The following is a 57,671-nucleotide window of genomic DNA, read 5'->3' as shown; positions in this document are numbered from 1 at the left end:
GCTGACACCACGGTCACCGGGCGGTCGGCGGGCGGCGGAGCGGTGTGGGGGTGGGGTGGTGGCGGTGGTGTTGTGCGCTGACTCGGTGCGGTCCTGCTTCGGTGACGCCGAGGCCACGTTCGACGCGTGGGTGGCCGGGCGGTGCGGTGTCGGGCCGTTGCGCGGGGTGGGTGCGGTGAACGTCGGGCACGCCTACCACGCTCCGGGCACCGGTGTGCCGTTCGCGGCGAGCGCGTGGTTGGCGGAGTGCGTGCGCGAGGTCGCGGTGGGGGTCGATCCGGCGCGGGAGCGGGTGCGGGTGGTGGTGGGGACCGGGTTGCGGGAGACGCGGACGGTCGAACTCGCGACCGGAGAGCCGCCGGCGGTGGAGCGGTTGCACTTCGGGGCGGTGGTGCGGGAGGTCCTGCCGGGGGTTCGGGTCACGACCGTGGTGAACGCGTGCAGTGCGGGTGGGCACGCGTTGGCGCTCGGGCAGGACCTGTTGGAGGCGGGCGAGGCGGACGTGGTCGTGGTCGCGGCGACGGACTCGGTGAGCGAGTCGATGCTCGCGTGCGTCGGTCGGGCCGCGCCGGGGGCCGAGGTGTTGCGGCCGTTCGACGCGGAGCGGGCGGGTGTCGTGCTGGGTGAAGGGGCGGTGGCCGTGGTGCTGCGGCGGTCCTCGCCCGCGCCGCTGGCCGAGGTGGTGGCGACCGGGTTGTCCTGCGACGCGCACCACCCGACGGCGCCGCACCCGGAGGGCATCGCGCGGGCCATGCGGGACGCGCTGACCCGGGCGGGAGTGCGGGCCGACGAGGTGGACCTGGTGGTGGCGCACGGTTCCGGCACCGCGTTGAACGATCCGGCCGAAGCCGAGGCGATCCGCGCGGTGCTGGGTGACGGGCCGGTGGTGACGGCGTGCAAGGGGGCCGTCGGGCACACCTCGGGCGGTGCCGCGCTGGTGGCGGTGGTGCTCGCGGCCCGGGCCCTGCGCGCGGGGGTGGTGCCGCCGGTGGTCGGGTTGCGCACGCCCGCCGTGCCGCTGCGGCTGGTGACCGCGCCGACGCCGGCGACACCCCGGGTGGCCCAGGTCGACGCGTTCGGCTTCGGCGGCGTGAACGCGGTGACGGTGCTGCGACTGCCGAGCGCGAACGGCCCGTCGACCACCCCGAGCACCGCCACCGACCACGTGGGCATCACGGCGTGGGGTGTGCACGTGCCGGGTCCCGCCCCACGAGTGCTGCTGGACGGGGTGGAGGCCGAAGCGGTCGCCGGGCTCGGTGGCGCGTGTCCGGCCGCACGGGCGAAAGAGGTGCTGGGGCGGGGGTTGCTCGGGGTCGAGCCCGCCACCCGGCTCGCGTTGTGCGCGGTGCGGGCCGCGCTGGGGCCGCCCGGTGCGCCCGATCCGCGCACCGCCGTCGTGGTCAGCGCCAACCTGGGCACCGCCGAGGCCGTCGACCGGATCGTGCGGACCGTGCGGGACGAGTCGTGGCGGCACGTCAGCCCGATGGACGCGCCCAACGCCTCGAGCAACGTCATCGCCACCACCATCGCCATCCGGTACGGGTTCGGCGGGCCCAACCTGCTGCTGTGCTCCGGCGCGGGCTCGGCGTGGGACGCGGTGGACGTCGCCCTCGGGTTGGTCCGCGCCGGGCGGGCCGATCGCGTCGTGCTGGTCGGCGCGGAACCCGACGACCCGGTCGCCACCCGGTTGCACGGTGGCGCGCTGGTGGCCGGCGCGGCCTGCGTCGTGCTGACGCCCGGCGGCGGAAGCGCCTCGCTGGTCGTGCCGCCGCCGGACGCGACGAGCCTGGAACTGCCCGACTGGGACGCGTACGGGGCCACCGGGATCGTCGCGCTCGCGGTGGCCGCCGCACTCGAGGTCCCCGGCACCGTCGCGGTGTCCGGGGTGGACGACGACGGCCGCCTGCGGGCGGCGGGGGTGTGCCGTGCCGGCTGAGGGAGTGCTGACCGCCGACGCCCTGGGCGATCCGGCCACGTTCACCGGGGGTGTGCCGCACGCGCTGTTCGCCCGGTTGCGGCGGGAACGGCCGGTGGCGTGGGTCGACGCCGGTTTCTGGGCCGTGACGCGGCACGCCGACATCTCCGCCGCGTCCCGCGACACCGCGCTGTTCTCCTCGCAGGCCCAGGGCGCGTTCCTGCACGACGTACCCGGCGGTCGGCGGATGCTGGTCGACCTCGACGGCGACCGGCACCGGGACCTGCGCCGGGTGTTGACGCCGTTGTTCACCCCGCGCGCGGTCGGCGGGCTGCGGGAGTCCGTGCGGGCGCACGCGCGGCGGCTGGTCGAGGCCGTGGTGGGTGCCGGCGAGGTGGACGTGGTCGCCGACCTGGCGGCCGAACTTCCGCTGCTGGTGCTGTGCGACCTGCTGGGCGTGCCGGCGGCCGACCGGGCGCTGATGCTGCGGTGGAGCAACGCCCTGGTCGGCTTCGACGACCCCCGGTTCGGCGGCGCGCCCGAGGCGCAGCGGGCGGTCGCGGGTTTGTACCGGTACGCGGTCGACCTGGCCGAGGACCAGCGCCGGCGCGGGCGCGACGACCTCGTGGGGCGGATGGCGTCGGCGCTGTCGGTGGGCGACTTCTGCGCGCTGTTGCTGCTGCTGGTGGTGGCGGGCAACGAAACCACCCGGCACTTGATCGGCAATGGCCTGCACGTGCTGGCCGCGCACCCCGCCGAGCGGGACCGGCTGGTCGCCGACCCCGGCCTGACCTCGTCGGCGGTGGCCGAGCTGGTCCGCTGGATCACCCCGATCAGCCAGTTCCGCCGCACCGCCACCCGGGACTGCGTGCTCGCGGACCAACCGGTGCGGCGCGGCGACCGGGTGGTGCTGTACTTCGCCTCCGCCAACCGCGACGAGACCGTGGTGGCCGAGCCCGACCGGCTCGACCTGGGCCGCACCCCGAACCCGCACCTGGCGTTCGGCGCCGGGCCGCACTACTGCCTCGGCGCGCACCTGGCCGCGTTGGAGGTGACGGTGCTGCTGGACGAACTGCGGCCGCACCTGCGCGGGTTCGAGCCGCTGGCCGAGCCGACCCGGCTGGCCTCGACCTTCGTCAACGGCGTGACGCGGTTCCCGGCCAGGTTCCGATAGCCGCCCGCAACCCGGCGGCGCGCAGCTTGCCCGCGTGGTCGCGCGGCAGCTCGGGCACGAACCCGTAGCCGCGCGGCACCTTGTACGCGGCGAGCCGGGTGCGGCAGTGCGCGTCCAGGTCGCCGGCGAGCCCGGGCCGGGCCGGGTGCACGGGCACGACCACCGCGGCGACGAGGGCGCCGAACTCCTCGTCCGGGAAGCCGAACACGACCGTGTCGATCACCTCCGGGTGGTCCCGCAGCACGGCCGCCACCTCGGCCGGCCGCACGGTCACCCCGCCGGTGAGGATCGCCGAGCGCCCGGTCAGGTGGAGGTTGCCCGCCGCGTCGAGCCGACCCTCGTCACCGCAGGTGAACGTCCGACCGGCGCGCCGCACCCACACCTCGCCGACCTCGCCGGGCGCGACGGCGTTCCCATCGGCCAGGATCAGCACCTCCGTGCCGGCGACCGGCCGACCCACCGAACCCTCCGGGGTGTCCGGCGCGGTGAGCGTGACGATGCCCGCCTCGGTGGCGCCGTAGTACTCCGTGAGCACCGGTCCCCACCAGTCCACGACGGCGCGCCTGACCTCGGGCGGGCACGGGCCGCCGCCGTGCCACACCCGGCGCAGCGAGCCGCCGTCGAACGGCACGTCCGCGCGGACCGCCAGCGCCCGGACCAACTGGGTCGGCACGAGGTGCGCGTGCGTGACCCGCTCGGCGTCGACGGTCGCCAGCAGCTCGTGCGGTCGCGGTCGGTCGAGCACCACCAGCCGGGAACCCAGCAGCAGCGGGAAGAGCCCGAAGAACAGCGGCGCGGCGTGGTGCCACGGTCCGGCCAGCAGCACCACCCCGTCGGCGGGCAACCGCCAGGGGTCCAGGGTCAACGCGGTGAGCCTGCGCCGGGCCCGGGCCCACGGCTCGCCGGGCGTGAGCAGACCGCTGACCACACCGCGGGGTTGGCCGGTGCTGCCGGAGGTGTAGAGCAGGAGCCCGCCGGTCACCTCGGGCGGCACGGCGCCGCGTGAGGCGACGTCGACCGGCAGCACCCGATGACCGTCGACGGCGTCCCGGTCGGTGACGACCGCCCGGGGTCGGGCGTCGGCCAGCACGGCGGCCAGCTCGCCCGGGGTCAGCTGCGGGTTCACCGGCACGACGACCAGCCCGGAGCGCCAGCACGCCAGCACCACCTCGACCACCTCGGCGCCGTTGTGCGCCAGCACCGCCACCCGGTCGCCCGCGCGCACCCCGGCGGCGTGCAGACCGGCCGCGCGCGACCGGACGCGGGCCTCCAGTTCCTCGGCTGCGTAACGTCTTTCGGCCGTGACGAGGGACATCGTCAGTCCAGCAGGTCCGGCTCGCGGTGGACGACCTCGGCGTACAGGGGCTTGAAGTTGAGCACGCCCATGCCCGGTGTGCCCATCACCCGCGCGGTCGCGACGGCGGCGGGCTCGTCGATCGGCACCGGTGTGCCCGCGGCCTCGGCGAGGAGTTGCACCCGGCAGCACCGGTCCATCGACACGAACCACCACGCCGCCTCGGCCACCGAGCCGCCGACGGTGAGCAGCCCGTGGTTGCGCAGCACCACGGCTTTGCGACCACCCAGGCAGGCCGCGATCCGGTCACCCTCGGCCGGGTCCAGCACCACGCCGGTGTACTGGTCGAACACCGCGTGGTCGTGGTGGAAGGCGCAGGCGTCCTGGGAGATCGGGTCCAGCGGGCGGCCCAGCGTCGACCACGCCACGCCGTGCACCGAGTGCGCGTGCGCGGCGGCCACCACGTCCGGACGGGCCCGGTGCAGCCGCGAGTGGATCGCGAACCCCGCCGGGTTCACCCGCCCCTCCCCCGCCAGCACCTCGCCGTCGGCGTCGACCAGCAGCAGGTCGCGGACGCGCGCCGTCGCGAACGACCGGCCGAGCGCGTTCACCCAGAACCGCGACGGGTGCTCGGGATCGCGCGCGGTGACGTGGCCGCCCGCGCCCTCGGCGAACCCGAGCCGGTGGAAGATCCGCAGCGACGCGGCCAGCTGTCGCTTGCGGCGCAGGCGTTCCGCGTCCATCAGCCGCACCCGCCCGCCGTGTCCCGATCACCCGCGACCACGCCCACCGGTACGGCCGGCGGCACGGTGTCCGAGCGGTGGTAGGCGGCCAGGAAGTCCGGGATCCGGTCCAGGCCCCAGAACCGGTGCCGGCCGAGGAACAGGTAGGGGATGCCGAACACGTCGTCGTGCCACGCCCGTTCCAGACAGGTCACGCCCTCGGCGCGCAGCTCGGGGTCGGCGGGCGCGAGGGCGGCGGACGGGTCGACGCCCGCGCGTTCGGCCAGCAGCGCCACCGCGTCCTGGTCGCACACGTCCTCGCCCCGGCCCCAGCGCGCCGCCACGACCGCGTCGTAGAACGCCTCGGCCCGACCCTCGCGGCGGGCCGCCAACCACGCCAGGTGCGGCACCTCCCACCACGGGTCGACGTCGACCGGCCACTTCATCGCCAGGCCCAGCTTCTCCGCGCAGCGCCGGGTGTCCTGGAGGATGTAGAGGTGCTTGGCCTTGCTCATCTGCGTGTAGTGGGTGTCCGCGCCGCGCGCGGTGAGCGCCGCCGACGTGGCCGGGTCCGGGTCCCAGAACGGCACGAGGTCGAACCGGGCCAGCGCGTCGGGCAGCGCGCGCCGCAACGCCTCCACGGCCATCCAGCTGAACGGGCTGCGGAACGAGAAGTACAGCCGTGGCAAGGACTTCCTCACGCCGCACCACCCGTCAACGCCGCCGCGGTCGCCTCGTCCAGCCTGGCCAGCGTGCCCGCGCCGGGGCCCCGGGTGAGGGCGTACCCGTGCTGGATCGTCGCGGTGGCGACCGGCACGACCACGCCGGCCCGTTCGACCGTGCAGTCCATCCGGCCTTCCCACACCACGTTCTTCAGCACGTCGGTGACGGCGAACCCGGTCCGCACGTCCTCCTCCATGTGCGCGTCGGCCAGCAGCCGCACCCGCACCCGGGACACGACCGGGATCCAGCCGCGGTCGCGCAGCAGCGTGCCGACCGACCGACCGCGGTCGGCGAGGTAGCGGTCCACGACCTCCTCCAGCGCGCGCACGTACGCCGCGTGCTGCACCCGGTCGGAGAAGTGGCAGTGGAAGTACCGGGCGCGCCACGTCCAGGCGAACCCGCTGTCGTCGGCGAGGGGTTCGGGTGCCGGCGGATAGCCGCCGGCCGCCTGCCGGGCCACCTCCGGCACGCCGTCGCCGCCGACCAGGGCGACCGCGACCTTCCCGACCAGCACGACGGCCCGGCCGGACGCGCGCTCGGCGGTGAGCGTGACCCGGAACCGGCCGCCGCCCAGCGGCTCGGCCTCGGCGCGCACCTCGTCGTCCACCTCCAGCACCGCGGGCAGCCGCGCGGACACGTCCACAACGGACAGTTCCGCGCCGTGGTCGTGGTAGAGGCGGTGCGGGCCGAGGCCGCGTTCCCGGAACCAGCCGAGCACCGCCTCCTCGGCCAGCGCGAGGAACTGCCGGAACCCCACCCAGGTGCGGATGTTGGCGCCGTCGTAGCGCGGCCGGGCCAGGCTCGTCGTCATCGGTGGCTCCCCGTCGTGTCCAGGAACTCGGTGATCCGGGCGGCGACGTCGGCCGCCTGGCGGACGTGGCAGAAGTGGTCGAAGTGGTCCTCCACGACCACCCGCGCCGTGGGCATCGCGGCGGCCAGCGCGGCGGCGCGGGTTCGGCCCAAGCTGGGGTCGCCGCGCCCGGAGAGCACGAGCGCGGGCATCGGCACGGCGCGCAGCGGCAGGTCGGCGCTGGCCGCGAACTGGTCGTAGGCGGCCAGGAACCCGGCGGGTCCGGCCCGGTCGGCGGCCTTGGCGGCCATCGCGGCGGCCACGTCCGCGTCCAGGGTCGCGAGCCGACGGCCGAGCCTGGTCGCGACGCCGTCGGCGATCTGCCGGTCGAACGCCGCCCGCGACCGGTCGAACGTCGCCCAGGTCAGCTCCAGGTCCGGCGGGCGGTAGGTGGGCGAGAGCAGGACCAGCGCGGCGGCGGGGGCGCTCGCGCGGGCGGCGAGTTCGAGCACCGCGTTCGCGCCGAACGAGTGGCCGACCAGCGCCACCGGCCGTTCGTCCACAGTGGACAACACGGTGGCCAGTTCGGCGGCCAGCAGCGCGCCCGGTGTCCCGGTCGCGCGCCACCGGTAGTCGCCGCCCGCCCGCCACGGCAGCGCCGGCGCGATCGTCCACCACCGGTCGCCCAGCTGCTCGACCAGCGGCTGCCAGCAGCCGGGACCGTCCTCCATGCCGTGCACCAGCACCAGCAACGGGCGGCTCACCGCACACCCTCCACAGTGGACGAAACGGCGACCGTCGCGACCGTCGCCCACCGGGAGCCCGGACGTTCGACCCAGGGCTGCCGGCAGCCGGGACCGTCCTCCACACCGTGCACCGGCAGCGGGTGGCTCACAGCACGCCCTCCTCGACGCCGTCGCCGATCCGGTCGGCCAGCAGCGCGGCCAGGCCCGCGACGGTCGGCGCGTCGAGCAGCTCCCGCAGGGTCAGGTCGACGTGGAAGCCGCGCCGCAGCCCGTCCACGACCCGGGTCGCCAGCAGGCTGTCGCCGCCGACCGCGAAGAACCCGCTGTGCCGCCCGAACTCCCGCGCGGGCAGAACCTCCCGCCAGACCAGCGCGACCCGTTCCTCCCACTCGCCGGTGGGCGGCTCGCCGGCGTCGGCGGGCGTGGCCTCCAGCAGCACGGCCAGCGCGGCGCGGTCGACCTTGCCGGTGCCGGTCAGCGGCACCGAGTCGACCGCGAGCACCCGGTCCGGCAGCAGGTAGGCGGGCAGCAGCGAGGCGAGGAACGCCCGCAGGTCGTCGGGCACCCGGCCGACGACCGCGACGGCCAGCCGACGCGCGGTCCGCTCGCCGACGGCCAACGCCACCGCCTCGTCCACCTCGGGGTGGGCGCGCAGCGCGGCCTCCACCTCGCCCAGCTCCACCCGGTGGCCGCCGATCTTGACCTGACCGTCGGCCCGGCCGAGGAACTCCAGCACGCCTCCGGGCCGGTACCGGCCGAGGTCGCCGGTCCGGTACCACCGACCGCCGTCGTGCGTCACGAACCGCTCGGCCGTGCGTTCCGGGTCGCCCCGGTACCCCAGCGCGACGCCCGCGCCGCCGATCCACAACTCGCCCGCGACCCAGTCCGGGCAGTCGCGACCCCGGCCGTCCACGACGCGGAACTCCTGGTTGCGCAAGGGGAATCCGTACGGCACCGACCGCCAGTCCGGCTCGAGGTCCGCGGTGTCGAAGGCGTTGGACCAGATCGCCGCCTCGGTGGCGCCGCCGAGCGCGATCAGCCGGCACGGCGAGCGAGCGGGCAGGTCGAGCCCGACCCAGTCGCCGGACACCAGCGCCACCCGCAGCGCGGGCACGTCGTCACCGGCCTGCGCCAGCAGCATGTCGTAGAGCGCGGGCACCGAGTTCCACACCGTCACCGCGTGCCGGCGCACCAGCCGCAGCCACGCCCTGGGGTCGCGCCGGTCCTCCTCGGTCGGCAGCACCACCCCGCCGCCGGCGCCCAGCAGGCCGAACAGGTCGAACACGGAGAGGTCGAAGTCCAGCGCGGACACCGCGAGCACCCGGTCGGAGGCTCCGACGCCGTACCGCTCCACGACGTCGACCACGGTGTTGAGCGCCGCCGCGTGCGTCATCTCGACGCCCTTGGGCACGCCGGTCGACCCCGAGGTGTGGATCACGTAGGCGACGGCGTCCGGGTCGACGGGCACCGGTCCCGGCAACGGCGCGGCGTCCGCGACCACCTCGACGCCGTCGAGGGGACTCTTCGACAGCGCGAGCCGAACGCTCGCGAGCACCCGGTCCCGGCGGGAGGGCGGTTGGTCGACGCCGACCGGCACGTACGCGCCGCCCGCGGCCAGCACACCGAGCACCGCGACGACCTGCTCCGGGCCCTTGGGCAGGTGCACGGCCACCGCCTCGCCGGGGCGCAGACCGCGTGCCGCGAGGCCGCCCGCCACCCGCAGCGCGGCGTCGGCCAGGTCGCGGTAGCTCAGCCGGCCGTCCTCGCCCCACAGCAGCGCGGTGGCCTCCGGCCTCGTCGCCGCGCGGGCGAAGAACTCCTCGTGCACCCCGTGCCGGGGCACCGGTCCGGCGGTCGCGTTCACCGCGGTCCGGGCGGCGTGCTGCCCGACGGGCAGCGGCGCGGGCGGGGTGCCGGTCCAGTCCGCCGCGGCCATCCAGCGCAACAACCGCGCGTAGGCGTCGAAGGCCGCGTCGAGGACACCGGCGGGGAACAGCGCGTCGACCGCGTCCCAGGACACGACCAGCGCTCCGTCGCGCTCGTGGACCTGGTTGTCCAGCCACACCTGCGGTGTCTGCGAGACACCCCACGACTGCGAGCCGAACGGCGTGTCGAACACGGCCGCGCCACCGGGCAGGCCGAGCGCGCTGGTGAACACCACCGGCACCGTCGCGCCGCGCTCGCGCAGCACGTCCACCGCGGACACCGCGGAGTGCTCCATGCCGCGCCACACCACGTCCTGCGTCCGCCGTGCCGCCGCGGCCAGGTCCTCGCCGGGCACCGGGCGCGAGCCGACGACCAGCAGCGAGGTGAAGTCGCCCACGACGCGGTCGATGTCGGGGTGCACGGGGCGGCGGTCGAACTGGGTCAGCACGACCGAGAGGTCCGGGCCGCCGCTCCAGCGCGCCAGCACCTCGGTGTACGCGGTCAGCAACGCGACCGCGGGCGTGACACCGGCGGCCCGGGCCCGGTCCCGCAGCGCGGTCCACGTCGCGGCCGGCAACCGGAGTTCCCGACGGGAGAACCGGGGTCGGACCACGGTCGCCGGGTCGGTGCGCAGCGGCAGCGCCGGGCCGGGCGGCAGGTCGGCGGCCCGCCAGTGCGCCCACGCCCGGTCCACCTCGTCCGGGCTCGGACCGGCCTGGGCGAGGTAGTCGCGGAAGGTCACGCCGACCGGCGGCAGCGGCGCGTGCGGGTCGGCGCAGAGCGCGCTCAACTCGGTGAGCACGAGCACGATGCTCAACGCGTCGAGCACGAGCAGGTCGAACCCGATGCCCACCCGGGTGGCGTCGATCCGGAGGTCGACCAGGGGCCAGCGTGCCGGATCCGGCACGCGGTGGGCCAGGTCGGCGCGCACGTCGTCCACCACCCGGACGACCGCGTGCGGCACCTCGGGCAGCACGCGCTGCCGACCGTCGTCCCCGACGACCGCGCGGAGCATGTCGTGCCGGCGCACGACCGCGTTCCACGCGGCCTCCAGCCGGGGCAGGTCGACCTCGCCGCCGGTGAACTCCCAGTACCAGTGCGCGCCGACGCCGCCGAGCGCGAAGCTCTCCGCGCGGCCGATCCAGTACGCGCGCTGCACCTCGGTGAGGTCGAACGGCTCGAACCGGGCGGCCGGGTCGGGCACGACCGCGTCGCGGGTGGTGGGCCGGCCGAGCCGCAGCCCGTCGGCGAAGTCGGCCAGCGCGGGTCGGGCCACCAACTCCGCGAGCCGCGCGCCGTGCACACCCACCGCCGCGAGGCGATCGGGCAGCCGCACGGCGAGCAGGCTGTCACCGCCGAGCGCGAAGAACCCGTCGCGGCGGTGCACGGCGGGCACGCCCAGCAGGTCCCGCCACACCTCGGCGACGCGCTCCTCCACCGGGCCCACCGGCGGTTCCGCGGCCGGCGCGGCTCCCCGCACCAGCGCGGCGACGGCGTCGAGGTCCACCTTTCCGTTGGCGGACAACGGAAGCGCGGGCAGCACCACGATCCGGTCCGGCAGCAGGGCGGGCGGCAGCAGGGCGGCGGCGTGCGCCCGGGCCCGGGCGGGCAGGTCCTCCTCGTCCGGCCCGACGACGGCCGCGACCAGCCGCGCGCCCTCGGCCAGCACGACCGCGGCCCGCACACCGGGCACCCCGACCAGCGCGTTCTCCACCTCGCCCGGTTCGACCCGGTGGCCGCGCACCTTGACCTGCCGGTCGGTGCGGCCGAGGAACTCGATCACCCCGCCGGGCCGGTAGCGGGCGAGGTCGCCGGTCCGGTACCACCGACCGCCGTCGTGCGTCACGAACCGGTCGGCCGTGCGCTCCGGGTCCTCGAGGTAGCCGAGCGCCACACCGGTGCCGCCGATCCACAACTCGCCCGCGACCCAGTCCGGGCAGTCGCGACCCACCGGGTCCACCACGCGGCAGCGCACCCCGCGCAGCGGGACGCCGTAGGGCAGGCACGCCCAGTCACCGCCGCCTTCGAACACCGTGGAGTGGATGGCGGTTTCGGTGGTGCCGCCGAGCGCGACCACCCGTGCGCCGGGGAACCGGCCGGGCAGGTCGACGGGCACCCGGTCGCCGCCCACCAGTACCCACCGCGGCTCGTGGTGGTGGTCGGCGAGCAGGGCGGCCAACGCGGGCACGCAGTTCAGCACGGTGACGCCGTGTTCCCCGGCCAGCCGGGCCCAGGCCGCCGGGTCGCGCCGCGCGTCCTCGCCGACCACGACGACCGCGCCACCGACCCGCAGCGGGGCGAAGACGTCGAACACGGACAGGTCGAAGTCCAGCGCGGACACCGCGAGGGTTCGGTCATCGGGACCCATGGCGAACCGCTCGGCGAGATCGGCCACCGTGCCCGCCGCCGCCCGGTGCGCCACCAGCACGCCCTTGGGCTCCCCGGTCGAGCCGGAGGTGAAGATCGCGTACGCCGGGTCCTCGGGCGCGCGGTGGACGGGCGCGGCCAACGGTTCCGCCCGGCGGGCCTCGGCAGGGCGCACGGTCTCGACGCCGGGCCAGTCGTCGTCGGTGATCGCGACCCGGAGCCCGGCCCGCGCGACGATCCGCTCCCGCCGCGCCGGCGGTTGGTCGACGCCGACCGGCACGTACACGCCGCCCGCGGCCAACACGCCGAGCACGGCGACGACCTGGTCGGCACCCTTGGGCAAGCCCACCCCGACCCGATCACCCGGTTCGACACCGAGACCGCGGAGCGCGCCCGCGACCCGCAGCGCGGCGTCGGCGAGTTGGGCGTGGGTGAGCCGAACGCCGTCGCCGAGGACGGCGGGTGCGCCCGGGTCGGCACGGGCGAAGAACGCGTCGCGCAGCCTCCCGGCCACCCCGTCCCCGACCGGCACCGGCGCGTCCGGGTCGGCAGGCGCAAGCCCAACGCCGGCACCGACCACCACGGACGCATCCGGATCGGCACGGACGAAGAACGCGTCGCGCGACGCCGCGGCCGGACCGCCATGCGCGAGCCCGACGCCATCACCGACCACCACGGGCGCATCCGGATCGGCACCGGCGAAGAACGCGTCGCGCGGCCTGTCTGCCGGACCGCTGCGGGCCACCCCATCGCCGACCACCTCCGGCGCATCCAGGTCGGCACCGGCGAAGAACGCGTCGCGCGGCCTCGGGGCCGGGCCGCCGCGGGCCGCCCCATCACCGACCGCCACGGGCGCGTTCTGGTTGGCACGGGCGAAGAACGCGCTGTGCAAGGTCTCGGCGGGCATCGGCGCCGTCGCGTTGAGCTCGGCTCGGCGTGCCGCCTGGTCCGCCGGCAGCAGCACCGGGTCCCGGTGCCAGCCGGAGCCCTCGACCAGGCCGTCGAGCACCCGGCCGTACGCGGTGGACATCGCGTCCAGGACGCCGGCGGGAAAGAGGCCCTCGGCTGCGTCCCAGTTGAGGCCGACGCCGTCGGCCAGTTCGACGGCCTGGCAGTCCAGCCACACCTGCGGGGTTTGCGAGGTGGTCCACCCCGGTTCGCCGAAGCACGCGCGCACCGGCGGCCCGAACAGCTCGCCCAGGCTGAGCGCGCTGGTGAACACCACGGGCGCGCCGACCGGTCCGCCGCGCAGCCGGGACAGTTCGCGCAGCACGTCGAGACCCGACCACGCGCCGTGCGCCAGGTCCGCCCGCAGCCGCTCGTCCACGCCGCGCGCGCGGGCCGCGAAGGTGGCCGGCCCGGTGTCCACGTCGAGCAGCAGCAGGTCGGTGAAGTCGCCGACGAGCCGGTCGACGTCGCGGTGCAGCGGCACGCGGTCGTAGCGGGGCAGGCACAGCAGCAGCCGGCGGGTGCCGCTCCACGCGGCGAGCACGTCGGCGAACGCGGTGGCCAGCACGACCGGCAGCGTCACGCCGTGCTCGGCGGCCCGGGCGGCGAGCACGGCCCGGTCGTCGAGGGAGAGCAGGCGGTGCCGGCGTTCGGCGCGGTGACCGGACAGCCGGGCCGGGTCCAGCGCCAGGGGCAGCGCGGGCGGGCCGGGCAGGTCCGCGAGCCGTCCGGCCCAGTACCGGCGGTCGGCCTCGCGCGCGGGGTCGGGCGTCGCGGCGCGGGCGGCCAGGTAACCCTGGTAGGTCAAGGAGATCGGCTCGGCGGCGCGGCCCAGGTAGGCGTCGGCGAGGTCGGCCAGCAGCACCCGGAAGCTGTGCGCGTCGGCGGCCAGCATCTCCACCGCGACGTGCAGCCGGGTCGCGCCGCCGGGCAGCAGGCTGAGCACCACCCGGAACACCTCGCCCGCCTCGACGTCCATCCGCCGCGCCGACATCTCCCGGCGCAGCATCGGCAACTCGGTGTCCACATCGGACACTTCGCGCACCTCGACCGGCGGGCGGACCTCCGGGGAGATCACCGCGCGACCGTCGGTGGTGAACCGGACCCGGAGCATCCCGTGCCGCGCCACCACCTCCCGCACCGCCGCCACGAGCCGGTCCGGACGCACGCCGCGGCCGTCGAACTCGGCGTAGAAGTGCGCGCCGACCCCGCCGAGCGGGTGCCCGTCGGCGCGACCCACCCAGTACGCGTGCTGCATCGGGGCCGGGTCGAACGGCGCGCCCGGGTCCACCTCGGGCACCTCGACCGGCGCGACCGGCCCGCCGAGAACCCCGTGCCACTCCGCGAGGGTGCGCCGTTCCAACAGGTCCGCGGCCCGCGCGCCGGCGTGCCGCCACCGGCCGGCCAGCCGCATCACGCCGATCGAGTCCAACCCCAGGCGGGCCAGGTCCGCGGTGTCCGGCACGCCCTCGCGGGCCACGCCGAGCAGCGCGGCCACGTCGTCGCGCATCTCCTCGATGCCGAGCCCGGTCACGCCCCGGCCACCAGGGCCAGCGCCCGCCGGTCGAGCTTGCCCGCCGGGGTGTGCGGCAGCGCGTCCACGACCACCAGCCGGTCGGGCAGCTTGAACGCCGCGAGCCCGCCGCCGCTCAGGTAGTCCCGCAGCTCCTCCAACGTGGGCGCGGCCTCCCGCGCCACCACCACCGCGCAGGTCTTCTCGCCGAGCGAGGCGTCCGGCACGGCGACCACGCCCACGCCGCGCACGGCGGGGTGGGCGGCCAGCAGCAGCTCCAACTCGGGCACCGACACCTTCTCCCCCGCCCTGTTCACCACGTCCTTGGTCCGCCCGGTGATCACCAGCGACCCGTCGGGCTCCCGGCGCGCGAGGTCGCCGGTGCGCAGGAACCCGTCCGCGGTGAACGCGGCGTCGTCGGGTTCGGCGTAAGCCCGGATCGTCGTCGGGCCGCGCCACAGCAACCGGCCCACCGCGCCGGGCGGCACCTCGCGGTCGGCCTCGTCCACCAGGCGCACCTCGTCGGCGGCGAACAGCGGCGTGCCGCAGCAGGCGGCGGCCCGCTCGGGCGGGTCGTCGGGACGGGTGCACGCCAGCGGCCCCTCGGCCATGCCGAACCAGTGGGTCAACCGGGCGCCGAGCACCGGGCCGACGCGCGCGGCCGTCACCGGGTCCAGCACCGCGCCGCCGACCTCGACCACCACCCCGGACAGGTCGGCCGCGTACGCCTCGGCGAGGTCGACCCACAACGCCAACAGGGGCGGCATGAGCGTGGTCAGCGTGACGCCCTCGCGGGCGATCAACCCGAACACCTCGTCCGGGCTCGGGGTCCGGGCGAACACCACCTTGGCGCCGAGCAACAGCGCACCCAGCACGCCGGGACACCCCAGCGCGGCGTTGTGCGCGGCGGGCAGCGCGGCCAGGTAGCAGCCGTCGCGGTCGAACCCCATCGCCGCGGCGGACGCGCGCAGTTGGGCCGTGTAGTCGCCGTGGGTGCGCGGGATCAGCTTGGGCAGCCCGGTCGTGCCGCCGGAGAGCAGCAGCAGCGCCGGGTCGGACGGGTCGGGCGCGGGCAGCGGCACCGGGTCCGCGTCGAGGGCCGCCAGCGCGGTGAACGGGCCGGGTTCGCCCGCGACGAGGACGTGCCGGACCCCGGTGCCCGGCACGACCTCGCGGGCGAGGTCGCGGTGGTCGAACCCGGCGACCACGTCGGTGACCACCAGCGCGACCGCGGCCGAGGCGCGCACCAGGTGGGCGAGTTCGGCGCGGCGGTGCGCGGCGAGCGCGAGCACCGGCACGACACCGAGGCGAAAGCACGCGAGCAGCGTCTCGGCGAACGCCGCGCCGTTGGGCAGTTGCACCACGACGCGATCACCGGACCGCAGGCCCAGCCCGTGCAACCCGGCCGCGAGCCGGTCGGCCCGGGAGTCGAGCGCGCCGTAGGACGATCGCGTGCCGTCCGCCACGACGGCGGTGCGGTCCGGGTCGTGCCCGCGGGCGAGGTCCGCCAGGGTCCGCGCGGTGTCGGCGGGCCGGGTGGTGGGGCCAGGCGGCACGGCGGAAACCTCCCGATGTCGGTTCTGGCGGAAGCGACATTCACACAACACGATCTCCGCTGTCAACCCGCGTGGGGGCGGTGTGCCGCGTCGGATGTTGCTTGTAGGGTGTCCGGCGGAACCGACATCCGAGGCGGGAGTTCCGATGAGCGTGGACAGCACCGCACCGCCCGAGCCCGGCGTGGTCGCGGCACTGGCCCGGCTGGGCGATTACGTGACACCACTGGCACTGCGGGTCGCGGTGTCCATCGGGGTGCCCGACGCGCTGGCGGGTGGTCCGCTGGGCGCGGAGCAGATCGCCGACCGGGTCGGCGCGCACCCGCCGTCGTTGCTGCGGGTGCTGCGCGCGCTGTCCGGCAGCGGGGTGTTCCACGAGCGGGAGCGCGGGGTGTTCGCGCTGACGCCGATCTCGGAGCTGCTGCGCTCCGACCACCCGCACACCGTGCGCGGCATGTACCAGATGTCCGATGTGGACGTTCGGGCCTGGTCGGCGTTCGAGGTCAGCGTCCGCACACCGGGCTCGGGGTTCGAGCACGTGCACGGCCAGGACTTCTGGGAGTACGTGGCGACCCACGAGGACTACCGGGCGGTGCACGAGCGCGACATGTGGGACATGACCGAGCGCGAACTGGAGGTCGTCGGGTTCGCCTACGACCTCGGCGGCGTGCGGCGGCTGGTCGACGTCGGCGGCGGCAACGGCCAGTTCCTCGCCGGGCTGCTCACCGCGAACCCCGGCATGAGCGGCGTGCTGTTCGACCGGCCGCACGTCGCGCCGGGCGCGGTGCCCTGGCTGACCGAGTCCGGCGTGCTCGACCGCTGCGAGGTCGTGGGCGGCGACTTCTTCGACTCGGTGCCGTCCGGCGGTGACGCCTACCTGCTCAAGCGGGTGTTCTACGACTTCTCCGACGAGCAGGTGGTGCGCATCCTGTCCAACGTCCGGTCCGCGATGGACCCGGCGGGTCGGGTGCTGGTGCTCGACGGCGTGGTGCGCGCGGACAACCGGTGGGACCCGGGCAAGATCCACGACCTGTACGTGCTGGGCATGGGCCAGGGCCGCTGCCGCACCAGGGCGGAGATGGGCGCGCTGTTCGCCGCCGCCGGGCTGCGGCTGACCAGGGTCGCGCCGACCGGGATCTTCCCGCTGGTCGAGGGCAGGCTCGCCTAGGTGCCGGCGCTGGACGGGTCCACCCACGTCGCGCTGACCGTGTCGGACCTCGACCGGAGCACCGAGTGGTACACCGCCGTGCTGGGGATGGTGGTGCTGGAGGAGATCGCGCCGCCCGAGGCCGGCGCGGTGTTCCGGATGCTGCTGCACCCGCGTTCGTTCGCCTCGCTGGCGCTGGGCCTGCCGCGGGAGCCGTTGCCCGGCCCGGCCGACGAGCGCCGTCCCGGCCTGCACCACGTGGCGTTCCACGTGCCCGAGCGGGCCGACCTGGACGAGCACGCGCGGCACCTGGACTCGATCGGCGTGCCGCACAGCGGCGTGCGCACCTCCCGGTACGAGCCGGGGTGGCAGCTGTGGTTGCGCGACCCCGATCAGATCTGGGTCGAGCTGTACTGGGTGGACCGCGCCCAGTTCCTCGAGGGGCTGCGCGCGGCGTACCGCGACCGGCGCGGCCTGTTCACCGACCGGACACCCCGATGAGGACGTGATGAGCGCGCTGAACGTGGACCCCTCGGAACTTGTCGGCGACCTGGAGGGGCGCGGTGTCGACCTGTGGGAGCAGGACGGCGCCCTGCGCTTCCGCGCCCCGACGGGGGTGATGACCGCCGAGCGGACCGCCCTGCTGCGCGCGCACAAGGCCGCCGTGCTGGCGCACCTGCGCGAGAGGGTCGCGGCGGCGGTGCCGGACCCGGCGCGGGCGCACGACCCGTTCCCGCTGACCGACGTGCAGGCCGCGTACCTGGTCGGGCGGCGCGAGGTGTTCGCCTACGGCGGCGTGGGCTGCCACGGGTACGGCGAGATCACCTACCCGGCGGTGGACCCGGCGCGGCTGACGGAGGCGGTGCGGCTGCTGGTCGCGCGGCACGCGATGCTGCGCGCGGTGTTCGACACCGACCTGGGTCAGCGCGTGCTGGAGCACGTGCCGCCGTACGAGGTCGCGGTGACCGACGCGCGCGGCGGCGACGCCGAACCCGTGCTGGCCGCGACCCGCGAGGAGATGGATCACGCCAGGCGCGACCCGGCCCGGTGGCCGCTGTTCGACATCCGGCTGACCCGCCGCGACGACGGCGACGTGCTGCACTTCTCGCTGGACTTCCTCATCGCCGACTTCGTCAGCGTGCGCGTCCTGGTGGACGAACTGGAAACCCTGCTCGCGGGCGGCGTGCTGCCGGCGATCGGGATCGGCTTCCGGGACTGGGCGCTCGCCCGGCGCGCGGTGGGCACGGGCGGCGCGGCCCGGCGCGACCGCGCGTACTGGTGGGACCGGCTCGACTCGCTGCCGCCCGCGCCGGACCTGCCGCTGCTGCCCGGTTCCGGCCGGCCCCGGTTCCGCCGGCACGCCGCGCGGATCGAGCCGCGGCGGTGGCGGGGGCTGCGCGAGCGGGCCGCCGCGCACGGGGTCACCCCGTCGACCGCGGTGCTCGCCGCCTACCAGGAAACCCTGGCCCGCTGGAGCGCCCGGCCGGACTTCACGCTGAACGTCACGTTGCTGGACCGGCTGCCGCTGCACCCGGACGTCGACCGGGTCGTCGGCGACTTCACCACCGTCACCCTGCTCGCGCTGGACAAGCCGGCCGGGACGGTGTTCGCGGACCGGGCGCGCCGGGCCCAGCAGCGCCTGTGGCAGGACCTGGACCACCGGCTCTGCTCGGGCGTCGAGGTGCTGCGGGAGTTGGCCCGCAGGCGCGGTCAGGCCGGCGCATTGATGCCCGTGGTGTTCACCAGCGCCATCGGCCTCGGCGAGGGCGCGGGCTCGGGCGGTCGCCTCGGGCACGGCGTCAGCCAAACCCCGCAGGTCGTGCTGGACTGCCAGAACATCGAGCGCGACGGCGGGTTGGACACGAACTGGGACGTGCGCGAGGGCGTGCTGCCCGACGGGGTCGCCGAGGACGCGTTCGCCGCGTTCGCCGACCTGCTCGACCGGCTCTCCCGCGACGACGGCGCCTGGCTCGCGGCCGAACCCGTGGTGCTGCCGGCGGCGCAGACCTCGCGGCGGGCCGCGGTCAACGCCACCGCCGCGCCGGTACCCGCCGGACTGCTGCACACCGGGGTGTTCGAGCAGGCGCTCCGCACGCCGGACGCGCTCGCGGTGGTGTGCGGCGACGGGCACGCGCTCCGCTACGCCGAGCTGGCCGGGACGGCCCACGCGGTGGCCGGGCGGCTGCGCGCGCTGGGCGTCGGACCGGGCGACCGGGTCGGCGTGGTGCTGGACCGGGGGTGGCGGCAGCCGGTGGCGGTGCTGGCGGTGTGTCTGACCGGCGCGGCGTACGTGCCGGTGGACACCGCCCAACCCCCGGTGCGGCGCGACGGCGTGCTGACCGACTCGGGCGTGCGGGCCGTGCTGACCCAGCCGGACCTGCGCGAGGCGGGCTGGCCGGACGGACCGGCCGTGCTGGTCGTGGACGAGGTGGACGACCGGCCGGTGGCGCCGGAGCCGGACCCGGTGGCGCCGGACGACCCGGCCTACGTGATCTTCACCTCCGGCTCGACCGGGCGCCCCAAGGGCGTGGTGATGAGCCACCGGGCCGCGCTGAACACGGTGCGGGACGTGGATTCCCGGTTCGGCGTGACCGGCACCGACCGCGTGCTGGGCTTGTCCGACCTGGGGTTCGACCTGTCGGTGCACGACGTGTTCGGCCCGCTGGCGCTGGGCGGACGGCTGGTGCTGCCCGCGCACGCCCGGCGCGCCGACCCGTCGCACTGGGCGGAACTGGTGCTGGAGCACGGCGTGACGCTGTGGAACAGCGTGCCCGGTCAGCTGCGGATGTACGCGGACTACCTGGGCGCGACGCCGGCGGCCCGGCCGCGGACGCTGCGCCAGGCCTGGTTGTCCGGCGACTGGATCCCGCTGGAGCTCCCCGACCGGGTGCGGGCCCTGGTGCCCGGCCTGGACCTGGTGTCGATGGGCGGCGCCACCGAGGCGGCGATCTGGTCGATCCACCACCGGATCGGCGAGGTGCGCCCGGAGTGGCGCAGCGTCCCCTACGGGCTGCCGCTGGCGAACCAGACCTGGGACGTGCTGGACGCGGCCGGCGCGCCGTGCCCGGACTGGGTGCCGGGCGAGTTGCACATCGGCGGGATCGGGCAGGCGCTGGGTTACCTGGGCGATCCGGAGCGGACGGCGGCGAAGTTCACCGCGGTGGCGGGACGGCGGCTGTACCGCACCGGCGACCTGGGCCGGTACCACCCCGACGGGTCGATCGAGCTGCTCGGGCGGATCGACTCGCAGGTCAAGGTGCGCGGCCACCGGGTGGAAACCGGCGAGGTCGCCGCGGCGCTGGCCACCCACCCGGCCGTCGGTCAGGCCGCCGTGGTGGCTGTGGGACCGCCGACCGCGCGGGAGCTGGTCGGGTTCGTGGAACCCGCCCGGTGCGCGCCGCGCGAGCACCCCGCCACGCTGGTGGCCGCCGCGAAGGCCGCCGCCGCCCGGGCCGCCGAGGGTGTGGACGGCGCGAGCGTCGTGCGGTTCGGGCAGGTCCTGGACGCCACCGCGCTGGCCGCGATGCTGGACACCCTGGTGGGGGCGGGGTTGTTCGCCGACACGGCGGTGGTGCACGACCTGGCCGAGGTGCTCGACGCGACCGCCGCCGCGCCCCGGCACCACCGGCTGCTCCGCCGGTGGCTGCGCGGTCTGACCGCGCACGGCCTGCTGGAACGCACCGTCGTCGGTTACCGGCGGACGGGTCCGGTGCCCGAGCCCGCGTGGGACGAGGTCGAGCGGTTGGCCGGCGAGGTGGACTACGGCGCGGACATGATCACCTACTTCCGCACCGCCGCCGGGCACCTGCCGGGGTTGCTGCGCGGTGACACGGACCCGTTGGCGCTGCTGTTCCCCGACGGCGGCGTGGACATCCACGTCGCCGCCTACACCGAGAACTTCCTCAGCCGCTACCTCAACGCCGTGGCCGCCGCGGTGACCGCCGCCGCGCGACCGGCGAGCGTGCTGGAGGTCGGCGCGGGCGTCGGCGGCACGAGCGCGGTCGTCGTGCCGGCGCTGGACGGGACGCGGCCGGACTACCTGTTCACCGACGTCGCCCAGTTCTTCCTCACCCGGGCCGCGGACCTGTTCGCCGACCGGCCCTGGGTGCGGTTCGGCCGGTTCGACCTCGCCCGGGAGCCGCGCGAGCAGGGCGCGGCGCCGAACTCGCACGACGTGGTGCTGTGCGCGAACGTGCTGCACTACGCCAAGGACGTCGGGCGAACCCTGGAGTGGCTGCACGGGCTGCTCACCCCCGGCGGACTGCTGGTGTTCCTGGAGAACACCAAGGACAACTACGCGATCCTGACGTCGATGGAGTTCCTGTTCGACGCCACCTCGGGCGAGTTCGCCGACCAGCGGGGCCGCACCGACGACACGTTCGTCGGCCGGGACACCTGGCTGCGGCTGCTGACCGAGCGCGGGCTGGACCCGGTGCTGTGCCTGCCCGAGCCGGAGGACCCGTTGGCGCACCTGGGGATGCACGTGTTCGTGGCGGTGGCCAAATCCGACCGGGTGCGGGTGGACCGGGCGGACCTCGCGGCACACCTGGCGGCGCGCCTGCCCGCGCACATGGTGCCGCCCACCCTGCACGTCGAGGACGCGTTCCCGGTCAACGCCAACGGCAAGGTGGACCCGGCCGCGCTGGTCGCGTGGCACGAGCGCGGGACGGTGGACCGGGCGCGGGTCGCCGGCTCGGCACCGGAAACCGCCGCCGAGCGGGCGCTGGCGCGGTTGTGGGGTCAGGTGCTGCGGGTCGACGCGGTCGGCCGGGACCGGGAGTTCTACGCCCTGGGCGGTGACTCGCTCCTGGCCTCGCAGTTGGCGGGCCGGTTGGCCGAGCGGCTGCCCGAGGCGGCGGCGGTGCCGTTCGACGACCTGCTGCGGCACCTGGTGGGCGGCACCACGGTGGCCGGGATGGCGCGCTGGCTGGAGTCGTCCGCGGCGGTGACCGAACCCGCGTCCGACCTGGTGCCGCTGGGCGGTGGTGGCGGGGAACCGGTGCTGTTCGTGCCGGTCGATGGTGATTTCGACGCCTACAGCGACGTGCTGGCGACGACGACGGGCGACCTGTGGGGCCTGCCGAGCGCGGGCGGACCGGACGACTACGCGGCGGCGATCGTCGCGTCTGGGCACACCGGGGTCCGGCTGGTCGGTCACGGCGCGGCGGGCCCGATCGCGGTGGGCACGGCCGCGCGGCTGGCCGAGCGGGGCGTGCCGGTGGCGGAGGTGGTGGTGTCGGGCGTGGCGCCGGAGGTCGAGGCGGACCTGTACGTGGGCGACGTGACGGTGATCGCGAGCCCGTCCTGGCCGGAGGACCGCGCCCGCGAGTTCTGGTCGGCGCGCGTGCTGGGCGAGGTGGCGGTGGTGCGGCGATGACCGGGACGCGGAACACCCGGGGCAGCACAGGACTTCCGCGCGGAGGTGCGGTCATGATCGACACCCCGACCGCGACGCACGCGCGGGCCACCCGAAACGGCGTCCAAGCGGCGAATCCCACCACACACCACAGTGTCCACGCGGAGGTACGGCTCGACGTGCTGCGCGCGAGCCGGGCCACGACGCGCGTACCCGCCACCGGGATCGGCGACCGAGCGGGCAACTCCGCCGCACACCGGCACTTCCGCGCGGAGGTGGGCCGATGATCGGCGTGCTGGGCGCGTCCGGCGGTGTCGGCCGGGCCGCGACACGGGTGCTCGCCGGTTGGAACGTCGGCCCGCTGCGGCTCGGTGGCCGAGTGCCGCCGACCGCCCTGGCCGCCGAACTGGGCGCCGAGGCCGTCCAGGTCGACCTCACCGATCCGGTGGCGCTCCACGACTTCTGCGCCGGGTGCGCGGTGGTGCTCAACTGCGCCGGGCCGTCCTACCGGCACCTCGACACCGTCGCGCGGGCGGCCCTCGCCGCGGGTGCGCACTACGTCGATCCCGGCGGTGACGAGCCGGTGCACCGGGCGCTGGCCGGCGTCGAGCCCACGAGGGCGGTGGTGTTGGACGCCGGGCTCGTGCCCGGGTTGACCGCCGTGCTGCCGAGGTGGCTGGCCGCGGACCTGGTCGAACCGGTGGCGTTGACCGCGCACGTGGGGTTGGTCGACCGGCTCACCCCGGCCGGCGCGGGCGACTACCTGCTCAGCCTGGGCGGTGGGCACGGTGAGGCGCGGGCGGCGTGGCGGGACGGGCGGCGGGTGTCCGGTGCGCTCTCCCCCTCCGACGACGTGGACCTGCCGTTCTTCCCCGGCCGCGTCACGACCTACCCGTACCTCAGCCGCGAGGCCGAGCGGACCGCCGCCGCGCTGCGACTGGCCGAGGCGGACTGGTACACGGTGTTCGACGGCGCGGGTCACCTGTCGGCCGCGCTCGGCCGGCTCCAGGCGGCCATGACGGGTGCGGCGGACCTGGACGCGGCGGCGGCCGAGTTGATCGGCGCGGCCGACCTGGACCTGTTCGGGCGCAACCCCTACCAGCGGCTGGTGTTCCGGCTGACCGGGCGGGACGTCGAGCGCACCCTGGTGCTGCGCGGCACGGACACCTACGGCCTGACGGGCGGTATCGCCGCGTACGCGACCCGGGAGGTGCTGGCCGGGCGGGTGCCGCCGGGGGTGGCGTACCCGGTGGACGTGCTGGACCACGCGGACCTGGTGGCGGCGCTGCCGTCGCTGCCGGGGTTCGCCGGGGTGGACGTGCTGGACGGGGTGCCCGCCTTCGAGGAGGGCGCGGTGTGACCCGGGTCCTGGTCTGCGGCACGAAGTTCGGGCGCGCCTACCTGGCCGGGGTGCGGCCGCCGCTGGTGCTGGCGGGCATCCTGGCCGCCGGCGGCGAGCGATCCCGGCGGTGCGCGGCGCGGTACGGGGTGCCGCTGTGGACCGACGTGGCCCAGGTGTCCGCAGTGGACATCGCGTGCGTGGTGGTGGGCGCGGGCATCAACTCGGGCCCCGGCGCGCGGCTGGCCCAGGCGCTGCTGGCGCGCGGCGTCCCGGTGTTGCAGGAGCACCCGCTCGGCGAGCGGGAGCTGGTGGAGACGCTGCGCGCGGCGCGCGGGGTGCCGTACGCGGTCAACACGCACTACCCGCACGTGGAGCCGGTGCGCCGGTTCGTCGACCGGGCTCGGGCCCTGCTGCGCCGCCAACGCGCGCTGTACGTGGACGCGGTGTGCGCGTTCCAGGTCGCGTACACGATGTTCGACCTGCTGGGGCTGGTCCTGGGCGGGCTCAGGCCGTGGCGGCTCGCCGCGGTCGACGCGCCCGGCGACCACCCGTACCGGTGCCTGCAAGGGGAGATCGCGGGTGTGCCCGTCACGGTGCGCGTGCAACCCGAGCTGGACGCCCGCGTGCCGGACAACCACGCGCACACCTACCACCGCGTCACCCTCGGCACCGAGGGCGGCCACCTGACGCTGGCCACGACCCACGGCCCGGTGCTGTGGTCGCCGCGTCCGCACCTGCCCGCGGGCGCGGAGGCGGCGACCGGGTACGACGAGGTGACCGCGCCGCACCTGACCGAGCCGGTGACCTCGCTGATCGGCCCGCCCGCGCCGACCTACCGCGAGGTCCTGGACGTGCTGTGGCCCGACGCCACGCACGCGGCCATGGTGGAGTTCGCCCGGGCGGTCGCGGCGGGCACGGACCTGCGGGGCGCGGCACAGCACCACCTGGCGCTGTGCCGGATCACCGCGGAGGCGGTGGCACTCGCGGGCGGGGTCCGGCTCACCTCGCGGCCGGACCCGGAGATCCTCTCCGCGCGCGAGGTGGCCGCGCTGCCCTGATCACCCGTCCACCAGGCGTTTCGGCGCGCGCGTCCGCCAGGAGTCGGTGAGCAGCTCGCGGAGTTCCGCCTTGTCGACCTCGGCCAGGCGGACCAGGACCATCGGGTGGCCGTCGTAGTGCGCGGTGGTGAAGAACCGGTCGGGCGCGGACCGGAGCAGCGCCTCCTTCTCCCCCTCGTCCGCGCACCACACGACCAGCACGCCGTCGTCCTCGTGCATCCGCGCGAACAGCTTGTCCGCCACCCGCCAGCCGGGCGTGCCGTAGGAGGTGCGTTCCGCGGTCTCCGGGAGTTCGAGGGCGATCTGCCGGACGTCCGACTCGGTCGCCGTCACCGGTTCGCCCCGTTGAACGACCACTGGTGCCCCTCGGGGTCCTCGGCCAGGTAGCCGACCGGGCCGTAGGACTGCACGTGCGGCTCCTGGACGATCACCGCGCCGGCCGCGCGGGCCCGCTCGCAGTGCTCGGCCACGTCCTGGTCGATCACCACGAACTGGACCTGGGTGAGCCCGCCGAGCTGGTGGGGTGTCCGGTAGTCCGGGCCCGGGTCGCCCAGCATGAGGTGGCCGCCGCCGGGCACGTCCATCTCGGCGTGGTTGACGCTGCCGTCGTCGGCGGGCATCCGCAGGGTTTCCCGGAACCCGAAGGCCGCCGACAGGAAGTCCAGTGCGCCCGCCACGTCGGCGTAGTGCAGGTAAGGGGTGACGATCTGGGTCACGGTTGTGCTCCTCGGAGGATCTCGGTGCCGAGCGCGGTGTGCGCCTGGGGGTTGACGGCCGCGTGCTGGGTCGCGGTGTACACGTCCCGCAGGTGGCGTTGCAGCGGCGTTCCGTCGTACACCGCCGGTCCGCCCGCGAGCCGGTGGGCGGCGTCCACGACGGCGCGCGCCTCGTGCGCGCACCAGGCCGCCGCGCTGCGCAGCCGGCCCAGGTCTCCGGAAAACGATCGCCCGGTCTCGGCGGCATGGTGGGCGGTCCGGGCGTCGGCGGCCAGCAGCGCGTCGGCGGCCCGGAGCCTGGTCGTCAGCAGGCCCACCCCGGCCAGGTGCTCGGGGGTGTCGGCGAGCCGGTCGCGGCTGAACGCGGGACGTCGGTCGGAGCAGGCCACGAGTTCGGCGACCGCCGCAGCGGCGATGCCCAGCGCGGCCGCGGCGACGACCGTCGCGCCGTACGGGACGGTGGGCACCCGGTAGGCGGGTCGGTCGGGCGTCGCGCCGGCCGTCAGCAGGTCGGCCGAGCGCGCCTGCGGGCAGAACCCGCGCACCCGCACGTCGTGGCTGCCGGTGCCGCGCAGGCCGAGCGACCGCCAGGTGTCGAGCCGCTCGACGTCGGCGACCGGGACCAGCATCGCGCGCAGTTCGACCGCCTCCCCGCCGAACACGGCGCACTGGAGGAACACCCACCGCGCGTGGTCGATCCCGCTGACGAACGGCCACTGCCCGGACACCCGCCAGCCGCCCTCGACGGGCAGCGCCTTGCCCTTGGGCGCGGCGGCGCCCGCGCCGACGGTGTCCGGGCCGTCGGGGAAGCACGCCTCGGCCGCCTCGGCGGGGAAGCGGGAGAGCACGAGCTGGGCCACGGCGGCCTGGCCGACGAGCCAGCCGACCGCGCCGTCGCCCTCGGCCAGCGCCCGCACGACCTCCAGCACGTCGGGCAGCGGCAGTTCCAGCCCGCCGCGCTCGCGAGGCGTCAGCAACCGCAGGCACCCCGCGGCCCGCAGCGCGGCCAGCACCTCGGCCGACGGCCCCCGGGCGGCCTCGGTCTCGGCGGCGCGCTCGCGGACCAGGGGCACCACGTCGGTCAGGTCGAGGCTCATCGGACGCCGAAGTAGCGTTCGCGCAGGGTGCGCTCGGCCGGGTCGTAGGCGGCGCGGAACAGGCCGCGCGCCACCAGTTCGGGCACCAGCAGGTCGCAGATGTCCTCGACGCCGGTCGCGGGTGGGCACGGCACCAGGTTGAACCCGTCCACGCCCGCGCGCGAGGTCCAGCGCTCCATCTGGTCGGCGACCTCGGCGGCGGTGCCGTGCAGCATCATCCGGCCGCCGCGCAGCGGTCGGTGTGGCATGGTGACCATCCGGCGCACGTCGCCCACCACCCAGTCGCGGTCGGGATCGGTGCGGCGCAACAACTCCAGCGGGGTGCGGCTGCCGTTGGCGGGCAGCTCGTCCAGCGGGGTGTCGTCGGGGTGGGCGGCCAGGTCCACGCCCATCCAGCCGCACCACTTGGCCAGTCGACCCTCGGGGCTGTGCAGCTCCACGAACAGGTCGGCCTTGGCTCGGGCGTCGGCGGCGTCACGGCCCACCACGACCGGCATCCCCTGGAGCACCTTCACCGACGCCGGGTCGCGGCCCGCCGCCGCCACCCTGGCGCGCAGCGCGGCCACCTGCTCCGCGCCGCGCCGGGGATCGGTCAGCGTCAGGAACACGACCTCGGCGTGCCGGGCGGCGAAGTCCAGGCCGCGCCCGGACGCGCCCGCCTGGTACAGCACGGGGGTGCGCTGCGGTGAGGGCTCGCACTGGTGCGGCCCGCGCACCGCGAACCACTCGCCCCGGTGGTCGACCGATCGCACCGCCGCCGGTTCGGTGAAGACGTTGCGCGCCACGTCGGCGACCACCGCGCCGTCGGCCCAGCTGTCCTCCCAGAGCGCGCGCACCAGGGCCAGGTACTCGTCGGCGCGGTCGTAGCGCTTGTCGTGCGGCAGGTGCTCGCCGAGCCCGTTGGCCGCCGCGGAGTCCAGGTAGGACGTGACGACGTTCCAGGCGATCCGGCCGTCGGTGAGGTGGTCGAGGGTGGAGAACACCCGCGCGCACAGGTAGGGCGGGTGGTAGGTGGTGGAGTAGGTGACGGCGAACCCGAGGTGCTCGGTGACCGCGGCCATCGCGGGCACCACCAGCACCGGGTCGAGCGAGGGGATCTGCACGGCCTCGCGCACCGCGGTGTCCCACGACCCGTCGTAGACGTCGTAGACGCCGTGCACGTCGGCGAAGAACACCGCGTCGAAGCAGGCCCGCTCCAACCGCCGGGCCACGTCGGTCCAGTGCCGCAGGCTGCGGTAGCCGGTGGCGGACTGGTCCCGCGGGTGCCGCCACAGCCCTTCGAACTGCGGCGACGGCGCGCACTCGGTGAACAGGTTCAGGTGCACGCGCGCACCCGCCCGAGCCGCAGCGGCAGGGACCGCAGGCCGCGCACGACCGGGTTGCGGCGCACCCTGGGCCGGTCCCGCCTGCGGGGCGGGGGCGTGCTCCACAGCGCGGTACCCGCGGGCTCGACGTCGATACCGCGCTCCACCACCACCTCCAGCACGGTGCGGGCCTCCAGCCGGGCCAGGTGCGTGCCGAGGCAGAAGTGCGCGCCCGCGCCGAACCCGAGGTGCCCGACCGGCGCCCGGGCCAGGTCGAACCGGTCCGGGTCCGGGTGGCGGTCGGGGTCGCGGTTGGCCGCGCCCTGGAGCAGCAGTACCCGCCCGCCGCGCGGCACCACGTCCGGCCCGATCCGGTAGGGCCGCGCCGCGCGCCGCCACACCGCCTGCACGGGCGCGTCGAACCGCAGTGCCTCCTCCACCGCCCGGGGCGCGGCGTCCGCCGGGTCGGCGCGCAGCAACGCGCGCTGGTCGGGGTCGACCGACAGCGCGCGCAACAGGTTGCCGATGAGGTTGGTGGTGGTCTCGTTGCCGGCGATGAGCAGCAGGCCGCAGAACATCTGGAGTTCGCGGTGGGTCATGCCGCCGTGCGCGACCAACCGGCCGATGAGGTCGCGGGTCGGGGTGGCGGCCCGGTCGGCGATGGCGTCGCCGAAGAACGCGCCCATCTCCAGCGTGGCGACGGCGAGCGCGCGCGGGTCCACGTCGACGCCGCCGACGGTCGCGTCGGACCAGCGCTTGAAGTCCGCCGCGCGGTCCGGCGCGATGCCCATCAGCTCGGCGATCACCAGCACCGGCAGCGGTCCGGCGAGCGCGGTCATCACGTCCGCGGTGTCGCCGGCGGCGTCCAGCAGGTCCTCGGTGATCCGGCGGACCCGGCCCGCGAGGTCGGCCACCACCCGCGGGGTGAAGAACCGGACGACGGCCTTGCGCAGGTCGGTGTGGTCGGGCGGGTCGCAGGTGAGCAGGAAGCGCGGCCCGGAACCGCCGCCGGGCGCCGAGGACAACGCGGTGTGGTCGGCGAAGGCGGCGGCGACGTCGGCGTGCCGGCTCACCAGCCAGGCGTCGGCGGACGGGCAGTACGCCGCTCCCCCGCGCTCCCGGAGCCCGCGGTAGAGCGGGTACGGGTCCGCGGCGGCCTCCGGGGTGAAGAGGTCGAACTCGTCCACGCGACTCCTCCCGCCCGGTCCGCCGGACTGCGCGGCCGACGCTAGCGGACCCGATATCGCGTGGGCAATCCGACACCCGGACACGACACCTCGCGGCGGAACCGACATCGGAGCGGCTAGGCTCGGCCGCCGGAACCGACACCGGTGGAGGCTTGCGGGATGACCGAGCACGTGGCGACCTGGGGATCGGCTCGACCGGAGGAGGACGTGCGCGAGACCGTGCGCGCGCTGGTGCTCGAACTGGCGCAGGCGCCCGACGCGCGGACCGAGCCGGGGACCCGGCTGGTCGAGGACCTGGGCTTCCACTCGCTGGCGCTGCTGGAACTGGCGTTCGGGCTGGAGGACGAGTTCGACCTGCCGCCGATCGACGAGGAGACCGCGCGCGGGATCGCCACCGTGGGCGACATCGAGGCGCACGTGCTGGGCGTGCTGCGGGACCGCGGGTGACCGCGTCCGGGACGAGGCCGCGGCTGGACATCACCGCCGTGCTGCGGCTGGCCGAACTCGCGGACCTGGTGGTGCCGTACGCGATCCGCGTGGTGTGCGACCTGCGGGTGGCCGACCACCTGGTGGCCGGGCCGCTGCCGGGCGCGGAGCTGGCCGAGCGGACCGGCGCGGACCCGGGCGCGCTGGAGCGCGTGCTGCGGGCGTTGGCGGGCAAGGGGATCTTCACCGAGGTGGAGCCGGGGACGTTCGCGCTGACGCCGTTGGCCCAGCCGCTGCGGTCGGACCACCCCGTGTCGCTGCGCGCGGCCTACCCCCTGCTGCCCGCCGACAGTCGGGCGTGGGCGCGGTTCGACCACAGCGTCCGCACCGGGGAGTCGGCGTTCGAGCTGGTGCACGGCACCGACTACTGGAGCTACCTGACCCGCAACCCCGGCGAGGCCGAGCGGTTCGACGGCTCGCAGGCCGCGGCCACCCGGCTGGAACTGCGCGCGGTGCTCCAGGGTTACGACGGCTGGGCGGACCTGCGCACGGTGGTGGACGTGGGCGGTGGCAACGGGGCGTTCCTGGCCGGGTTGCTGGCGCGGCTGCCGGGGTTGAGCGGGACGGTGCTCGACCTGCCGCACGTGGTGGCGGGCGCGGGCGAGGTGTTCGACGGGCTGGGCGTGGCGGACCGCGCGCGGGCGGTGGGCGGCAGCTTCTTCGACGGCGTGCCGGCCGGCGCGGACGCCTACCTGCTCAAGCGCGTGCTCTACCACTGGTCGGACGAGCGGGCGCTGGAGCTGTTGCGCGCGGTGCGGGCGGGGATGCGCCCGGATTCCCGGCTGCTGCTGCTCGAACCGGTCGTGACGCCCGGGGACAGCGCGGAGGTCGGGCGGTCCTACGACCTGATCCTGCTGGCGATGGCGGGTGGTGGCGCCCGGAGCGCCGAGCAGATCGACGCGCTGCTCACCCAGGCCGGGCTCCGCCGCACGAGGTTGGTGCCGACGCTGGTGTTCCCGGTCGTGGAGGCCGGGCCGGCCTGAGGTCAGGCCAGGGTGACCGGCAGCGCGGTGAACGCCCGGAAGGTGAAGGCGCGCCTGCGTTCCGCCTCGCCCGCCCGGTCCAGCACGGCGCGGTTGCGGGCCAGCCAGCGGAACACCGCGACGCCCTCGGCGCGGGCCAGCGCGGCGCCGAGGCAGGTGTGCGCGCCGCCGCCGAAGCCGACGTGCGGGTTGGGCGCGCGGGTGATGTCGAGTCGGGTCGGGTCGGCGAACACCGTCTCGTCGTGGTTGGCCGAACCCAGCAGCAGCACGACGAGCCTGCCCGGTCGCAGCACCCGGTCCCCCACCGCGACCGGTTCGGCGACCATCCGCGCGGCGGCCTGGATCGGGGCGTCGTAGCGCAGGAACTCCTCGACCGCGGCCGGCGCGCGGTCCGGGTCCGCGCGCAGCAGCGCCCACTGGTCGGGGTGCCGGGTCAGCGCGTCGAAGCCGGTGGCGATCAGGTTGGCCGTGGTCTCGAAACCGGCGAAGAACAGGAACACCGCGTTGTCGTCGGCCTCCGCGCGGTCGGTACCGGCGCGCAACGCCGCCAGCAGGCCGGAGCGCGCGGGCAGCGCCGCCATGTACTCCCGCAGCCACACCACGGCGTCGTGCGCGGCGGCCCGGTCCTGCTGCCGCACGGTGACCGCGAAACCGCGCGCGAGGTCGGCGACCCGGTCGCGCACGACGTCCCGGTCGGCGGGTGGCACGCCGAGCAGGTCGCAGATCACCGACACGGGCAGCGGCACAGCGAGGTCGGCCACCACGTCGAGCCCGGTCCGGTCGCGCAGCAGTTCGTCGACGGTGCGCTCCACCCGCCGCGCGGCGGCGCGGACCACCGACGGCGCGAGTGCCATGAGCCTGCGGAGCCGGGTGTGCGCGGGCGGGTCGCGGTCCAGGACGATGCGGCGGAAGAAGTCCACGGCCGGGCCGTCGCCGACCGAGTAGCGGTGGTAGTCCTCGGGGTAGTCGGTGCTCAACCGGCGGTCGCGCAGCAGCGCGGCGACCTCGGCGTGCCGGGACACCACCCACTGGCCGGGCCCGCCCCGGCCGAGGCCGCCCGCCGCGCGCAGCCGCGCGTACTCCGGGTAGGGGTCGTCCAGGACCGCGTCGGCGCTCGCGTCGAATCGGGGTAGCACCGGGGCAGTGTCGCATTCGATGTCGGGTGTCGGTTGTATGCTCGCCGGGTGATCCTGTTCTCGGGCGGTTTCCGCCTCGCGCTGCTGCGGGAACGGCTGGAACCCGCGCTGTCGGGTGTCGATGTCGTGTTCGGCGACGGTCCCGGAGTGCCGGCCGCGGTGCGCTTCGCGGTGCGCGAACCACACCGACCGCTGGTGCTGGGCGCGGCGTGCCTCGAGCCGACGACGTTGTCGGCCGCGGCGTCGGCCGAGATCGCCGCCCGCGGTGACGAGCCGCCGTCCCCGGACGCGGTGGCGCTGCTGCGGGCGCTGCACCTGTTCTCGCCGCGGGCGTTGGCGGACGACGCCTTCGCGACGGCGGCACTGGACCGGTTGCGCCGGTTCCCGCCGGAGGTTCCGGGGGTGGACGAGCCGGTGGAGCCCGAGTTGTTGGCGGCCGTGCCGGTGCCGTGCCTGGTGCTGGCGTACGCGCAGGACGCGCTGACCCCGCCGCACCAGGTGCGGGAGTCGGCCGCGCGGATCCCGGGCGCGCGGGTGTGCGAGCTGGACCTGGGGCACGGCGGCGCGATCGAGGACCCGGCGCCGGTGGTGGCCGCGGTGACCGGGTTCCTGGCGGAGGTGGGTGTCGCGTGCGCGGGCCGGTCGTGATCACCGCAGGCGGCACGGCCCGGGCTCCTCGCGGAGGCGGGTGTCGTACGCGCGGGGCGGTCGTGATCACCGCAGGCGACGCCCGGGCCGCGCTCCGCACCGAGGCAGGTGTTCGCGGGGGCGGGGCGATTGTGATCACCGCAGGCGACGCTCAGCCCGGGCTCCGCACCAAGGCGGATGTCGCGTGTGCGGGGCGGTCGTGATCACCGCAGGCAGCACCCGGCCCGGATTCCGCACCGAGGCAGGTGTTCGCGGGGGCGGGGCGGTCGTGATCACCGCAGGCAGCACCTGGGCCGAGGCGGGTGTGGTGTGGGCGGGGTAGCCGTGGTCACCGGCGGTGGTGGCGGGATCGGGGCGGCGGTGGCGGTGGCGCTGCGTGCGGACGGGTGGGCGGTGGTCGTTGCCGGTCGGACGCCGTTGTCGGGCTTCGGTTTCGCCGAACTCGATCTGTCCGATGTGGACTCGGTGCGGCGCGCGGCGGACGCGCTGCCGGGCGAGGTCGGGTTGCTGGTGAACAACGCGGGGGTCATGGGGGTGCCGTGCGGTCGGACCGCGCGCGGGTGGGAGACGCATCTCGCGGTCAACCACCTCGGGCACTTCCTGTTCACCGAGCTGCTGCGGCCCCGGTTGGCGGGGCGGGTGGTGGCGGTGACCTCCGGCGGCCCGGCGCTGAGCCCCTTCCGGTTCGGCGACCCGATGTTCGACCACGAGCCGTACGACAAGTTCGCCGCGTACGCCTCCAGCAAGGCCGCCTGCCTGCTGCACGCGGTCGCGTTGCGGACGCGCGGGGTGGACGCGGTGGCGGTGAACCCGGGGCTCACCGCGACCGGCATCGGGCGGCACCTCACCCGCGACGACGTCCGCGACCTGCTGCGGCGGGCGGCGGTGCGCGGAGTGCCCGCGCCACGCCGGCCGGAGGTCTCCGCCCGGGTGGTGCTGACCGCCGCCCTCGCGCCGCTCCCACCCGCCGGTCACTACTACCCCGACGCGGAACCCGGGCCGGTGCCCGAGGAGCTGCTGGCGGACGACGCGGCCGAACGGCTCTGGGCGTTCTCGGCACGGGCGGTGCGGTGACGGGGCTGCTGGACTGGCTCGAGCACCCCCGTCCGGACCGGGGAATCGACTTCGCCACCGACACCGGGTGGGAGCGGTGGACGCACCCGGAGCTGGCCGGGCACGCACACGCGGTCGCGCGCGGTCTGGTGGCGGCGGGAACGCGGCGGGGTGACCGGGTGCTGCTGGTGCTGCGCTCGGGGCCGGGTTTCGTGGCCGCGTTGTTCGGGGCGGTGCTCGCCGGGGTGACACCGTGCCCGGTCGCGCCGCCGGCGGCGTTCGGCGACGGCGAGCGGTACCGGCGGCACTGGGCCGGTGTCGTGGCCGCCGTCGAACCCTCCGGGGTGGTCACCGAGGCCGACCTGGTCGGGTCGCTGCCCGACCGGGCGTGGACGGTGGAGGAACTGGCGCAGCGCACCGGGCCCGACGTCGTGATCGGCCCGGCGGAGACGGCGCTGGTCCAGTTCACCTCCGGGTCCAGCGACCGGCCGCGGCCGGTCGCGGTGTCCCGGAACGCGTTGGAGGCCACGTTGGAGGCCACCCGCCGCTGGCTCGGCTACACCCCCGACGACGCCGGCGCGTCCTGGTTGCCCGTGCACCACGACATGGGTCTGGTCGGGTGTCTGCTGACGCCCCTGTGGTGTCGCGCCGACCTGTGGCTGATGCGGCCCGAGCAGTTCCTGCGGCGGCCCGAGCGGTACCTGGAGCTGTTCGGGCGGCGGGGCGCGGCGATCACGGCGATGCCCGCGTTCGGACTGGACCACGTGGTGCGTCGGGCGCGGCGCGATCCCGACTGGGACTTCACGGCGTGGCGGGCGGTGGTCGTCGGCGCGGAGCGGGTGCGGGCGGAGACGTTGACCGCGTTCGCCGATTTCCTCTCCCCCCAAGGGTTTCACCCGCACGCGCTGCTGCCCGCCTACGGGCTCGCCGAGGCCACGCTGGTGGTCACCGGGGTCCGGCCGGGCACGGGGTGGCGGGTCGCGGAGGGGCTCGTCGGGTGCGGGCCGCCGGTGGACGGCGCGCGGGTGGTGGTGCTCGGCGAGGACGGGGTGCCGGTGCCGGCGGGGGTGGTCGGCGAGATCGGCGTGGCCGGACCGGGTGTGACCTCGGGCGAGCACCTGACCGGTGATGTCGGTTTCCTGCGCGACGGGCAGTTGCACGTCGTCGGCCGGCGGGGTGACAGCGTCAAGGTGCGGGGGCGCGCGGTGTTCGCCGAGGACGTGGAGGCCGCGCTGGCCGAGGCGGGCGCGGATCCGCGGCGGGTCGCGGTGGCGCTCGGCTTGCGGGACGGCGAGCCCGGGGCGGTGGCCGTGGTGGAAGGCGCGGCGGCGGAGCCCGCGGACCTGGTCGGGGTGCTGCGCCGGGCCGCGCAGGGTGCCGACGTCCGGGTGGTGCGCGGCGCGGTTCCGCGCACCACCAGCGGCAAGCCGCGGCGTGGCGAGTTGTGGCGGCGGTTCGGGTAGCGGTCAGTCGGCCAGCACGCCGGCGGCCCGCAGCAGCGGCAGCACGCCCTCGCCCACCCGGTGGGCCTCCTCCAGGTGCGGCTGACCGGAGAGAATCAGGTCGGCCACGCCGAGGTCGTGCAGCTCGCGGATCCGGTCGGCCACCTCGGCGTGCGAGCCGACCAGCGCGGTGCCCGCGCCCGGCCGGGCCAACCCGAAGCCCAGCCAGTAGTTCGGGCACGGGGTCAACCCGTCGGCGCGCAACGCCACGGCCCGCCGCTGGCCGTGCGACTCGGAACGGGCGAAGCGGGCCCGGGTGCGGGCGATCAGGGCCGGGTCGATGCCGGCGACCAGCTCGTCGGCGGCGGCCCAGGCTTCCTCGGCGGTGTCCCGGGTGATCACGTGCAGGCGGGTGCCGAAACGGGGTGCGGGGTCCGGCAGCTCCGCGCGCAGCGCGGCCAGCGCGGCGGGTGTCTCGCCCCAGGCCAGGTAGCAGTCGGCGTGCCGGGCGGCGACCCGGCGGGCCTGCGGCGAGGAGCCGCCCACGTACAGCTCCGGGAACTCGTGCGGGCGGACCAGGAAGGCGTTGTCCAGCCGGTAGAACTCGCCGTGGTGGCGCACCGGGTCGCCGCGCCACAGCTCGCGCAGCACGGTCAGGAACTCGTCGGCCCGGGCGTAGCGGCGGTCGTGGTCGGCGGTGTCGCCGTAGCGGAGCTGCTCGTCCGCGTCGCCGCCGATGACGATGTTGAGCGCGAGCCTGCCGCCGCAGACCTGTTGCAGCGTCGCGATCTGCTGGGCCGCGAGCAGCGGCGACACCAGCCCGGGCCGCAGCGCGACCATCGGGCGCAACCGCCGCGTCGCGCCGGCCAGCGCGGCCGTGACGACGAACGGGTCGGCGCAGAACAGCCCGAACGGGATCAGCGCGCCGTGGAACCCGACGTCGTCGGCGGCCCGGGCGACCGCCGTCAGGTAGCCGATGTCGGGTTCGCGGCGGCCGGGCCCGGCCAGGTCGCGGCCGTCGCCGTGGGACGGGACGAACCAGTGCACTCTCAGCGCCACGGTAACTCCGATGCTGGACGCGCGATGTCGTTTTCTCCAAAGCCGACAGCGGATAGTAGGGTATGCCGGGTGCTGACCGGACCCGACATCGCGAACCGGCCGGTGCTCGTCGCGGCCGTCCGCACCCCCATCGGCCGCCGCGGCGGTGTGCTCGCCGGGTACAAGGCGGTGGAGTTGCTGCGGCTGACGCAGGTCGAGGTGCTCCGCCGGGCCGGTGTCGAGGCGGCCGAGGTCGACCAGGTGATCGGCGGCTGCGTGACGCAGGTGGGCGAGCAGAGCCTCAACGTGACCCGCAACGCGTGGCTGAGCACCGGTCTGCCGCCCGGGGTCGGCTGCACGACGGTGGACACCTCGTGCGGGTCGGCCCAGCAGGCCAACCACCTGGTGACGGCGCTGATCGCGGCCGGCGAGATCGACGTGGGCATCGCGTGCGGGGTGGAGTCGATGTCCCGGGTGGCCCTCGGGTCGAACCTGACGGCGGTGCGCGGGCACTACAAGACCGCCGACTACCCGTGGGACGACCCGCCGCGCGCCCAGTTCGGCGGCGCCGAGCGGATCGCGGCGCGGGACGGGATCACCCGGGCCGAAGCCGACGCGTACGGGGTGCGGTCGCAGGCGTTGGCACGCCGTGCGGTCGACGCCGGCCGGTTCGACGCGGAGATCGTGCCGGTCGGCGGGGTGCGGGCCGACGAGGGCTTGCGCGACACCACGGCCGAGGGGCTCGCCCGGCTCACGCCCCTGGTCGAGGGAGGCGTGCACACGGCCGGGTCCACGTCGCAGCAGTCGGACGGCGCGGCGGCGCTGCTGTGGACGTCCGCGAGCCGGGCCCGGGCCGCCGGGTTGACGCCGTTGGCGCGGTTGGTCGGCCAGGTGACCGTGGGCGCGGATCCGTACTACCTGCTGGACGGGCCGATCGCGGCGACCGGGAAGGTGTTGGCGCGCACCGGGTTGAGCCTGCGCGACGTCGACCGGTACGAGGTGAACGAGGCGTTCGCGGCGGTGGTGCTGGCGTGGCGGCGGCGGTTCCGGCCGGACCCGGAACGGCTCAACGTCAACGGCGGCGCGATCGCGCTCGGTCACCCGCTGGGCGCGTCCGGGGCGCGGCTGCTGGTCAGCGCCGTCCACGAACTGCACCGGGCGGACGCCGAGTTCGCGCTGGTGACCATGTGCTGCGGCGGGTCGCAGGGCACCGCCTCGCTGGTGCAACGGGTTTAGGGGGCCGCGTGGAGGAGTCGGAGTTCTACCGGGGTGCGCGCCGCGACCTGACCGGGCCGCTGGACGGGGTGCGGGTGCTGGACGTGACCACGGTGTGGTCGGGTCCGATGGCGACCTGCGTGCTCGCCGACCTGGGCGCGGACGTGGTCCGGGTCGAGTTGCCGGGCACCACCCGCGCGCTGCCCGGTCCGTGCATCCCCGGAACGGAGCTGTCCTGGATGCAGCAGACGGTGCACCGCAACAAGCGCAGCGTCGCGCTGGACCTGCGGACCGAGGCGGACCGCGAGGTGGTGCGCCGGCTGGCCCGCGAGGCGGACGTGCTGGTGGAGAACTTCCGGCCGGGCACGATGGCGCAGTGGGGTCTCGGGTACGAGGACTGCGCGCCGGCCAACCCCGGCCTGGTCTACGTGTCGGTGTCCGGGTTCGGGCAGTTCGGCGGTCGGGGCGACCTGGGCGGGTACGACCCGGTGATCCAGGCGGCGTGCGGGTTCATGGCGCTCAACGGCGCCGCCGACGGCCCGCCGGTCAAGGCGCCCACGTTCCTGGCCGACGACCTGGCCGCGTTGCACGCGGTGATCGGCGCGCTGGCCGCGTTGCGGCACCGTGATCACACCGGCGAGGGGCAGCACGTCGACGTGGCGATGTCGGACGCGATGCTGTCGGCGACGAACGGGCTGCTGACGCTGGCGGCCACCGGGGTGCCCGTCCGGCGCTGGGGTGACGAGACCGACCCGTTCGTGCCGGCGAACCGGTACGCGTGCGCGGACGGCGCGGTGTACCTGGTGGTGAGCCTCGACCGGCACTGGCGGCGGCTGGCCGAGGCGTTCGGCGCGCCGGAGTTGGCCCGCGCGTCGGGGTGGGCGACCAACGCGGAGCGCCGGGTCAACCGGGACGCGGTGAACTCGGCCGTGGCGGGGTGGTTCCGGGCCAGGACGACGGCCGACGTGCTGGCGGTGCTGGCCGGGGCGGGGTTGACCGGCGCGCGGGTGACGGGGGTGGACGAGGTGGCGCGGGACCCGCACACGTGGGCGCGCGGGATGCTCCAGTCGACCAGGCTCGCCGACGGCACCGTGGCGCCGTTGACCGGTCCGGCGGCGAAGTTCTCCCGCACGCCCACGACGATCCGCGCGGCGGCTCCCCCGGTCGGCGCGCACACGGCCGAGGTGCTGGCGGAGGTGGAGCGGTGACGGTGGTCGCGCTGCCGACCGGGGTGTCGGTGAGCTGGAACGTCGACGGCGCCGGTCCGTGGTTGGCGCTGTGGGGTGGTCCGCACACCTGCGAGGTGGTGCGGTCGTTCCTCGGCCCGCCGCTGGTGGCCGCCGGGTTCCGGGTGCTGACCTCGGAGTACCGCGGCCTGCCGCCGTCGGACGTGCCGGCGCCGCCGTACTCGGTCGCCCAGCTGGCCGGTGACGCGGCGGCGCTGCTGGACGTGGTGGGCACCGGGCCGTGCCGGGTGTTCGGGTACTCGCTGGGCGCGTTCGTGGCACAGGAGTTGGCCGGCGCGCGACCGGACCTGGTGTCCGCGCTGGCGTTGGCGGGCACCCGGTTGGAGCCGGGCGCGGTGTACCGGCACCTGCACGCGGAGGCGTTGGCGCGCCTGGAGTCCGGTGGTGCGATCCCGGAGGCGACGATGGCGCTGCTGCGGGTGTCGGTGATGTTCGCGCCGCGCAGGCTCGCCTCGGACGCGTTCGCCGCGCACGCGCTGGAGATGATGGGCCGACCACCGGTCGAGGGGTACAGCGAGCTCGGCCTCACCCAGGCCTCCGCGCACTACCGGCCGGACCCGGCGGTGTTGGCCGGTATCCGCGCGCCCGCGCTGGTGGTCGGGTTCGAGGACGACGTGCTCACGCCGCCCGCGCAGGGTCGGGCGGTCGCCGGGACGATCCCGCGCGCCCGCTACGCCCAGATCCGCCGGGCCGGTCACGGCGCGTTCATGGAGAAGCCCGGCGAGCTGGTCCGCCTGGTGACGCGGTTCTTCGCGGAGGTGGCATGACGTTCCGGGCCGAGGTGCGGTCGTTCGTCGCCGGGCACGCGCCCGCCTGGCGACCCGGTGCGCGGGGTCCCGCCGACGAGCGCGAGGCGGCGGCGTGGCGCGAGTGGACGGCGGCGCTGTTCGCCCGCGGCTACGTGGGCGCGGACTGGCCGGTCGACCACGGTGGCACGCCGGGACACCAGCCGGAGCGGGACGCGGTGGTGGCGCAGGAGTTGGCCGCGGCGCAGGCGCCCCGGCCGGGTGGTGCCGGGATCGTGGCCGCCGGCGCGCTGCTGGAGTTCGGCACCGAGGCCCAGTGCCGGCGGTACCTGCCCGCGATCCGCTCGGGGGCGGACCTCTGGTGCGTGCTGTTCAGCGAACCCGAGGCGGGCAGTGATCTGGCGGCGCTGCGGACGTCGGCGGTGCCGGACGGCGCCGGGTACCGGGTGACCGGGCACAAGGTGTGGACCACCAACGGGCAGTGGGCGGACCGGGGATTGTTGTTGGCCCGCACGGGTTCCGGCCGGCACGACGGCCTGAGCGCGTTCGTGGTGGACCTGCGCGCGCCGGGCGTGCGGGCCGTCGCGCTGCGGACGGTCACCGGTGAGCCGGACTTCGCGGAGGTCCACCTCGACGGCGCGCCGGCCGAACCGCTGGGCGGCGTCGGGCGGGGTTGGGCGGTGGCGACCGCCGTGCTGGTGCGGGAACGGGCGTTGTTCGCGGCGGCGCCGGTGCTGCGCGTGCTGTGGGAACGGCTGCGGGCGCGGGTCGGCGACGATCCGGGCACGCACGGGGAACTGGGCCGGTTGCGCGCCGAGGTCGTCGCGCTGGGCGCCCTGGAGGAGGAGCCGACCGCCGACCCGGCCGCGGTGAAGCTGAGGGCGGGTGAGCTGCGGGTGCGGTTGGCGGCGTGCGCGCTGGACCTGGCGGGACCGGCCGGACTGGACGACGAGGAGTTGGTGGTGGGCTACCTGGACTCGCACGCCTACACGCTGGGCGGTGGCACCTCGGAGATCCTGCGGACCGTGATCGCCCGCCGCGGCCTGGGGCTGCCCGGATGACCGCCGTCGCCGACGCGGCCCGCGACTGGTTGACCGCGGGCGCGGACTGGACGCCGGAGTGGGTCGAGGCGGCGGGGATGGCCGAGCTGCTGACCGGCGGTGGCACGTACGGCGACCTGCTGGCGGTCGCGAGGGTGGCCGGCGAGGTGGCGTCGCCGATCCCCGCGGCCGGGGTGGCGTTGGCCGCCGCGATGGCCCGGTCGGCGGGGCTCGCGGTGGAGGGGTTGGTCGTGCCCGCCTTCCCGGAGCCCGGCGACGGGTGGCCGGTGGCGACGCGCGACGGTTCCGGGGTGCGGCTGACGGGGTCGGTCGCGGCGGTGCACGGGGCGCGGTGGGCGCGTCACCTCGTCGTGCCCGCGCGGTGCGGTGACGACGAGGTGGTGGCGGTGGTCGAGCGGGAGCAGGTGGCGGTGACCGCGCGGGCCGTGCTGGACCTGACGCGCGAGTTCGACCGGGTGGACCTGGACACGACCACCGCCCGGGTGGCGGTGGTGTCGGTCGACCGCGCGGTGGAGGCCCACTTCGCGCTGTACGCGGCGGACGCGGTGGGCGCTGCGGGCGCGGTGTTCCGCTCGGCGTTGGCGCACGTGACGACGAGGACGCAGTTCGGCAAGCCGCTGGGCGCGTTCCAGGCGGTGCAGCACCGGTGCGCGGACCTGTCGGTGGCGCTGGCCGCGGCGGACGCGGCGGTGCGGGCGGCGGGCGCGGCGCTGGACTCGGGTGACCGGAACGCTTGCGCCACCGCGGTGTCGGCCGCCGCCGCGTACTCGGCGGAGGTGTGCGCGGAGGTGGCGGCGAGCGCGCTGCACCTGCACGGCGCGACCGGGTTCACCTGGGACCACGACGCCCACCGCCACCTCCGACGGGTCAAGACGGACGCGATCCTCGGCGGCACGGCCCGGTGGCACCACGAACGCCTCGCCACCCTGCCCTGACGCACCCTGACGCCAGGGCCTGTACCGCTAGCCGAAGCAGGGCAAGGCGAACCCGGCACGGCACGGTGGCACCACGAACGCCTCCCCACCCAGCCCTGACACACCCCGACGCCAAGGCCCACACCGCTCTTACCCGAAGCAGGGCAACGCGAACACGCCACGGCACAGCTCGGCGGCACCACGAACGCCCGCCAGCCCTGACACACCCTGCCCTGACGCGCCCGGCCGTGACGCGCCCCTCGACCGTCACGACCGACCGCGCCCCGGTGCCGACACCCGGTCCCCGTCTTCCTCCACCACGCCGCTCTCGGCCGGCGCGCGACCGACCGGGCCGGGGTGCCGGAACGCGGTCAGCACGTTGTGCACCAGGCGCGACACGGAGTTCCGGTAGTCGTTGTGGGACAGGCTGCCCAGGAACGAGATCGAGCCGACCGAGAGCACCGCGCCGCCGCCGCTGCACTCCAGGAGCACCAGGTCCGACCGCACGCGGGGGCACGTCGAGCCGGTCAGGTCGGCGGTGATCGCGAAGACGTCCTCCACGGCCAGTTGGTAGAAGTCGCTGTGCGGCAAGGACGACGCGAGCACCACGGTCTGCGGCGGGCTGCCCAGCGCGGGGTCGCAGCGGTCGAGTTCGTCGCCGCTGGCGCCGCCCATCACCAGGCCGAAATCGCCCAGCACCTCGTCGGCGATGCCCTCGAACACCCAGGAGTAGCGCGGGTCGTGGGACTCCGGGGTGCGCCGGTAACCGCGCGCCCGGTCGCCCCAGCCCTGCGCGGTCATGCCGACGCCGACCAGCGCGTTGGGCGGACGGCCGCGCCACCGCCACAGCCCGCCGGGCTCGCCGGTCGTGGAGTGGTGCCCCTCCCCCGGCCGGATCTCCCACGACCGGACCCCGCTCGACCGGCGCACCTCGATCAGGTGGGTGTGCTCGGCGTGCCGCGAGGTCACCCAGTAGAAACCGTTGCCCCCCAGGTACATCAGGCGCCCGCCGTGCTCGGTGTGGCGCCGCAGGGCGTCCAGCATGCGCTGCGAGTGGTACTCGGGGTGGGAGCCGGTGAGCACCACCCGGTACGACTCGAGCAGGTCGGGATCGGCGTCCAGGTCGTGGTCGCTGACGACGTCGTAGTCCAGGCCGAAGTGCTCCAGCCAGTCCACGAGGTACAGGTCCGCGCCGAGGTGCCGGGGCGCGCGGCACAGCCACATCCGGTAGTCCGGGCGCAGGGTGAGCAGCGGTCGCCGCCAGGTCGAGTAGCTGACGCCGGAGCCGTCGCGGTGCAGGTCGTAGAGGCTCAGGCCGAACTCGGGGTGCTCGCGCAGCGCGAGGTCGTGCGGGTCGGCGACGATCGGCTGGTCGGTGAGCTTGGCCGCCTCGGTGTCGGGGTTCTCGGCGGTGCGCTCGTTGGCGTAGGCGAGGTAGGTGTAGGTCGGCACCAGGAACACGGTGTCGGACCGCGGCGCGCGCGGCCGGACGACGAACGGGACGTGGTCGGTTTCCCCGAAACCCCGCAGCCGCACCGCGTACACGCCGCTGCGCAGGTCGTCCGGCAGCCGGAGCCGGGTGCTCACGTCCCAGCGGGCGTCGGAGAGGTCGTCGTCGTGGAAGTGGATCGCGCCGTACTGCTCGGGCGCGGCCCGGCAGTCGGACACCTCGCCGGTCCAGTCGTGCCCGGTCATCGCCCGGGCCGGCTGGTTCACCAGCGTCGCGTGCCGGTCCCGCCCGGACACGTCGACCACGCGATCACCGTGCGGCTCGAGGTCGAACGCCCACTCGGCCAGCACCACGTCGCCGGTGCCGAGCACGGGCCGCTCGACCTTGCCGTTGTAGCCGTGCCTCGGCCTCGGCCGACCCGCGCGGTCGACCGGTGCCCAGGCCGCGGCGACGACGACGTCGGTCACGCCGGTCAGGTCGACCGGTTCCGGGTCGACGGCCCGCATCCGCTCGTCGTCGCCGGGGATCGGGTGCAGCGGAGTCGCGGTGAGGTCGACGCCGTCCACGCCGAACTCGGCGGTGATCCGGTACCAGCGGCGGTCGAGCAGCGGTCGGGGCAGCCTGGCCCGTTCGGCGCCCGCCCACAGCCGGAGGTGCCCGCCCTCGTCCAGGCCGAGCGACAGGTCCGGCCCCAGGCCCACCAGGCCCTGCGGGCCGCCCGCCGCCGGCAGCGTCGGCCACACCAGCAGCGACACCCGCAGCGTCCGGGTGCCCGGCGGCACGACGGACTCGGCGCGCAGGCACGAGCCGGGGTGGGTGTCCTGCACCCGGCACGGCACGACCCGCGGCGGCAGGTCGACCGGCTCGACGCGGAAACCGGGTCCGGCGGGGTTGCGGTCGCCGTGGAGCAGCCGGACGACGTCGACCGCGACGGGTCCCGGCGCGCTGATCATGCAGGCGACCTCCGCTCCCGGCGGGAACGACGCCTCCTCGACGTAACCGAAGACCTTCACGCGGGCTCCTCGGGTCGGGCCACCCGGTGCGCCCACCCCACGACGAGCAGGGAGGCGAGGCCGGTGGCGGTGATGGCGAGCGGGACGGCGGCGGGTCGGGCCTGGCTCGCCAGCAGCCCGATCACCAGCGGGTGGACGACGCCGCCGGTCAGCTCCGCCACCAGCACCAGGCCGTTGGCCTGCCGGGCGGCCGACACCAGGCCGGACAGCCAGGCGATCACCGTGGGGAACACCGCGGCGAGCGCGAAACCCGCCACCGCGTAGGAGAACGGCGCCAGGTCGGGCACGGTGGCGGTGGCCGTGGCGACGGTGGCGGTCAGCAGGCACCAGGCGACGATGGGCGCGGGCCGGCGGGCGAACAGCGGCACGACGAACCGCCCCGCGGTGACGCCCAGCCAGTACAGCGAGACCCACCGCGCCGCGGCGGACGGGTCGAACCCGATCCAGGTCAGGTGGGTCGCCATCCACGCGCCGATGCCGGTTTCCAACCCCGCGTAGCACAGCGCCAGCACCAGGAACGGGGTCAGCACGCGCAGGTCCGGTCCGCGCAGCCGGGCCGGGGTCGGCCCGTCGTCGGCCTCGGCGCACGCCCACGCGGGCGCGCCGATCAGCGCCAGCACGCCGATCGCCGCGAACACCGCGCCCGTCGGGAAGAACCCGAGCACGAACGGTGCCGCCACCGCGCCCGCGCCGAAGGTGGCGTTCACCAGGTTGAGCATCAGCACGGCGCGGTCGCCGAAACCGCGCGCGAACGCGGTGTTGACGTGCAGCACGGCGCCGCCGTAACCGCAGCCGGCCAGCGCCACCGCGCCGACCAGCACCGGCCAGGACGGCGCCAGGCCCGCGAGCGCGGAACCGACCGCGAACAGCGCGATCGACACCGCGAGTTCGGCCCGGGCGGTGATCCGCCGCTTGCGCAGGCCGCAGACCACGATCGCGACGAGCGCGCCCGCGCTGTAACAGCTGACCAGCAGCCCGCCGGAGTCGCCGCCCTCGGCGAACCGGTCGCGCAGGTCGGGCAGCGCGGCGCCGATGCCGGCGGTCGCCGCGCCGAGCGCGAAGAACAGCACGAACGCGGCGGCCGCCGGCCTGGTCACCGGCACGTGCAAGGTGGTCACGCGGTCGACCGCCGGTGCGCGTCGGCGGGGCACAGCCGCACGTCGTCCAGGTCGGCGACGTGGTGGTCCGCGCCCAGTTCGGCGGGGTCGACCGTGCCGGCGACGCCGACGACCCGCATTCCCGCCGCACGGGCGGCCGCGACGCCGGCGGGTGCGTCCTCGAACACGACGCACTCCGCCGGCGACACCCCCACCAGCGCGGCGGCCGTGAGGTAGCCCTCCGGGTCGGGCTTGCCGACCCGCACGTCGTCGGCCGTCACCAGGACGTCCGGCACGGGCAGTCCGGCGGCCAGCAGCCTGGCCCGCGCGACGGCCGTGTTGCCGGAGGTGACGACCGCGCGGCGGGGCAGCGCGTCGAGCAGCCGGGCGCCGCCGGGGCGGGCGACGATGCCCGCCACGTCGTCCACCTCGCGCCGCTCCATCCGCCGCGCCTCCCGCTCGACCGGCAGGAACGGCGCGACCACCCGGATCAGGTCGACGTTGCTGCGGCCGTGCGAGAGCTCCACGACCCGGTCGGCGTCGAGGCCGTGCGCCACCGCCCAGTCCCGCAGGTGCCGGACGATCGTCGGCATCGAGTCGACCAGCACGCCGTCGAGGTCGAACAGCACGGCGCGGCAGGCGAGGGTGTCCCCCGAGGACAGGGCGAGCGTGAACGCGGGCATCGGCACTCCTTGCGGTACGGGGACGGGTCAGGACCCGGCGAAGAAGCCCTTCACCGAGGCGCAGACCAGGTCGACCTGCTCGTCGGTCAGGGAGGGGAACAGCGGGAGGCACAGGGTGGTCGCGGCGAGGTCCTCGGCCACCGGGAAGTCGCCGGGTTTGTGGCGGAGCGCGGCGAACGCCTCCTGGAGGTGGACGGGGTGCGGGTAGCGGACGACCGCGTCGACGCCGGCCGCCCGCAGGTGCGCGAGCAGGGCGTCCCGGCGGTCGGTGCGGAGTTGGAACAGGTGGTAGACGTGCTCGCCCGGACCCGCGCCCGCCTGGAAGGACACCGGTAGCCCGGCCAGTTCCCGGTAGTAGGTCTCGGCGATGGCGACCCGCTGCTCGTTCCACCGGTCGAGCAGGGGCAGCTTGTGCTCCAGCACCAGGGCCTGCACCGTGTCGAGCCGGGAGTTGTACCCGAGCAGCCCGTGCTCGTTCTGCTCCCGCTGCCCGAAGTGCCGCAGCAGCCGCAGCCGGTCCGCCACGTCGTCGTCGGCCAGGGTGATCGCGCCCGCGTCGCCCGCGGCCGCGAGGTTCTTCGACGGCGCGAAGCTCCAGCAGCCGGCGGCACTGGTGGTGCCGACCCGGTGCGCACCCGACCGCGCGCCGACGGCCTGCGCGCAGTCCTCCAGCACCACCAGGCCGTGCCGGGCGGCCAGTGCGTTCACCCGGGCCATGTCGACGGCCTGCCCGAACAGGTGCACCACGACGACGGCCCTGGTGTTGCCCGTGACGGCGGCCTCGACCTGCGCCAGGTCGATCAGGTAGTCGTCCTCCCGGCAGTCGACCACCACGGGTGTGGCGCCGACCCGGTCGATCGCCTGCGCGGTGGCGTGGAAGGTGTTGGCGACCGTGATCACCTCGTCGCCGGCGCCGATGCCGAGCGCGTCCAGCGCGAGGATCAGCGCGTCGGTGCCGGAGTTGACGCCGACCGCGTGACCCGCGCCGAGGTAACCCGCGAAGGCCTCCTCGAAGCGCGCCACCGCCGGACCCAGCACGAAGTCGCCGCGCAGCAGCGTGTCCCGGATCGCGGGCAGCAGCACGCCGTCCAGGTCGGGCAGCTGCGCGGGGTAGTCGTAGCGCGGAACCCGGTAGCCCGTCACGTCACGCCCCTTCCGGCGCGTGCTCGGCCGCGATCCGGCCGTCGCCGCGGCCGAAGTCGTCGGCGATGCGGACCACGTCGTCCAGCTCGGGCGTGGACACCTCCACGAGCGTCACGTCGGTGACGGCCTCGATCCGGTGCACCGCGCCGGGCCGCACGTGCACGATGTCGCCGACGGTCAGCGTGCGCACCTCCAGCTCGTCGCCCACCCGGTCGGCGTGGTAGAGCGTCGCCTCGCCGCTGACGATGAGGTTCGCCTCCTCCTTCTGCTCGTGGTACTGGAGGCTGGTGCGGGCGCCGGCGTGCAGGTGGATGAGCTTGAACGCGAACGGCGCGCCCTCCTCCACCAGCCAGCGCTCCTCGCCCCAGCCCTTGCGGACGACCTTGGCCGCGCGCAGGGAGGTCATCACCAGCCCGTCCGTCGCGCGCTCGGGCGAGGCCTGCCCGGTCGGCGGGAACACCTGGTCCAGGTAGTCGGCGGTCACGCGATCCCCTCGTTTCCGGCCGCCACCAGCGGGGCGGTGGCCCGCAGGTAGTGGCGCTGGGACTGGTAGACGGCGTCCCGGAGCACGGCGTCGAGGTCGACGCCGCGGTGCCGGGCGGTGGTGGCGACGGCCACCTTGAGGTCGAGGAAGGCGGGCGTCCCGTAGACGTAGTGGCCCGCGATGACGGCGCGCTGCGCGTCGGTCGTGGTGGTGCCCGGCCGCAGCCACTTGCGCCACGCGCCCGAGTCGTGCGCCAGCCGCAGGAACTCGGCCTTCTCGATGGCCAACCCCAGCCGGTCGAGCAGGTCGAGCAACGCCCGCGTCTCCACGACGCCGAACTCCGGCGCGACGTTGATCGCCGCCACGCCGCGCGCGGTGAGCCTGCGCACCGACTCGGTGTCGAGGTAGTCCATGTTGTGCGCCTTGAGCGCGCTGCCGACCTCGGCGCAGGTGTCCGCGAGCAGCTCCACGACGTGCCCGACGGCGGAGGGCGCGGTGAGGAGTGCTCCGGAGTTCCCCGTTTCCACCACCTTGGTCCCGGTCTGGGCGACCACGAACGTCGGTGTCGGCAGGCCGTCGGCCCGCAGGCGGTCGCGGACCTCGGTGACCTGCGCGCGGAACTCCACCGGGTCGTTGGTGTCGGTGCCCTGGTCCTCGAAGCCGACCTCGAACCGGACGGACCGGCCCGAGGCGAGCGCCAGCTCGTGGCACTCGCCGTAGAGCCTGATCAGCCGGTCGATCGCGCGGTCGATCGGCGCGGTGCCGTCCAGGTCCATGCAGGTGTCGATGTGCAGCAGGTCGAAGCCCGCCTCGATGTCGGCGCGGAACGAGGCCAGTGACGCGGCCATCGCCTGCTCCTCGGTGTAGCCGCCGGCCCGTTCGGCCGGGTGCTGCCACGGTCCGCCGTGGTCCCGGCACAACCAGATCCGGTGCTCCGGGTCGCGGGTCCGGACGTACTCCGCGAAGGTCTCCGTCGACCAGCCCTCGACGTACCCGCCGCCGAGTTCGGTCGACTCCACCTGACGGCGGCTCGGGATCAGCATGATCCGCTCGCCGCTGTCGTACGCCAGCGCGATGGCCGCGTCCACCGCGTTCCTCGACATCGGCCCGATCCCCAGCCTCGGCACGATGTTCGACATGCAAGCCCCCTTTGTGATGACCACACCCGGGTGTCGCGGGAATCGTCAAGACGTGCGGCAATTCGGTGACAGCGTGCGACAGCGACAAGCCGGCACCGGACCTCGGCCGCTGATGAGCGGCGTGGTCACACCGGTGGTCGTACAAATTCCTGCTACCGAGTGTTATGTTCGCCCGATGAACAAAGTATGGCTTGGCGACCCGGCCGCATACCTCCAATCGAGGGAGACCGTGGCGGCGCGACTGCTGAGCTTGATCCACTTCGCCGGGCCGACGACCCGGGCCGGCGCGACGGCGGCGCTGAGCCTGCCGCGCAGCTCGGCCGGCGAGGCGGTGGCCGAGCTGGTCGACCTCGGCCTGATCACGCAGGGATCGGCGGTGCGGACCACCCCGTCGCGCGGCCGGCCGTCACCGCTGCTCGCACCGCACCCCGACGGCCCGGTGGTGGCCGTGGCGCACCTCGACGCGCGGGTGATCGACCTCGCCGTGATGGGGTTGAACAACGTGGTGGTGCACCGGCGGCAGATCCCGTCGCCGCACCGCGACGCGTCCGCGCGGGAAACCCTGGACCTGGTCGCGGACGCGATCCGGCGGGCGCTGGACGACTGCGGCCGGCCGTGCGCGGGCGTGGGGGTCGGGCTGGCCGGGATGGTCCGCGCCACCGACGGCTTCGTGCACTCGGCGCTGTACCTGGACTGGGTGAGCGTGCCGGCGGCGGAGATCCTGGCCGCCCGGCTGCCCGGCATCCCGGCCGTGCACGTGGTGAAGGACGCGTCGCTCGCGATCCTCGCCGAGCACCACCGGGGCGCGGGGCGGGGCGCGGGCACCGTGCTGATGCTGACGTGCGAGCACATCGGCATCGGCAGCGCGGTGCTGCACGACGGCCGGCCGTTCACCGGCGCGGGCAACGCGCTCGAGGCGGGCCACCTCACCCTCACCCCGACCGGCCCGCCCTGCCCGTGCGGCCAACGCGGCTGCATGGAGATCTACACCGACGGCCGCGCCCTGCTGGCCGCGGCGGGCCACCCCGACCGGGAGAACCCGACCGCCATCCCGGAGGTCTTCACCCGCCACGCGGCGGGCGACCCCACCGCGACCGCCGCCGTGACGACCACCGCGACCCACCTGACGACCGCCCTGGTGGGCCTGACGAACCTCTTCTCCCCGGACCGGATAGTCCTCAGCGGACTCCTGGCCACCCTCTTCCGAGCCGCCCCGACCCTGATCCGCCAGGGCCTGCGCACCTCCGTCGTGGCCAGAGCCCACGCCCCGGAGGTGGTAGCCGGCACCGTCCCCGGCCCGGTCCTGGTGGGAGCCTCCGAACGCGCGTTCTCCGCCCTGCTGACCAATCCGCGCCTGCTGGCCGACCGGTGACCCGCCGGAACCGCCCACCACACCCGGAACCGCGAATCCCGATTAGCCACCGGGCCGAGGAGTTCCGCCGAGGTCGGTATCGGCGGGTACATTCCCAGTGCGCTCTCCTCGCGTTCAGGATTGGCGGTGGTCATGGACTTCCCGGTACTGCCACGCGGACAGGTCGAATGGACGGCGCTGGTCGAATCGCTCGGAATGACGGACGACCGCGTCGAACGGCACTTCCTGGAGGTGAAGTCCGACATCGACCTCACCGCGTCGTCGGGACGGGCCAAGGTCGTGAAGTTCGTTCTCGGCGCGGCCAACCGGGACCCCGACACCGCTGCCCGTTACTTCCAGGGCCGTGCCTTGATGGTTCTCGGCGTCGCTCACGGCGCAGTCACCGGCATCGCCCCGTTCGAGGCGATGGAGTTGGCCCGGTTCGTCACCCGTTTCACCGGCACGCCCGGCCCTCGCTGGGACTTCGTTCGCATCCCCGCCGGCGAGGGCAGAGACGTCATCGTCGTCATCGTCGACCCGCCGACCGGCAACGTGTGGCCATGTCGGAGTGATGGGCCGGAAAAGCTGACCAACGGTGACATCTTCATCCGCGCCGACGGCGAGACCCGGGTGGCCACGGGCGACGAGAAGCACGCGATGTTCGATCGCCTCCGACAGCAGACCGTCACCGCCGACCTCGACGTGACCCTCGTCGGTCACGCGGTGCACCACCCGCATGGGTACGAGCACGTGCTGGAGGACTACCTCCGAGCCCACGGTGACCTGCTCAGGGAGTCGCTACGCGACGCAGATCCCCTGACGAAATCCCTGAACCTCAGCACGAAGACCCTGAGCCTCCGGTCGGCGTACCCGTATCACCACAGTCCGAAGCAGTTCCGGAGAGAGATCAAGTCCTGGCAAGAACGAACACGTCGCGCCTGGCCTGGGCTCTTGGACCACCTCTCCTCCTACGCCGGCAGCCCCCACCTGAGCACACGACGCTCACCGTGGTGTTGGACGCGCTGCGTCCCCAGAGCACGCATGACACCGATGCCGATGAGTTCGCCCTGGTCGTGGACACGCCCGAGGTCACCGAACTGCGCAGCACCTGGCGGATCACCGCCCGCGGCCACCACCAGGTCTACGAAGGCGAATTCACCGTTGCCGCCAAGCAGTTGAACGACATCTCCGAGGTGTTGCGTTCCACGCTGATCCCCGGGTCCCTCGACACGGACTCCGCGCAGGGCGGGGAGTGATCGGCACCCCCTCGGTTCAGGTGCCGATCAGGCCCACCAGGAGTGGGCCGGTGAGGGGTAGCAGGATGCTGGACATCGCGTAGGTGACGGTGTAGCCGATCAGCGGCACGGAGTTGGCCGCTACTCCTGTCACCGCCGAGATCGCCGGGGTGCTGCACTGCTGGCCCGCGATCGCGCCGATCAGGATCGGGGGGTCGATCTTCAGCACGCGGCTGCCCAGGTACAGCGACAGGAGAGCCGGCACGAGGACCATGCCGATGCCCGCGAACGGGAGCAGGACGCCGTACTCGCGCAGCAGCGGGCCGGCCTGCGGGGCGGCGGACAGGCCCGTGGCCGCGATGAACGTGGCCAAGCCCAGGTCCTTCGTCAACGTCGCGGCGGCGGGTGGGAAGTTGCCGATCGAGCGGTGGCGGGCGCGGAACCAGCCGAAGACCAGGCCGGACAGCAGGGCGCCGCCGCCGGTGCCGAGCGACAGCGGCACGGAGCCCAGGTGGACGGTCAGCTTGCCGATCAGCATGCCCAGCGTGACACCGAGACCCAGGTACACGAAGTCGGTCGCCACGGTCCGCGGCACGGCGTAGCCGATCCGGTCGGTGGCGCGGTCGACGTCCCGCGCGCTGCCCACGAGCGTCAGCACGTCGCCGCGGCGCACCGTCGTGGCGTCGGCGACCGGCAGCCGGTGGTCGGTGCGCGACAACGAGGTGGTGAACACGCCGTGCGTGCGCAGCGATCCGAGCGGAGCCCCGTCGGCGTCCTTTGTGGACACCACCACCTCGCGCGTCTCCAGCGTCGTCCTGGCCGCCACGTCCGGTCGCGCGCGCTCCGGCCCGATCGCGTCCTCGGCCTCCAGGAACGCGGCCCGCTCGCCGACCAGCACGACCAGGTCGCCCTCCGCCAGCGCGAACTCCGCCGGCACCGGCCGGAAGTGCCCGCGCACCACGCCTTCCACCGTCGCCCGACCCGGCAGCGCCGCCTCCAGCTCCGCGACGGTCGAGCCGACGACGTGGCGCACCTCGTACGCGCGACCCACCAGCGCCGGCAGCGCCGAGGCCGTGCCGGGTTCCTCGTCGCCGCCGCCCATCTTCCGCAACAGGTCGCGCGACGCGTCCCGCAGGTCGATCTTGAGGAACGCGGGCGCGAGGCCGCTGGTGAACAGCACGATGGTGATGAGCCCGAACAGGTAGCAGACCGTGTATGCGGTGGCCACGTTGCCCTGCAACGCCGCCGCGGCCGCGGAGTCCAGGCCCAGCTTGCCGATCGCCTCGGTCGACGTGCCCACCACCGCCGACTCGGTCGCCGCGCCCGCGAGGATGCCGGCGGCCGTGCCGACGTCGAGGTCCAGCACCCCGGCGAGCACCAGCACGAGCACCACCACGGTCACCGCCTCGACCACCGACAGCGCGCCGATCTTGAACCCGGACCGGTTGAGGTTGGCGAAGAACTGCGGCCCGCCGGTGTACCCGAGCGCGAAGATGAACAGCGCGAAGGCGATCGTGCGCACCTGGTCGTTCAGCGACACCTCGAGCAGCCCCACCACCAGCGCGACGATCAACGTGCCGCAAATGCCGCCGAGCTGGATCGGGCCGACCCGCAGCCTGCCCACCAGGTACCCCAGCGCCAGGCACACGAACAGCGCGATCTCCGGCGTCGACTGCACCAGGTGCCGCACCCAGTCCACGAGTCCACCTCTCCCCGACCGGCCCGCACCCGCAGGACGCCGAAGTCCTCCGTGGACTATGACCCGGCCGCACCGGGAACGCCGCGCGGTGTCGCCTGTTCGGGTGACGCACGACGCGCGGATCGGCGGGTCCGCTCCTAGCCTCGGTGCCGGGACACCGGACGGAGGCCGGATGAACTTCCTCAAGGACGAGATCTTCAAGCCCTACCCGGAACTCCTGGTCTTCCTGACCGTCGCGCTCGGCTTCCTGCTCGGCCGCATCCGCAGGCGGGCCATCGCGCTCGGCGCGGTCACCGGCTGCCTGCTCGCCGGGCTCGCGCTGGGTTGGCTCTTCGAGGTCCCGGTCAACGGCACGGTGAAGTCGTTGTTCTTCATCATGTTCCTGTTCGCGCTGGGCTACCGGGTGGGCCCGCAGTTCTTCCGCGGCCTGAAGAAGGACGGGCTGCCGCAGGTCGGGCTCGCCGTCGTGGTGTGCGTTTCGGGTCTGCTGGTGTGCTGGCTGTTCGCCGCGGTCCTCGGCTACGGGCCGGGCCTGAGCGCGGGGCTGCTCGGCGGCGCGCTCACCCAGTCCGCGGTCATCGGCGTGGCCGGCGACGCGATCGCCGGGTTGCCCGGGTTGACCGGCGACCAGGTCACCGAGCAGCAGAACCTGGTGGCGATCGGCTACGCGGTCACCTACCCGCTGGGCACGATCCTGTGCGCGATCCTGCTCGCCACCGTGCTGCCGCGGGTGGTGGGTCGCGACCTGGCCGCGGACAGCGCGGAGCTCGCCCGCGAGCTGGACCAGGCCGACGACGACCCCGACGTCGGCGAGGGGTACTACGAGGTGGTGCTGCGGGCGTTCACCGTCGCGCACTCCACCGTCGTCGGGCGCACGATCGACACCTTCGAGCGGCAGCAGGCGCAGCTGGGTCGACGGCTCTACATCACCCGGGTGCGCCGCGCGGGACGACTGCTGCCGCACGACCAGGACATCGTGTTGGCGCAAGGGGACGTGGTCGCGCTCAGCGGCAACCGCGGCGACCTCGTGGCCTACGACCCGGAACGCGAGATCGGCCCGGAGGCCGACGACGTCGAACTCCTGGGCTACCGCACGGAAACCGTGCACGTGGTGGCCGGGCGCAAGGAGCAGCTGGGCCGCACGATCGCCGACCTGCGCCGCGAACCGTTCCTGGCCGGGGTGTTCGTCACCGAGCTGCACCGCGCGGGCGCCCAGTTCCCGCTGCGGGGTTCGACCACGCTGGACCGCGGCGACACGCTGCTGCTCACCGGACCCCAGCGGCTCGTGGAGCCGGCCGCGCGCCGGATCGGCACGCCGGTGCCGACGAGCTTCGCCACCGACATGATCTGGGTCGGGCTGGGCATCTTCCTCGGCGGCTGCATCGGGATACCGGCGCTGCACGCGGGCGGCGTGCCGATCAGCCTGTCCACCTCGGGCGGCGCGCTGATCATGGGGCTGGTGTTCGGCCGGCTGCGCGCGAAGTACCCGACGTTCGGCAACGTGCCGGGCGGCGCGCAGTGGTTCATGGACACGTTGGGGCTGTGCCTGTTCGTCGCGGTCGTCGGCATCAACGCGGGCCCGAGCTTCAGCCGCGGCCTCGAACAGGCCGGGTGGGGGCTGCTGGGGCTGGGCGCGGTCGCCACCGTCGTCCCGTTGATCATCGGGTTCGCTGTCGGCCACTGGCTGATGCGGATGAAGCTGCCGATCCTGCTCGGCGTGCTGGCGGGCGCGCAGACCACGACCGCCGCCATCGGCGCGATCAACGAGTCGGCGAAGAACCAGGTGCCCACCATCGGGTACACGATCCCGTACGCGGTGGGCAACGTGCTGCTGACCATCTGGGGCGCCGTGATCGTCCTGCTCCACCACTGACCAGCCCGGCAGAAAGGCCGTCGTCATGACGAAGTCGTCCCACAGCAGGGCCGAGATGGAGAAGCTGGCCGGGCTGAGCCCGTTCGAGCTGAAGAGCGTGTTCATCCGGCTCGCCGAGGGCCACCACGAGGACCAGCAGGCCACGTCCGCGCGGCTGATGCTGAACGCGGGTCGCGGCAACCCGAACTGGATCGCCACCGGTCCCCGCGAGGCCTTCTACGCGCTGGGCCACTTCTCGCTCGCGGAGAGCCGTCGCGTGTGGACGGCCGACAACCTCGGCGGGATGCCCGCGCCCCGGGGCGTCGCGGAGCGGTTCGCGGCGTTCGTCAAGGCCAACCCGGGGTTGCCCGGTATCGACCTGCTGGACCGGTCGGTGCGGCTGGGCGTGGAGCGGTTCGGGTTCGACCCGGACGCGTGGGTGCACGAGCTGACCGACGGCATCGTGGGCGACAACTACCCGACACCGGACCGGATCCTGACGCACGTGGAGCGCGTCGCCCGCGAGTACCTGCACGAGGAGCTGTTCGACGGCAGGCCGGCCGGGTCGGAGCTGTCGCTGTTCGCGACCGAGGGCGGCACGGCCGCGATGTGCTACGTGTTCGACTCGCTGCTCGCGAACGGCGTGCTGCGCAAGGGCGACCGGATCGCGCTGATGGTGCCGATCTTCACGCCCTACATCGAGATCCCGGAGCTGGACGAGTACGGGTTCGAGGTCGAGTTGATCAGCGCGGACCTGTTCGTGGAGGCCGGTGTGCGCGAGTGGCGGTACCCGACCGAGCAGGTCGCGAAGCTCGCCGACCCGTCGATCCGCCTGGTGTGCCTGGTGAACCCGAGCAACCCGCCGTCGCTCGCGCTGTCGGACCGGGTGCGCGACCAGATCGCGGGCATCGTCCGCGACGCGAACCCGAACCTGGTGATCGTGACCGACGACGTGTACGGCACGTTCGTGGACGGGTTCCGCACCCTGGCCGCCGACCTGCCGCGCAACACGCTGCTGGTGTACTCCTACTCCAAGCACTACGGCGCGACCGGCTGGCGGCTGGGGTTGATCGGCCTGCACGACGACAACGTGGTCGACGAGACCATCGCGGCCCTGCCGGACGCCGAGCGCGACCGGCTGCGCAGGCGGTACGGGACGTTGACGCTGAACCCGGACGACCTGCGGTTCATCGACCGCCTGGTCGCCGACTCGCGACGGGTGGCGTTGAACCACACGGCGGGGTTGAGCCTGCCGCAACAGGTGCAGCTGGTGCTGTTCTCGCTGTTCGCGCTCCAGGACGAGGGCAAGGCGTACAAGGCGAAGGTGCGGGAGATCGTGCGCACCCGGTTGGACCTGCTGGTGGAGGGCGCGGGGATGCGGATCGCCGACGACCCGCGGCGCGCCGGCTACTACATCGAGCTGGACCTGTTGGCGGAGGCGGAACGCGTCTACGGCAAGGACTTCGCCGACCACCTCGAACGGACCTACGACCCGATCGACCCGTTGTTCCGGTTGGCCGAGCAGGCGTCGGTGGTGCTGCTGAACGGCGGCGGCTTCGACGGCCCGAAGTGGTCGGTCCGGGTGTCCCTGGCCAACCTGGACGACCTCGACTACCTCAAGATCGGCCACCACCTGCACACCGTCTTCGCGGGCTACCACGACGAGTGGAAGGCCGACTGATCCCGGCCGCGGGCGCCTGACCCGGTCCGCGGGCGGGATTTCCGTACTTTCCGCCCTACTGCCCCCCGACCGCCCTCCTCGAAGCTCGGAAGTCCAGAGCTTCTCCCGGGAGGGCGGGCGGTATGCGGTTACGGGTGTTCGCGGTGGTCCTCGCGCTGATGGCCGGCGTCGCGCCGGGTACGGCGGCCGCCGCCGCGGCGAAGAGCGAGCCGGTGTACGACTTCGCGACGGCGGTGCGCGAGACGGTGTGGGTGGACATCGGCCGCGACGGTGACGGCGACGGGCGGTCGGACCGGGTGGCGGCCGACGTGGTGCGGCCGCGCGAGGCGGCCGAGCGGGGCGTGCGGGTGCCGGTGATCATGGACGCCAGTCCGTACTACTCGTGCTGCGGACGCGGCAACGCCACCGAGCGCAAGACCTACGACTCCGCCGGGCGGCCGGTCGGCTTCCCGCTCTACTACGACAACTACTTCGTGCCGCGCGGGTACGCGGTCGTGCTGGTCGACCTCGCCGGCACCAACCGGTCGCGCGGGTGCCCGGACATCGGCGGCCCGTCCGACGTCGGCTCGGCGAAGACCGTGGTCGACTGGCTCAACGGTCGCGCGACCGGCTACTCCGCCGCCACCGGCGGCACCGCGGTCACCGCGTCCTGGACCACCGGCGCGGTCGGCATGATCGGCAAGTCCTACGACGGCACGATCGCCAACGGCGTCGCGGCGACCGGCGTCGAGGGTCTCAGGACCATCGTGCCCATCGCCGCCATCTCCAGCTGGTACGACTACTACCGCACGGACGGCGCGGTCGGGAACAACGGCTCCCCCGCCGGGCTGTCGCAAACCATCAAGGCGCGCAACCTCGGCCAGGACTGCTCGGCGTCGGACCGCAGGCTCTCCCAGGCGTTCCCGGCCAACGGCGACTACAACGCCGCGTGGGCCGAGCGGGATCACGTGGCCGCCGCGCGCAACGTCAAGGCGAGCGTCTTCGCCTCGCACGGCGTCAACGACCTCAACGTCAAGTCCGTCCACTTCGGACAGTGGTGGACCGCGCTCGCGGCGACCGGCGTCGAGCGCAGGCTGTGGCTGTCGCAAACCGGCCACGTCGACCCGTTCGACTACCGGCGCGCGGAGTGGGTCGACGCGCTGCACCAGTGGTTCGACCACTACCTGCTCGGCCTGGACAACGGCGCGGAGCGCGCGCCCCGGGTGAGCGTCGAGCGGCAGCCCGACGTGTGGGCCGACCAGAGCGCGTGGCCCGCCGCGGGCACCGGGAACGTCGCGTTCCGGCCCGTGCCGGGGTCGACGCCGGAACTGGGCGCGCTCACCACCGGACCGGCCGTCGCGGGTCGGGCGGCGTTCACCGACACGAAGCAGAGCGAGACGACGTGGGCCGCGCAGCCGACCCAGTCCTCCACCTCCCGCGTCCTGTACACCACCGGCCCGCTCGCCCAGGACCTGCACGTGTCGGGCACCGGCACGGTCACCGTCCGGGCGACCCCGAGCACCTCGACCGCCCGGGTGTCGGCCGTGCTGGTCGACTACGGCCAGTCGACCATCCGCAACTACGGCGCGGCCGGCGAGGGCATCCGCACCGGCACGACCGAAACCTGCTGGGGCGCGAGCACCACCGGCGACGACGCCTGCTACGCGGTCACCACGGCCGACACCACCACCGTCGGCCTGCACATCTTCAGCCGGGGCTGGGCCGACCTGGCCAACCACCGCTCGCTGAGCCAGGAATCGCCGCTCACCCCGGGCACGGCCTACACCATGACGTTCCGCCTGGCCAGCACGGACAAGGTGATCCCGAGGGGCCACCAGCTGGCGTTGATCATCGGCGGCACGGACAGCGGCTTCGTCGGCGCGCCCGCCCAGCCGCCGAGGCTGACGCTGGACCTGGCGAACACGGTCGCGCGATCCCCACAGCGGCCCGAAAGGTAGGTCCGAACACCCGAAGCGTGGCCCGAACGGTAGATCCGGAATCCGAAGAGTTGGCCCGAT

45 protein-coding genes are annotated in these 57,671 nt (G+C 75.0%); 22 read left to right on the top strand and 23 right to left on the bottom strand.

Annotated elements, in window-relative coordinates; genetic code table 11:
• Nucleotides 1-58 precede the first annotated feature (58 nt).
• On the top strand, nt 59-1,936 hold the full coding sequence (locus AB0G50_RS28795) for a beta-ketoacyl synthase N-terminal-like domain-containing protein (RefSeq protein WP_360114451.1): 1,878 nt from the start codon (nt 59-61) through the stop codon (nt 1,934-1,936).
• Complete coding sequence (locus AB0G50_RS28790) at nt 1,926-3,089, top strand: cytochrome P450 (RefSeq protein WP_360114448.1); 1,164 nt, start codon at nt 1,926-1,928, stop codon at nt 3,087-3,089. The genes AB0G50_RS28795 and AB0G50_RS28790 overlap by 11 nt, the downstream gene beginning before the upstream one ends.
• Here AB0G50_RS28790 and AB0G50_RS28785 read toward each other — a convergent pair.
• Genes AB0G50_RS28785 through AB0G50_RS28750 form a run of 8 tightly spaced genes read right to left on the bottom strand, consistent with a single transcriptional unit; the run spans nt 3,052 to nt 15,674 of the window.
• A complete protein-coding gene (locus AB0G50_RS28785) occupies nt 3,052-4,404 on the bottom strand; it encodes an AMP-binding protein (RefSeq protein WP_360114445.1) in 1,353 nt (450 codons plus the stop codon). The two genes, AB0G50_RS28790 and AB0G50_RS28785, sit on opposite strands and share 38 nt — an antisense overlap.
• Nucleotides 4,405-4,406: 2 nt before the next feature.
• Nucleotides 4,407-5,126: a class II aldolase/adducin family protein gene (locus tag AB0G50_RS28780; protein WP_360114442.1), complete on the bottom strand. Its 720-nt coding sequence runs from the start codon at nt 5,124-5,126 to the stop codon at nt 4,407-4,409.
• Nucleotides 5,126-5,806 (bottom strand): DsbA family protein, encoded by a 681-nt coding sequence (locus tag AB0G50_RS28775; RefSeq protein WP_360114439.1) that lies wholly within the window; start codon nt 5,804-5,806, stop codon nt 5,126-5,128. The genes AB0G50_RS28780 and AB0G50_RS28775 overlap by 1 nt, the downstream gene beginning before the upstream one ends.
• The gene (locus AB0G50_RS28770) at nt 5,803-6,639 is read right to left on the bottom strand and encodes a thioesterase (RefSeq protein ID WP_360114436.1); all 837 of its coding nucleotides are present in this window, start codon (nt 6,637-6,639) and stop codon (nt 5,803-5,805) included. Before AB0G50_RS28770 ends, AB0G50_RS28775 begins: the two co-directional genes overlap by 4 nt.
• Entirely contained in the window at nt 6,636-7,382 is a 747-nt protein-coding gene (locus tag AB0G50_RS28765; protein WP_360114433.1) for an alpha/beta hydrolase, read from the bottom strand. Before AB0G50_RS28765 ends, AB0G50_RS28770 begins: the two co-directional genes overlap by 4 nt.
• Nucleotides 7,379-7,513: a hypothetical protein gene (locus tag AB0G50_RS28760; protein WP_360114430.1), complete on the bottom strand. Its 135-nt coding sequence runs from the start codon at nt 7,511-7,513 to the stop codon at nt 7,379-7,381. Before AB0G50_RS28760 ends, AB0G50_RS28765 begins: the two co-directional genes overlap by 4 nt.
• Complete coding sequence (locus tag AB0G50_RS28755) at nt 7,510-14,139, bottom strand: amino acid adenylation domain-containing protein (protein ID WP_360114427.1); 6,630 nt, start codon at nt 14,137-14,139, stop codon at nt 7,510-7,512. The genes AB0G50_RS28760 and AB0G50_RS28755 overlap by 4 nt, the downstream gene beginning before the upstream one ends.
• The gene (locus tag AB0G50_RS28750; protein ID WP_360114424.1) at nt 14,136-15,674 is read right to left on the bottom strand and encodes an AMP-binding protein; all 1,539 of its coding nucleotides are present in this window, start codon (nt 15,672-15,674) and stop codon (nt 14,136-14,138) included. The genes AB0G50_RS28755 and AB0G50_RS28750 overlap by 4 nt, the downstream gene beginning before the upstream one ends.
• A 145-nt stretch (nt 15,675-15,819) precedes the next feature.
• On the opposite strand from AB0G50_RS28750, the gene AB0G50_RS28745 reads away from it, so the two are divergent.
• The 5 genes from AB0G50_RS28745 to AB0G50_RS28725 all read left to right on the top strand — a co-directional run bounded on the left by AB0G50_RS28745 (nt 15,820) and on the right by AB0G50_RS28725 (nt 24,574).
• A complete protein-coding gene (locus AB0G50_RS28745; RefSeq protein ID WP_360114422.1) occupies nt 15,820-16,839 on the top strand; it encodes a methyltransferase in 1,020 nt (339 codons plus the stop codon).
• A complete protein-coding gene (locus AB0G50_RS28740; RefSeq protein WP_360114419.1) occupies nt 16,840-17,319 on the top strand; it encodes a VOC family protein in 480 nt (159 codons plus the stop codon).
• 7 nt (nt 17,320-17,326) lie between these two features.
• Nucleotides 17,327-22,195 carry an amino acid adenylation domain-containing protein gene (locus tag AB0G50_RS28735; RefSeq protein WP_360114416.1) on the top strand — a complete coding sequence of 1,623 codons (4,869 nt, stop codon included), beginning with the start codon at nt 17,327-17,329 and terminating at the stop codon, nt 22,193-22,195.
• Nucleotides 22,196-22,457: 262 nt separating this feature from the next.
• Nucleotides 22,458-23,534, top strand: a complete 1,077-nt coding sequence (locus AB0G50_RS28730; RefSeq protein WP_360114413.1) for a saccharopine dehydrogenase NADP-binding domain-containing protein — start codon at nt 22,458-22,460, stop codon at nt 23,532-23,534.
• Nucleotides 23,531-24,574 (top strand): Gfo/Idh/MocA family oxidoreductase, encoded by a 1,044-nt coding sequence (locus tag AB0G50_RS28725; RefSeq protein ID WP_360114410.1) that lies wholly within the window; start codon nt 23,531-23,533, stop codon nt 24,572-24,574. The genes AB0G50_RS28730 and AB0G50_RS28725 overlap by 4 nt, the downstream gene beginning before the upstream one ends.
• Here the strand turns inward: AB0G50_RS28725 and AB0G50_RS28720 are convergent, their stop codons facing one another.
• The 5 genes from AB0G50_RS28720 to AB0G50_RS28700 are packed head-to-tail and all read right to left on the bottom strand — an operon-like array spanning nt 24,575 to nt 28,878.
• Nucleotides 24,575-24,907, bottom strand: a complete 333-nt coding sequence (locus AB0G50_RS28720) for an MmcQ/YjbR family DNA-binding protein (RefSeq protein WP_360114407.1) — start codon at nt 24,905-24,907, stop codon at nt 24,575-24,577.
• Nucleotides 24,904-25,290 (bottom strand): VOC family protein, encoded by a 387-nt coding sequence (locus AB0G50_RS28715; RefSeq protein WP_360114405.1) that lies wholly within the window; start codon nt 25,288-25,290, stop codon nt 24,904-24,906. The genes AB0G50_RS28720 and AB0G50_RS28715 overlap by 4 nt, the downstream gene beginning before the upstream one ends.
• The gene (locus AB0G50_RS28710; RefSeq protein ID WP_360114402.1) at nt 25,287-26,387 is read right to left on the bottom strand and encodes an acyl-CoA dehydrogenase family protein; all 1,101 of its coding nucleotides are present in this window, start codon (nt 26,385-26,387) and stop codon (nt 25,287-25,289) included. Before AB0G50_RS28710 ends, AB0G50_RS28715 begins: the two co-directional genes overlap by 4 nt.
• A complete protein-coding gene (locus AB0G50_RS28705) occupies nt 26,384-27,712 on the bottom strand; it encodes an NtaA/DmoA family FMN-dependent monooxygenase (RefSeq protein WP_360114399.1) in 1,329 nt (442 codons plus the stop codon). Before AB0G50_RS28705 ends, AB0G50_RS28710 begins: the two co-directional genes overlap by 4 nt.
• A complete protein-coding gene (locus tag AB0G50_RS28700; protein ID WP_360114396.1) occupies nt 27,703-28,878 on the bottom strand; it encodes a cytochrome P450 in 1,176 nt (391 codons plus the stop codon). The genes AB0G50_RS28705 and AB0G50_RS28700 overlap by 10 nt, the downstream gene beginning before the upstream one ends.
• A gap of 159 nt (nt 28,879-29,037) precedes the next feature.
• On the opposite strand from AB0G50_RS28700, the gene AB0G50_RS28695 reads away from it, so the two are divergent.
• Nucleotides 29,038-29,325, top strand: coding sequence for an acyl carrier protein (locus AB0G50_RS28695; protein ID WP_360114393.1), 288 nt, complete (start codon nt 29,038-29,040; stop codon nt 29,323-29,325).
• The gene (locus AB0G50_RS28690; protein ID WP_360114390.1) at nt 29,322-30,347 is read left to right on the top strand and encodes a methyltransferase; all 1,026 of its coding nucleotides are present in this window, start codon (nt 29,322-29,324) and stop codon (nt 30,345-30,347) included. Before AB0G50_RS28695 ends, AB0G50_RS28690 begins: the two co-directional genes overlap by 4 nt.
• A 2-nt stretch (nt 30,348-30,349) precedes the next feature.
• On the opposite strand, the gene AB0G50_RS28685 is transcribed toward AB0G50_RS28690, so the two are convergent.
• Nucleotides 30,350-31,483: a cytochrome P450 gene (locus AB0G50_RS28685; RefSeq protein ID WP_360114387.1), complete on the bottom strand. Its 1,134-nt coding sequence runs from the start codon at nt 31,481-31,483 to the stop codon at nt 30,350-30,352.
• Between the two features lie 48 nt (nt 31,484-31,531).
• Here AB0G50_RS28685 and AB0G50_RS28680 point away from each other — a divergent pair, with 48 nt between their 5' ends.
• From AB0G50_RS28680 to AB0G50_RS28670, 3 genes are all read left to right on the top strand, one after another.
• Nucleotides 31,532-32,131 carry an alpha/beta hydrolase gene (locus AB0G50_RS28680; protein WP_360114384.1) on the top strand — a complete coding sequence of 200 codons (600 nt, stop codon included), beginning with the start codon at nt 31,532-31,534 and terminating at the stop codon, nt 32,129-32,131.
• A 309-nt stretch (nt 32,132-32,440) separates the two neighbouring features.
• The gene (locus tag AB0G50_RS28675) at nt 32,441-33,205 is read left to right on the top strand and encodes an SDR family NAD(P)-dependent oxidoreductase (protein WP_360114381.1); all 765 of its coding nucleotides are present in this window, start codon (nt 32,441-32,443) and stop codon (nt 33,203-33,205) included.
• Nucleotides 33,202-34,647 carry an AMP-binding protein gene (locus tag AB0G50_RS28670; RefSeq protein ID WP_360114378.1) on the top strand — a complete coding sequence of 482 codons (1,446 nt, stop codon included), beginning with the start codon at nt 33,202-33,204 and terminating at the stop codon, nt 34,645-34,647. Before AB0G50_RS28675 ends, AB0G50_RS28670 begins: the two co-directional genes overlap by 4 nt.
• A 3-nt stretch (nt 34,648-34,650) precedes the next feature.
• Here AB0G50_RS28670 and AB0G50_RS28665 read toward each other — a convergent pair whose 3' ends face one another.
• Nucleotides 34,651-35,685 (bottom strand): LLM class flavin-dependent oxidoreductase, encoded by a 1,035-nt coding sequence (locus AB0G50_RS28665; RefSeq protein WP_360114375.1) that lies wholly within the window; start codon nt 35,683-35,685, stop codon nt 34,651-34,653.
• A 69-nt stretch (nt 35,686-35,754) separates the two neighbouring features.
• Between AB0G50_RS28665 and AB0G50_RS28660 the strand changes: the two genes are divergently transcribed.
• The 5 genes from AB0G50_RS28660 to AB0G50_RS28640 are packed head-to-tail and all read left to right on the top strand — an operon-like array spanning nt 35,755 to nt 40,868.
• On the top strand, nt 35,755-36,900 hold the full coding sequence (locus AB0G50_RS28660) for a steroid 3-ketoacyl-CoA thiolase (protein ID WP_360114372.1): 1,146 nt from the start codon (nt 35,755-35,757) through the stop codon (nt 36,898-36,900).
• A gap of 8 nt (nt 36,901-36,908) precedes the next feature.
• Nucleotides 36,909-38,087, top strand: a complete 1,179-nt coding sequence (locus AB0G50_RS28655; protein WP_360114369.1) for a CoA transferase — start codon at nt 36,909-36,911, stop codon at nt 38,085-38,087.
• Complete coding sequence (locus AB0G50_RS28650; protein ID WP_360114366.1) at nt 38,084-38,893, top strand: alpha/beta fold hydrolase; 810 nt, start codon at nt 38,084-38,086, stop codon at nt 38,891-38,893. The genes AB0G50_RS28655 and AB0G50_RS28650 overlap by 4 nt, the downstream gene beginning before the upstream one ends.
• A complete protein-coding gene (locus AB0G50_RS28645) occupies nt 38,890-39,933 on the top strand; it encodes an acyl-CoA dehydrogenase family protein (protein WP_360114363.1) in 1,044 nt (347 codons plus the stop codon). The genes AB0G50_RS28650 and AB0G50_RS28645 overlap by 4 nt, the downstream gene beginning before the upstream one ends.
• Nucleotides 39,930-40,868 carry an acyl-CoA dehydrogenase family protein gene (locus tag AB0G50_RS28640; protein WP_360114360.1) on the top strand — a complete coding sequence of 313 codons (939 nt, stop codon included), beginning with the start codon at nt 39,930-39,932 and terminating at the stop codon, nt 40,866-40,868. Before AB0G50_RS28645 ends, AB0G50_RS28640 begins: the two co-directional genes overlap by 4 nt.
• Nucleotides 40,869-41,114: 246 nt before the next feature.
• Here the strand turns inward: AB0G50_RS28640 and AB0G50_RS28635 are convergent, their stop codons facing one another.
• From AB0G50_RS28635 to AB0G50_RS28610, 6 genes are read right to left on the bottom strand one after another with little or no spacing between them, the layout of a single operon-like run.
• Nucleotides 41,115-43,310: a N,N-dimethylformamidase beta subunit family domain-containing protein gene (locus tag AB0G50_RS28635; protein WP_360114357.1), complete on the bottom strand. Its 2,196-nt coding sequence runs from the start codon at nt 43,308-43,310 to the stop codon at nt 41,115-41,117.
• Nucleotides 43,307-44,428, bottom strand: coding sequence for an MFS transporter (locus tag AB0G50_RS28630; RefSeq protein WP_360114354.1), 1,122 nt, complete (start codon nt 44,426-44,428; stop codon nt 43,307-43,309). Before AB0G50_RS28630 ends, AB0G50_RS28635 begins: the two co-directional genes overlap by 4 nt.
• Entirely contained in the window at nt 44,425-45,090 is a 666-nt protein-coding gene (locus AB0G50_RS28625) for an HAD-IA family hydrolase (RefSeq protein ID WP_360114351.1), read from the bottom strand. Before AB0G50_RS28625 ends, AB0G50_RS28630 begins: the two co-directional genes overlap by 4 nt.
• A gap of 27 nt (nt 45,091-45,117) precedes the next feature.
• Entirely contained in the window at nt 45,118-46,233 is a 1,116-nt protein-coding gene (locus AB0G50_RS28620) for a DegT/DnrJ/EryC1/StrS family aminotransferase (RefSeq protein WP_360114348.1), read from the bottom strand.
• A gap of 1 nt (nt 46,234) precedes the next feature.
• Nucleotides 46,235-46,717 (bottom strand): cupin domain-containing protein, encoded by a 483-nt coding sequence (locus tag AB0G50_RS28615; RefSeq protein ID WP_360114345.1) that lies wholly within the window; start codon nt 46,715-46,717, stop codon nt 46,235-46,237.
• On the bottom strand, nt 46,714-47,856 hold the full coding sequence (locus AB0G50_RS28610) for a tagatose-6-phosphate kinase (protein WP_360114342.1): 1,143 nt from the start codon (nt 47,854-47,856) through the stop codon (nt 46,714-46,716). Before AB0G50_RS28610 ends, AB0G50_RS28615 begins: the two co-directional genes overlap by 4 nt.
• A 229-nt stretch (nt 47,857-48,085) precedes the next feature.
• Between AB0G50_RS28610 and AB0G50_RS28605 the strand changes: the two genes are divergently transcribed.
• Nucleotides 48,086-49,228, top strand: coding sequence for an ROK family protein (locus AB0G50_RS28605; RefSeq protein WP_360114339.1), 1,143 nt, complete (start codon nt 48,086-48,088; stop codon nt 49,226-49,228).
• A 114-nt stretch (nt 49,229-49,342) separates the two neighbouring features.
• Here the strand turns inward: AB0G50_RS28605 and AB0G50_RS28600 are convergent, their stop codons facing one another.
• Nucleotides 49,343-49,927, bottom strand: a complete 585-nt coding sequence (locus AB0G50_RS28600; protein WP_360114336.1) for a hypothetical protein — start codon at nt 49,925-49,927, stop codon at nt 49,343-49,345.
• A gap of 290 nt (nt 49,928-50,217) precedes the next feature.
• Between AB0G50_RS28600 and AB0G50_RS28595 the strand changes: the two genes are divergently transcribed.
• Nucleotides 50,218-50,463: a hypothetical protein gene (locus AB0G50_RS28595; protein ID WP_360114333.1), complete on the top strand. Its 246-nt coding sequence runs from the start codon at nt 50,218-50,220 to the stop codon at nt 50,461-50,463.
• Nucleotides 50,464-50,479: 16 nt separating this feature from the next.
• On the opposite strand, the gene aspT (AB0G50_RS28590) is transcribed toward AB0G50_RS28595, so the two are convergent.
• On the bottom strand, nt 50,480-52,141 hold the full coding sequence (aspT, locus tag AB0G50_RS28590) for an aspartate-alanine antiporter (RefSeq protein WP_360114330.1): 1,662 nt from the start codon (nt 52,139-52,141) through the stop codon (nt 50,480-50,482).
• Between the two features lie 172 nt (nt 52,142-52,313).
• On the opposite strand from aspT (AB0G50_RS28590), the gene aspT (AB0G50_RS28585) reads away from it, so the two are divergent.
• From aspT (AB0G50_RS28585) to AB0G50_RS28575, 3 genes are all read left to right on the top strand, one after another.
• A complete protein-coding gene (gene aspT / locus AB0G50_RS28585; RefSeq protein WP_360114327.1) occupies nt 52,314-54,014 on the top strand; it encodes an aspartate-alanine antiporter in 1,701 nt (566 codons plus the stop codon).
• 25 nt (nt 54,015-54,039) lie between these two features.
• Nucleotides 54,040-55,674, top strand: a complete 1,635-nt coding sequence (locus tag AB0G50_RS28580) for a bifunctional aspartate transaminase/aspartate 4-decarboxylase (protein ID WP_360114324.1) — start codon at nt 54,040-54,042, stop codon at nt 55,672-55,674.
• Between the two features lie 158 nt (nt 55,675-55,832).
• Complete coding sequence (locus AB0G50_RS28575; protein WP_360114472.1) at nt 55,833-57,611, top strand: Xaa-Pro dipeptidyl-peptidase; 1,779 nt, start codon at nt 55,833-55,835, stop codon at nt 57,609-57,611.
• The last annotated feature ends 60 nt before the right edge of the window (nt 57,612-57,671 follow it).

Source organism: Actinosynnema sp. NPDC020468 (assembly GCF_040642015.1).
Classification (GTDB): Bacteria; Actinomycetota; Actinomycetes; order Mycobacteriales; family Pseudonocardiaceae; genus Actinosynnema.
The sequence above is the reverse complement of the archived record's forward strand: the minus strand, read 5'-3'. Positions and strand labels throughout refer to the sequence as shown.

Bases quoted from the DNA above. Each gene is read 5' to 3' on its own strand.
- AB0G50_RS28785 (WP_360114445.1), bottom strand. From the start codon at position 4,404: ATGTCCCTCGTCACGGCCGAAAGACGTTACGCAGCCGAGGAACTGGAG.
- AB0G50_RS28780 (WP_360114442.1), bottom strand. From the start codon at position 5,126: ATGGACGCGGAACGCCTGCGCCGCAAGCGACAGCTGGCCGCGTCGCTG.
- AB0G50_RS28770 (WP_360114436.1), bottom strand. From the start codon at position 6,639: ATGACGACGAGCCTGGCCCGGCCGCGCTACGACGGCGCCAACATCCGC.
- AB0G50_RS28745 (WP_360114422.1), top strand. From the start codon at position 15,820: ATGAGCGTGGACAGCACCGCACCGCCCGAGCCCGGCGTGGTCGCGGCA.
- AB0G50_RS28735 (WP_360114416.1), top strand. From the start codon at position 17,327: ATGAGCGCGCTGAACGTGGACCCCTCGGAACTTGTCGGCGACCTGGAG.
- AB0G50_RS28730 (WP_360114413.1), top strand. From the start codon at position 22,458: ATGATCGGCGTGCTGGGCGCGTCCGGCGGTGTCGGCCGGGCCGCGACA.
- AB0G50_RS28710 (WP_360114402.1), bottom strand. From the start codon at position 26,387: ATGAGCCTCGACCTGACCGACGTGGTGCCCCTGGTCCGCGAGCGCGCC.
- AB0G50_RS28695 (WP_360114393.1), top strand. From the start codon at position 29,038: ATGACCGAGCACGTGGCGACCTGGGGATCGGCTCGACCGGAGGAGGAC.
- AB0G50_RS28645 (WP_360114363.1), top strand. From the start codon at position 38,890: ATGACGTTCCGGGCCGAGGTGCGGTCGTTCGTCGCCGGGCACGCGCCC.
- AB0G50_RS28640 (WP_360114360.1), top strand. From the start codon at position 39,930: ATGACCGCCGTCGCCGACGCGGCCCGCGACTGGTTGACCGCGGGCGCG.
- AB0G50_RS28625 (WP_360114351.1), bottom strand. From the start codon at position 45,090: ATGCCCGCGTTCACGCTCGCCCTGTCCTCGGGGGACACCCTCGCCTGC.
- AB0G50_RS28610 (WP_360114342.1), bottom strand. From the start codon at position 47,856: ATGTCGAACATCGTGCCGAGGCTGGGGATCGGGCCGATGTCGAGGAAC.
- aspT (WP_360114327.1), top strand. From the start codon at position 52,314: ATGAACTTCCTCAAGGACGAGATCTTCAAGCCCTACCCGGAACTCCTG.
- AB0G50_RS28580 (WP_360114324.1), top strand. From the start codon at position 54,040: ATGACGAAGTCGTCCCACAGCAGGGCCGAGATGGAGAAGCTGGCCGGG.
- AB0G50_RS28575 (WP_360114472.1), top strand. From the start codon at position 55,833: ATGGCCGGCGTCGCGCCGGGTACGGCGGCCGCCGCCGCGGCGAAGAGC.